The organism is Rhizobium sp. Root1220, assembly GCF_001426265.1.
Taxonomy (GTDB): domain Bacteria; phylum Pseudomonadota; class Alphaproteobacteria; order Rhizobiales; family Rhizobiaceae; genus Rhizobium.
In genome coordinates, this window is sequence record NZ_LMDG01000033.1 from 166,659 (window position 1) to 223,866 (window position 57,208).

Consider the following 57,208-nt stretch of genomic DNA (forward strand, 5'->3'; position numbering starts at 1 on the left):
TCGATCCTGACCGAGCGCCAGTCGATCGACGCCGATGGCAAGAATGTCGATATCCGCACCAAGGGACGACACGACCCCTGCGTCGGCATCCGCGCGGTGCCGATCGGCGAGGCGATGGTCGCCTGCGCCATTGCAGACCATTATCTTCGTGACCGCGGCCAGACCGGCCGGCTGAAATAGGAAAATCTCATGTCTTACGACCAGAAGCGCGTCGTCGACGCGATCCGAGCCTTCGAAGCCGGCGAAATTGTTGTCGTCATGGATGATAACGACCGCGAGAATGAAGGCGATCTCATCGTGGCCGCGGTGCACTGTACCGCGGAGAAGATGGCATTCATCGTGCGCCATACGTCCGGAATCGTCTGCGCGCCCATGCCGAAGGAAGAGGCGCGTCGCCTGAACCTCAACGCCATGGTTGCCGAGAACGACTCGGCGCATACGACCGCATTCACCGTTTCCGTGGACTTCAAGCACGGTACGACAACCGGCATCAGCGCCGACGACCGGACACTGACCGTTCGCAATCTCGCCAACCCCAATGTCGGCGCCTCGGATTTCGTTCGCCCCGGCCATATCTTCCCGCTTGTGTCCCGCGAAGGCGGCGTGCTGATGCGCTCCGGCCATACCGAAGCCGCCGTCGATCTCTGCAAGCTGGCGGGCCTGCCGCCGATTGGCGTGATCTGCGAACTGGTCAACGACGACGGCACCGTCACCCGCGGCCCCCAGGTCGTCGACTTTGCGGAACAGCACGGATTAAAAATCGTATCGGTCGCCGATCTCATCGCCTATCGCCAGCGCAAGGAATCGCTGATCGAACTCGGCCAGAGCTTCGATGTCGATACGCCGTTCGGCAAGGCGAAGGCCCATACCTACTCGCTTCCCTGGGATACGATGCAGCATCTCGCCGTCGTCTTCGGCGACATCCGCGACGGCATCGACATCCCAGTCCGCCTGCACCCGGAGAATGTTGCCGAGGATATCTTCGGCAAGCGCCGGCCAGTCGACCACTACATGAAGAAGATTGCCGAGGAAGGTCGCGGGATCATCGTCTACCTGCGCGAAGGCTCGGTCGGTGTCGGCCATCATGACAACGGCCGCAAGTCACGGACACAGGGCCGCGAGGCGCATGTCGAGGCACAGGTGCGCGACAGCGAATGGCTGGAAATCGGACTCGGAGCGCAGATCCTCAAGGACCTTGGCGTTTCGTCGATCAAGCTGCTGACCAGCCGCGAGCGTCATTACGTCGGGCTTGAAGGCTTCGGCATCAAGATTAGCAAGACCGAGATCTACTAGGCCGGGCGCCAGCCTTCGACATAGCCGATCTTCTCGACGCCGGAGAAGCGGGCGAGACGTTGCAATTCGGCTTCGAGCCGGTCCATGCGGCCGGCCGAGGCGCGCACGCCCGGCTCCAGCCAAAGCCGTTTGACGTCGAGGCTTCCGTTCTTGCGGTCCGCTTTCATATCGATGCGGCCGATCAGCCTGTCGCCCTCGAGAAGCGGGAAGACATAGTAGCCATACTCCCGCTTCGGCTCCGGCACGAAAATCTCGATGCGATAGAAAAAACCGAAGAGGCGTTCGGTGCGATTGCGGTCGCGGATCATCGGATCGAATGGGCTGAGCACGCGAATACGCGGCGGTGCTTCCGGATAACTGCCGAGCGTGGAGAGGACATCGGAAAAACCCCATGACGGTCGCGGCTTGCCGCCAAGGGCCGGTTCGATCATCACCTCGGTCAGTTCGTCGCGATGTGCGACGACCCAGGCTTTCGCCTCATCCGGCGACAGCAGGTTCCAGAAGGCAGCGATCTCTCCATGCGTCGCAAAGCCGAGGCGCGTCAGCGCGCTACGGCAGGCCCAATCGACGAAGTCGTCGCGGCTGACTTCCGGCTCATGGAATTCGGCCGGAATGACGCGCTCGACAAGGTCGTAGATCTTCTGGAAGTTCGATCGTCCGGCAATCGCGAACTTGCCGGTGCGCCAGAAATACTCAAGCGCCGTCTTGTTCGGATGCCAGTTCCACCAGCCGCCCGAGACGTGGCCGTCGGCCTTGATCTCGCGCGCCATGATGGCGCCGTCGCGAACGACCCGCTCGTAGGTTTCGTCGAATGCGTCCTCGAATCCTTCGCCACGCCATTTGCGCCAGCGCTCGACGAGCACCTCCTCCTCGTGACGAAACTTGTGCTTCCAATAGCGAAAGAAGGCGCTCGGCAAGATCGAGGCGTCATGCGTCCAGTGTTCGAACAGCGAGCCGTCCTTTTCCAGTAGCGCGGTCAGGTGTTCGCGCTTGTAGGTCTGGTTTCGCGAGAAGAGGATCAGGTGATGGGCGCGCTCCACAGTCTGGATGCTGTCGACCTGGACAAACCCGATGTCATGGATGAGCTGAAGGAGCCCGGGTTTCGTCAGGGCCTTGTTCGGCGACACGCCGAGGCCCTGCTTGGCGAGAAAGAGACGTCGTGCATCGGAATTCGAAATGAGATTCGTCATGGGCAACAGCATAGACTGGAAAATGTTCCTAGCCACCCGATAATGTGACGTCTTCAGCGGCTGGAAGAGGCCGATACGGTTTTCGAGCCATGTTTTCAGCTTCCAATCGACCAGATTCATTTATAGAACGGCCTCTCAATTCACGAGGGCTCAAGTGGACATACGCTTCGAAGGCGCAGGGGTCAGCTATGGTGCGCGCGTTGCGCTGGAGCCCGTCACGCTGGAACTCGGCGGGAACCGGGTCGGCATCATCGGGCTGAACGGTTCCGGCAAGACGACCTTTGCGCGGCTCATCAACGGATTGACCAAGCCGACCCTCGGACGGGTGATGGTCAACGGCCGCGACACGGCGGGCGAGAAGACTGTCCTGACCGATGTCGGCTTCATCTTCCAGTCGCCCCAGAACCAGATCATCCTGCCCGTGGTGCGCGACGACATCGCCTTCGGCCTGAAAAGCCGCGGCTACGCCAAGGCGGAAATAGAGGCAAGGGTCGACAATGTTCTGGAACGCTTCAGCGCCGGGCATCTTGCCGATCGCCGCGCGCATGAGCTTTCCGGTGGAGAGCTGCAGCTCGCCGCTCTCTGCTCGGTGCTGGCGACGGGACCGGACATTCTCATTCTCGACGAGCCGACCAACCAGCTCGATCTCAGGAATCGCGGACGGGTGCAGGCATTGATCGATGCGCTGCCCGAGAGCGCTATCGTCATCACCCACGATCTCGAGCTGATCGCGGGCTACGCGCGTGTGCTGGTCTTTCACGAGGGGCGCCTTGTCGCAGATGCTCCCGCCGATGAAGCCATCGTGCACTACCGGGAGATTGCCGCCTGATGCAGTCGCTTTTCGTCGAGGGCAACAGTGCAATGCATCGCGTTTCGGCACGGGCGAAGCTGCTTGCCCTCGCCGTTCTCGGCATCGTCCTTTTCACCACCGGAAGCATTCCGTTGCTGGCGTTTGCTGTTGCAGCGACCGCAGCAGTCTACTTCCGCATCGGCCTGCCGAAGCGGCAGGCTCTGGTGCGGTTGAAGCCGATATTCCTGACCATTGTCATCGTGGCGCTGTTCAGCCTGGCCTTCAATCCCTGGCATGGGGCCGCCGTCTCGCTGCTCCGGTTGACGGCATTGATGCTATTTGCCGCGAGCGTGACTGCAACGACAACGATCGCGGAGTTCATCGACGAGATTACCCTTCTTGCGCGGCCGCTCGAGCGGCTGGGACTGATGCGGGCGGCCGATGTCGGCCTGACCGTCGGCCTCGTCATTCGCTTCGTGCCTGAAATCCTCGGGCGATATCATGCCATCCGGGAGGCGCATGCCGCCCGCGGGCTGACGGTCCGGCCGACCACCGTGCTGGTGCCGCTGATCATCCTGACGCTCAGGGATGCGGATAACATCGCCGCGGCGATTGACGCGCGCGGCGTTCGGCGGCATGTCAATTAGGAACTCTTGCACCACGGAGACTTCATGAGCACCCGCGACCTCGTCTTGTCCGCCCTCTTCGCCGCAATCATCGTCGCGCTCGGTATCCTGCCGCCGATTACGCTGGGGTTCATTCCGGTGCCGACTACCGCGCAGTCGCTCGGCGTCATGATGGCGGGCGTCGTGCTCGGCGCACGACGCGGTACGATCGCGGTTCTCATCGTGCTGGTGCTTGTCGCCATCGGTCTTCCGGTGCTCTCCGGCGGCCGCGGCGGGCTTGCCGCCTTCGCGGCACCAACCACCGGCTTCCTGATCGGATGGGTATTTGCCGCTTTCGTGACCGGCTACCTCAGCGAGCGGCTGGTCAAATCCGGGCAGACGGCGATGGTGCAGACGGCGGGCTTCTTCTTTGCCGCCATGATCGGCGGTATCGTGGTTCTCTACTCCTTCGGTATTGTCTACCTCGCGGTCGCTGCCCAGCTTGGCCTCTCCAAGGCCTTCCTCGGCTCTATGGCGTTTATCCCGGGCGACGTCATCAAGGCGTTTGTCGCAGCACTCGTCGGCCGTGCGGTGATGGCCGGCTACCCGCTGCTGCCGGTCAGAAGCTAATCGACGAAACCATAGAGCCAGTCGCGCGTGACTTCGGGAAGCGGGACCGGCGAACGATTTTCGCGCGAGCGCGCCTGCCAGATGATTTCGACTTCGGCAGAGCGCTCATCGCCAATGTCGGCCGCGATAATGAAGCCAACCGAACGCACGCCGATCTTGTCGACTGACGCTGTAAAGATGACTCTATCGTCGTAATGCAACGGCCGATGCAGGATGCAGGTCAGCTTGCTAGCGATATAAAGCGGCTCGTCTTCGATCTGCGGCCGCGATGACCAGAAGGTCGCCAACACCGATTCGGCGTAGGAAATATAGGAACCCAGGAATACCTGGCCGTTCATATCCACATCGCGGAACGGCACATTCATTTCAACGGTGCGCGTGACCTCGTTCATTGATCTTTCTGCCAATTTCCCCCTGCGTGAACACTAGCCGCGGGGCCGGTCGAAGTAAACGGATGAGTGGCAGGCGGCCCATTCGTGGTTGTTGAAATCGCGGCAGCAAGCCCCATCTGCTGTGGATCATACCGGGATGGACAGATAGAGTAACCTGATGAGCACCCGCCTTTACGAACACCCGATTTTTCTCGAACACGTAACGCCCTCTGGCCACCCGGAGCGCTCCGACCGGTTGCGCGCCATCAACGTCGCGCTGGAGCATCCGCATTTCGAAAAACTCGAGCGCAAGCAGGCGCCGCAGGCCAACGAAGATGCTGTGCTGCTCGCTCACCCGGAAGAGCACCTGCTTTCCGTTATGCAGCAGGTGCCGGAGGAAGATGGCGAGATCAACCAGCTTGAGGCCGACACCTATGCAAGCCCGAAGAGCCTGCAGGCGGCGCTGACGGGCGTCGGCGCGGCGATGGCGGCGGTCGACGACGTCTTCACCGGCAAGGCGGATAATGTCTTCGTCGCTTCGCGCCCGCCCGGCCACCACGCTGAGAAGTCGAAGGCGATGGGCTTCTGCTTCTTCAACAACGCCGCGATCGCCGCCCGCCACGCGCAGAAGGTCCACGGCGCGGAGCGGGTCGCAATTGTTGACTGGGACGTGCACCACGGCAACGGCACGCAGGACATCTTCTGGGACGATCCTTCAGTGCTGTTCTGTTCGACGCACCAGATGCCGCTCTATCCCGGCAGCGGCGCGAAGGATGAAAGCGGCAAGCACGGCACGATCGTCAATGCGCCGCTCTCGCCGAATGTCGGAAGCGACCATTTTCGCGAGGCGTTCAAGTCGCGGGTCCTGCCGGCATTGTTCGATTTCCGGCCTGATCTCATCATCATCTCCGCCGGCTTCGACGCGCACCACCGCGATCCGTTGGCGCAGATCAACCTCGTCGGCGAGGATTTCGACTGGGCGACCGGGCGACTGCTCGAGGTGGCCGACAAAAGTGCCGCAAACCGGGTCGTCAGCCTGCTGGAAGGCGGCTATGATCTCGAGGGGCTCGCCGAGTCGGCAGGCCTGCATATTCTGAGAATGATGAAGGGTTGAGTATGACAGACAGCGTCAAGCCGGAGGTTGCCGGTCTTTCGTTCGAGAAGGCGGTTGCCGAGCTCGAAAGCATCGTGGCAAGGCTGGAACGCGGTGACGTGGCGCTGGACGAATCCATTGAAATCTACGAGCGCGGCGAAGCGCTGAAGAAGCATTGCGAGACGCTGCTTTCGGCTGCCGAAAACCGGATCGAAAAGATCCGCCTCGACCGCGCCGGCAAGCCACAGGGCGTGGAGCCGCTAGACGGGGCCTAGCGCCCCGCCGTTCAACATCGCGTAAGCATGCCGGCTCCGGACAGACCGGACGCCATCCCATAAGTCGAACATCCGGGGACGGTTACTGATGACGGGCAGGTTGCAGGGCAAGGTCGCCATCATTTCCGGCGGCGCGACGGGCATGGGTGGTGCGGCATCGAGGCTGTTTGCGGCGGAAGGTGCGCGGGTCGCCATCGTCGACCGAAACGGCGAAGCAGCGGCGCAGACGGTCAAGTCGATCCGCGACGCCGGCGGGGATGCCGATTGCTGGACGGCAGACGTATCCGAGGAGGAAGCGGTGAACTCTGCCGTTGCGGAGATCGAGAAGCGCTACGGCGCGGTTAGCGTCCTTTTCAATCATGCCGGCACCATCGTCATCAAGCCGTTTCTGGAAACGACGCTGCAGGAATGGGACTGGCTGCATGCCGTCAACGTCCGGTCGATGTTTCTGATGACAAAGGCCGTGCTGCCGAAAATGATCGCAGCCGGCGGCGGATCGATCGTCTGCACCTCGTCGATTTCGGCGGTAGCAGCAACGCCGATGGAAGTGCTCTACGACACCACCAAAGGTGCCGTGCACATGTTCGCCCGCGCCATTGCCGTCGAGTTCCGTGATCGCAACATTCGCTGCAACGCCGTTTGCCCCGGTTTTATTCGCACGCCGCACGGTCTGCGCGAGGTGGCGGACCTGCAGGCGCTCGGCGTCGATGTTTCGGACGCAGCAATCGCCGCGCAGCAGGGACGTATCGGCGAGCCGGAAGACGTGGCCCGCGCAGCGCTCTATCTGGCAAGTGACGAATCGAACTTCGTCAATGGCGCCCACCTGTTCGTCGACAACGGTTTCACGGCGATCTGAGCCGCCACTCGTTCGGTGCTGAAGCTCTTTCGCAATCAACCGCCAGGGGGTATCTCTGGTCGGAGCATTTGCCATTGGAGACACGTCCATGTCCTTCTTCCCCGGTAAAGATCCCCTGCCCGGCGATGCCTTCGCCTGCGACGCGATCGAGAACCTTATCATCCCGCGCACCAGCGATATCGGTGGGTTTCAGGTGCGGCGCGCGTTGCCGACGCGCGAGCGCCGCCTTGTCGGGCCGTTCATCTTCTTCGACCGGATGGGGCCGGCGATCCTGAAGCCGAATGAGGCACTGGACGTGAGACCGCATCCGCACATCGGGCTTTCGACGGTCACCTACCTCTTCGACGGCGAGATCCGGCATCTCGACAGCCTCGGCACCGAGAAGGTTATTCGCCCCGGCGATATCAACCTGATGACCGCCGGGCGCGGGATCGTCCATTCCGAGCGTACGCCCGACAACCTGCGCGGCCATCCGCTGTTGATGTCGGGGCTGCAGACCTGGCTGGCGTTGCCCGACGACAAGGAGGAGATCGACCCCTCCTTCACGCATACCGAAAAGGACGACATGCCTGTCATCGACGAGCGCGGCGTTCGCGGGCGCGTGGTGATCGGCGCGTTCGAAGGGATGTCGTCTCCGGTGAAGGTGTTCTCAGATACGCTCTATGCCGATATAAGCCTGGAAGCCGGCGTGAAGTTTCCCTTTGCTGCCGCGCATGAGGAGCGGGCCGCCTACGTGCTGTCGGGCGAAGTCGTGATTTCAGGCGATGTATTTGCCGCCGACCAGCTGCTCGTCTTCCGTCCCGGCGATGCGATTACGCTCGAAGCCGGCACGCAAGGCTGTCACCTGATGCTATTCGGCGGCGCGGCACTGAACTCCAAGCGTTACATCTGGTGGAATTTCGTCTCGTCGTCCAAGGAGAGGATCGAGAAGGCCAAGGAAGAATGGCGTAGCGGCCGCTTCGACATCGTTCCGGGGGATGAGGAAGAATTCATACCTTTGCCAGAAGGCTGATCTCCTTTAGAAAGGAAGTCTTGCGGTTCTTGAAATCGACTTTTTTCGCCGCAACTTATGCCTTAAAGGCATCCTGCCCAAGAATGACAAGAAAGAGCCCTCACCCGTGACACAACCGCCGAAGACGCCGCTGCTGGATAAGGTTACCTATCCCGCCGACCTCCGAAAGCTGGAGGATCGCGACCTGCCGCAGTTGGCGCGCGAGGTCCGCGATGAAATGATCGATGCGGTGTCGCGCACCGGCGGCCATCTTGGCGCGGGACTTGGCGTCGTCGAATTGACGATTGCCATCCACAGCGTCTTCGATACGCCCAGCGACCGGCTGATCTTCGATGTCGGGCACCAGTGCTATCCGCACAAGATCCTGACCGGCCGCCGAGACCGGATTCGCACGCTGCGCCAGGAAGGCGGGCTCTCCGGCTTCACCCGTCGCGCCGAAAGTGAATACGACCCGTTCGGCGCCGCCCATTCCTCGACGTCGATTTCCGCCGGCCTCGGCATGGCTGTCGCCGCGGAACTCGACAAGACGGACCGCCGCGTCATTGCCGTCATCGGCGACGGCGCGATGTCCGCGGGCATGGCCTACGAGGCGTTGAACAATGCCGGTGCGCTTGACGCCCGGCTGATCGTCATCCTCAACGACAACGACATGTCGATCGCGCCGCCGACCGGCGCCATGAGCGCCTATCTGGCGCGCCTAGCCTCCGGCCGCACCTACATGGGCTTCCGCGACTTCGGCAAGAAGCTGACGGCCTATCTCGGCAAGAACGTCGACCGCGCCATCACCCGCGCCGTCGAGCATGCCCGCGGCTATGTGACCGGCGGGACGATGTTCGAGGAGATGGGCTTTTATCATATCGGCCCGATCGACGGCCATTCCTTCGAGCACCTGCTGCCGGTGCTGCGCAACGTCCGTGACAACGCCAACGGCCCAGTGCTCATCCATGTCGTGACGCAGAAGGGCAAGGGCTACGCGCCCGCTGAGGCTGCCGCAGACAAGTATCACGGCGTCAACAAGTTCGATGTCATCACCGGCGCTCAGGCGAAGGTGAAGCCGAACGCGCCGAGCTATACGAGCGTGTTTGCCGAAGCACTGGTGCAGGAGGCCGAGCTTGACGACAAGATCGTCGGGGTCACGGCGGCGATGCCTAACGGCACGGGTCTCGACAAGCTCGCCGGTGTCTTTCCGTCGCGGTGTTTCGACGTCGGCATTGCCGAGCAGCATGCGGTGACCTTTGCCGCCGGCCTTGCCGCCGAAGGCTACAAGCCGTTTGCGGCGCTCTATTCCACCTTCCTGCAGCGCGCCTATGACCAGGTCGTGCACGATGTCGCCATCCAGGGCCTGCCGGTCCGTTTCCCGATCGACCGCGCCGGTTTCGTCGGCGCCGACGGGCCGACCCATGCTGGCTCGTTCGACACGACCTTCCTTGCCGCTCTGCCCGGCTTTGTGGTCATGGCAGCCGCCGACGAGGCGGAACTGAAACACATGGTGCGGACGGCAGCGGCCTATGATGCCGGTCCGATCTCGTTCCGCTATCCGCGCGGCGAAGGCGTTGGCATCGAGATGCCGGTGCGCGGCGAAATCCTGCAGATCGGCAAGGGACGCGTCGTCAAGGAAGGGGCGAAGGTTGCCCTGCTTTCCTTCGGCACGCGCCTGGCCGACTGTATGCTGGCCGCCGAAGATCTGGATGCAGCGGGTCTTTCGACGACGGTCGCAGACGCGCGCTTTGCAAAGCCGCTGGATCACGATCTGATCCGCCAGCTTGCCCGCCACCATGAGATGCTGATCACCGTCGAGGAAGGTTCCGTCGGCGGGTTCGGCAGCCATGTGTTGCAGTTCCTGGCCACGGAAGGCCTGCTCGACAATGGGCTCAAGGTGCGATCGCTGGTGATGCCCGACCACTGGGTCGAACAGGCCAAGCCCGAGGTGATGAACGTCCAGGCCGGCCTCGACCGGGCGGGTATCGTCTCGACGGTGTTCAAGGCGCTCGGGCGCCCTGCCGTCGTCGGCGTTGCCGGTTGATCTGATCTGATAAATCGCAGAAATCGGTCTGGAAACTCGACATTCTGAGACCGACTCTTCGATGCATTTCTCACGGGCTTTTCTAGGTCCGTGCTGACCTGAATCGTTCTACAAGCGGTCCTATTGCGCTAAGAAGCCTTTCCGGCGAGGCCGGCGGGCCGCCGATCTCCCATGCATTTTGGAACTCAGCAATCTCGACGCCGACGACTTCGCTCTTGGCGAGCACTTCCGAGACTGCCCGCAAGTCGGAAAGCGTTAGGCCGCCTTCAACTTGGTAGTCCGATGGAACGATGCCAGGGTTGAGTACGTCACAATCAAGATGAACGTATACAGGACGTCCGCCTATGGCGTCGGTTGTCGCCGCAACAAGTTTTGCTTGCGGTCGAATGATCTGAATGTCGGCAGCGTTGATCAGTTTGCGCTCTGCAGGGTCGATGTCGCGCGCACCAAGCAAGATCACGTTGTTCAATGCAAGACCAGCGCCCAGCCCAGACTCCCACAAGCCAGCCGCACCGGAAACCGCCATGCCGCCCAGATAGCCGGAACTCGAGGTTTCCGGGGCGTTCAGGTCGGCGTGGGCGTCAAGCCATACGACACATGCATCAGGTCGATGTCTGGCAACGATTGGCAATGTTGCCAGGGCGACTGCGCAACGGGTCAGGACAGTGAGGGGGCGCGCACCTTGCTCGAAGATGGACTCAAAGTGCCTCGAAAGAGCCTGCAACGCTGGCATCGCTGCATCCAACTCCGCCCGCCAATCGGTATTCAGTGCCGGTTCCGGCGTACCTATGACATGAAGGCTTAGGCCGAGCCGGTCGGAGAGAGCCGACGCCAGGGCGGCCGCGCCTGGTATGGCGAGATCATTGTGATCACCCACGCGCCCCTGGAATGCCGTTAGAATGGTCTTTTCCAGAGCTTCCCCCAGCGTTGTTGTCGCTAAATCCCTGATTAAAGCTAGATTTTGCGACCCAGCTTTAACCGTGGCGCAAAATGGAGCATCTACTGCGCTGGCTGCAGGATGCTTGATGAAGACATTTCCGGCAAGGAGAACCGCTCGCAACGTCTGTGTTGCGAGCGGTTCCACATCAGTATCTGCCTTGGACATTTCCGTAAGAGACCTTGGAAACCGGGGTCTTTTTTTGTTTGGCGTTAGCCGGAAATATCGGCTCAGAATTCCGTCCAGTCCTCCTGGACGGCAGCGGCCGTTGCAGCTCTGCCACCGAAAGCCTTGGCGACCGTGCGCGTCAAGGCGCGGGCTGGTGAGGCCACCGGACGCGAGGCCGTGTTGGCAATGCTTGCCCGTGGGGCTTCAGCCCGTGCCTGGCCGAGATTGAACTGACGCAACAACTCGTCAAGCGCGCCGGCTTCCTGGGCCAGCGAATGGCTGGCAGCAGTCTGTTCCTCGACCATCGCGGCGTTCTGTTGGGTGCCCTGGTCCATGTTGTTGACCGCGGTGTTGATCTCCTGCAGTCCGATGGACTGTTCGCGCGTGGCGGTAACGATCGCGCCGACATGCTTGTTGATCTCCTGCACCGCGCCGACGATTTCCGTCAATGCCTTGCCGGTTTCATCGACCAGCGACACGCCGGCATTGACCTGGGTACCCGAGGTATTGATCAACGCCTTGATTTCCTTGGCGGCGCTGGCCGAGCGCTGGGCCAATTCGCGCACTTCCTGCGCGACAACGGCAAAGCCCTTGCCGGCATCGCCTGCACGCGCCGCTTCGACGCCGGCGTTGAGCGCCAGCAGGTTGGTCTGGAAGGCGATGTCGTCGATCACGCCGATGATGTTGCTGATCTCGCCCGAGGACTTCTCGATCTCCTGCATCGCGGTGACGGCCTTGCGCACGACCTCGCCGGATTTCTCGGCGCCGAGGCGCGTGCGCTCGACCAGCTGACCGACATCTTCCGCGCGCTTGGCGGAGTCGCGCACCGTCGTCGTCACCTCTTCGAGCGCCGCTGCCGTTTCTTCGACTGCGGCTGCTTGCTGTTCGGTGCGACGTGCAAGATCATCGGCAGCGGTGCGGATTTCGCTGGCGCCGGCATTGATGGCCGAAGCATTCTGGCCGACGGACTGAAGCGCGCCCTGCAGCTTTTCGACGGCATTGTTGAAGTCGTTGCGCAACCGGTCGAACTGCGGCGCGAAGGGCGTGCTGATACGAGTAGCGACATTGCCGTTGGCGAGATCGGACAGGCCACCGGCGAGACCGTCGATAGCGAGGCGGAGTTCGCCCTCGTCTCGGGCCTTCTGTTCGTCACCGGCCCGGCGCTGGTGCTCGGCGTCGCTGCGCATGCGATCGGTTTCACCCGACAGGCGCAGCTTTTCAATTGCCGCGTCCTTGAAGACCAGAACCGATTGCGCCATCCGGCCGACTTCATCCTGTCGGTCGAGAGCGGGCACGTCGATATCGGTCTGGCCGCCGGCGAGGCGTCCCATCGCAGAGGTCATGCCGACAATCGGTCGAACGATGCTGCGGGAAAGCATCCAGGCGAGCAGAACCGCAGCAAGGGCCGCGGCAATGCCGCCGGCGAGCAATGTCGCGCCGAGATCGCTGCTGGCATCCGCCTGAACGGCAGCAAGGGCGTTCGACTCGTCTCGCGCAGCCGCCTTGATCTTGGCAGAAGCCTGACGGAAGCCGTCTAGCTGGCCCTTGGTTTCATTGACGCCGATCTTAACGATCTGATCAACCGGCATGTCGGTCTCCTTGCGGGCCTTCGACTGCGGCTCGGCAAGCTGGTGGAAATAGAGGTCGGCTGCCTTCTGCATGCCATCGATCTGCTGGACGAACTCGCTCTTGCCGGCCGCGGTCTCGCGCGCAGAGTCAATCGCCTTCAGCATGCGTTCGCGGTTGGTGAAGATATCGCCATAGGTGCTGTCGCTGCGGAACAACAGGAAGCCGCGCAGGTTTACGGCCTGTTCGAGCATCGCCTGCAGGGCATCGTCGATCTGGTTGACCAGGCGCTCGGATTTTTTCTGCTGCTCGGACGCCTGCGCAACGGCACCGGCTTTTGAATAGACGAAGGTGGAGACGGCGGCAAAGATAAGGATCAGCAGCGCGAAAGTCGCGGCGAGCTTACCGTTCAAGGACATGTTTCTTGCGGACATCGGTCAATCTCTCGTGGCGGCGTGAAGCCATGGGAAGTCAGGCACGCAATAGCTGCCTGGAAAACTCTGCGGACGGGGAACATGATCAGCAATGGGAGGATGCCATCATGGCGGGAGCAGCTCCGACGAGCCGCTGCAATCGCCCTGACCCTATGACGCCAGACTTTAAATTTGTTTAAGTTTGTGCACTGCGGTGAATGCCTGGCGACCGAGCAACGCGGGCTTCCCGAACAAAAGGCTTGCATGCCTTGGCTTTGCCGGTCATGGACAGCGCATGTCAGAACAAAACACACAACGCCTCGACCAGCTTCTCGTCAGCCTCGGGCTTTTCGCCAGCCGCTCGCGGGCACGCGATGCCGTGCAGCGCGGCACCGTGAAGGTTGGCGGAAAGGTGGTCACGAAGGCGGGCGCCCTGTTTGGCGAGGACGCCGCCATCGAAATCGACGACCCGGCGCAGGAATACGTCTCACGCGCGGCCCTGAAGCTCACGGCGGCACTCGATCATTTCAAGCTCGATCCCGCCGGCCATCGATGCGTCGACATCGGCGCCTCGACCGGTGGCTTCACCGAAGTGCTTCTGGAGCGCGGCGCGGCGCATGTCACCGCCATCGATGTCGGCCACGGGCAGATGCACCCTCGTCTCGCCGCCAATTCCCAGGTGACCAACCTCGAGGGACTGAACGCCCGCAACCTCGACGCCGATGATGTCGGCCACCCGATCACGTTCATCGTCTCGGATGTTTCCTTCATCTCGCTAAAGCTGGCGCTCGCCCCTGCTCTCGGCCTTGCCGAGCCCGGCGCGGTCGCAGCACTGCTGGTCAAGCCGCAGTTCGAGGCCGGACGCGATGCGATCGGCAAGGGGGGGATGCTCAAGGACCCCTCCTCTGCCCCCGCTGTCGCCGCTGAACTGGAGCGCTGGCTTGTCGAGGACATGGGCTGGAGCAGCCTTGGCCTCATCCCCTCGCCGATATCAGGTGGCGACGGCAATCAGGAATTTCTACTCGCAGGAACAAAGCCGTGAGCGCTGAAACCGTTACAATCCAGAAGCTGGGTGCGCAGGGAGACGGTATCGTCAACGGCCCCGACGGGCCGGTATATGTGCCTTTCGCGCTGCCGGGCGAGACCGTCGCGATTGCGCGCGTGAAGAGCCATGGAACGGTGATGTCGATTGCTACGGCTTCCCCGGATCGGCAGGAGCCCGCATGTCGACATTTCGGCCTCGACGGCGTCAATGGCACCTGCGGCGGCTGCACCCTGCAGCATATGGGCGATACGGCCTATCGCGCCTTTAAGCGGCAGCTGGTCATCGATGCGCTGAGATCCAAGGGGCTGACGCCCGAGGTGGGCGAGCTTGTCGCGGCCCATCCCGGCGAGCGTCGCCGCGTGGTCTTCGCGGCACGACGAACCGAGAAGGATATGCTGATCGGCTTCAACCAGGCCGAAAGCCACCACATTGTCGGCATCGAGGAATGTCCCATCTCGTCGGCAGCCATTATCGCCAGGCTGCCGGCGATCAAGGCGATCGGTGCGGCGCTCGCCAACAGCGCCGAGGCATTCCGCATTTCCGTCCTCGAGACGCTCTCTGGCCTTGATCTCGCCGTCGACGGCATCAAGAAACTCTCCGACCCGCAGCGCCGCAAGGCGGTCGAAACCGTGCTCGCGACGCGCGGGATCGCGCGCGTATCGCTGAACGGCGAAATTCTCGTCGAGCCTTCCAAGCCACTGCTCGATTTCGGCGGCGTCAACGTCGTTCCGCCACCCGGCGGCTTCACGCAGGCGACCAAGCCGGCGGAAGACGCTATGGCTGAACTGGTTGTGGCGCATGTCGGCAAGGCGAAGCGCATCGCCGATCTGTTTGCCGGCGCCGGCACTTTCTCGCTGCGGCTCGCCCGCATTGGCCGCGTGCATGCTGTAGAAGGCGAGGACAAGCCGCTGGCTGCACTCGATCATGCGGCACGCAACACGCAGGGCATCAAGCCCGTCAGCGTCGAGAAGCGCGATCTCTTCCGTCGGCCGCTGATGACGTCCGAGCTGAAGGTCTACGATGCCGTCGTCTTCGACCCGCCGCGTGCCGGTGCCGAATTCCAGTGCAAGGAACTGGCGCGCTCGACTGTCAAGAAAATCGCCGCCGTCAGCTGCAATCCTCTGACGCTGGCGCGTGATCTCGCACTTCTCGTCGAGGGTGGCTACCGGATCACCAGCGTGACGCCAATCGACCAGTTCCTGTGGACCGCCCATGTCGAGGTGGTGGCGACGCTCGAAAAGTGAGCATCGCGGTCAGCGCACCTTTTCGCTGGCGAGAAAAGGTGCGAGCTGATCGATTTGCATTTTCATAGCTACGACACGAAGCGTGCCAACAATAGCTAGGCAAATCCCAGCTATTCGGAAATAAGAAACGCCCGCGACAGGCGCGGGCGTTTTGTTCATTCCGGAGCGTGTCGGATCAGGCGGCGCGGCGACCGGCCAACGCCGAAGCACCGTAAGATGCTGCCTGAAGGTTGAACTGACCGAGAAGCTGCATGAGCTTTTCCGCTTCCGTCGCCAGGCCGTGGCTTGCGGCGTTCTGCTCCTCGACCATAGCGGCATTCTGCTGCGTACCCTGGTCCATCGTGTTGACCGCGGTGTTGATCTCCGCAAGGCCGGTTGACTGTTCACGGGTGGCCGTCACGATTGCATCGACATGGCGGCTGATTTCCTGCACCTGGCCGACGATGGCCTCGAGCGCCTTGCCGGTGTCTCCCACAAGCGTCACGCCGGAGCGAACCTGGGCATTCGAGGCCGAAATCAGGCTTTCGATCTCCTTGGCCGCACGCGCCGAGCGCTGAGCAAGCTCGCGGACTTCCTGGGCGACGACGGCAAAGCCCTTGCCAGCTTCGCCAGCACGCGCCGCCTCGACGCCGGCGTTGAGCGCCAGCAGGTTGGTCTGGAAGGCGATGTCATCGATGACACTGATGATGTTGGCGATCTTCTGCGAAGATTGTTCGATCTCGGTCATCGCCGAGACCGCCTTGCGGACAATGTTGCCCGACTCCTCAGCGCCACCGCGCGTGCGGGACACGAGACTGCCGGCCTCTTCCGCCCGACGAGCAGTATCCCTTACGGTGGTGGTGATCTCCTCGAGGGCAGCTGCGGTCTCCTCGATGGAAGCGGCCTGCTGTTCGGTGCGGCGGGCCAGGCCGTCCGCGGCATTGCGGATTTCCCCGGCCCCGGCATCGATCGCATGGGCATTGTCGCCAACGTCCTGAAGCGCTTCGCGCAGCTTTGCCACGGAGGCGTTGAAGTCATTGCGCAGGCGGTCAAGATGGTCGGCAAAGGGCGTCTCGATGCGATGCGCGAGATCGCCCTTCGAGAGAGCACCCAGGGCGCCGGCGAGCGCATCGACTGCGTGCTGGATCTCGGCGGTCTCGCGTGCCCTAGACGCCTCGTTGCGCGAACGCTCTTCCTGAGTGTGCGCCCGGTTATCCTCGGCGCTTCGTTCAAGCTCGAGGCGCGCGAAGGAATTGTCGCGGAAGACCGAGACGGCCGCCGCCATCTCGCCAATTTCGTCATGCCGTCCCGCGAAGGGAACGGCGGCATCAATTTCGCCATCGGCGAGCCGTGCCATGCGCACAGCAATCGTCGAGATCGGTCGCGAAATACGCTTCCATGCAAGGTAGGCTGCCGCGATCGCCGCGACGAGCGCCACGGCAAGGCCGGCAACGATCGAGAGAATGCCGGCAAAATAGTTTCCGCCCGCTGCAAGGAGGGCGGCATCGGTCGACTGCCGATCCTTTGCAAGCATGCCGTCGACGAGCGTCTGGATGTTGTTGGCCGACATCGCCAGCTCACCACGATAGAGGGAATTGGCCTGGCTACGCTTGGTGTCGAGGGCAAGCGCGATGATCTTGTCGGCAATCGCCGCGTCATTGCTCAGCGCTTTCTGCAGCCGTCCGAAATTCTGGGTCATGTAATCGCTTTTCGGCTGCTTCTCGAAGGCGTCGATGGCGGCTGTCAGGCGTTGGCGGCGGGTCTTCAGCGTCGTCTCGGCATTGCGAAAATCGGTCTTGCCCGATGCCAGCAGGTAGTCGGCGTAGCTGCGGCGCACGTCGTTTAACGTCGCGACAATCGCGTGCAGCCGTTCCGTGTTGGGAATGTTCTGCGCACCGATCTGCCGTGTGTTGGCTTCGAGGCTCTTCAAGGCAACCGCAGCGATCGCGCCCTGCACCAGGGAAATTGCGACCAGCGATAAAAAGAGAAGCGGAAGCAGCGTTTTTATCTTCATTTTGAACATAGCGTTGTCTCGATGCGGCAGACCGACGCGCCCTCGCCGATCGGCGTCGATCCGCTGTGCGCCTTGTGCCTTGATTGTGCCGGGAAAGGATCCGGACGAGTGTCCGTCCTGCGTCATGCATTGCATGCGACTAGAAAGGAAAATTGGTAAAATTTGATTAAAAGTAATACTTTTACGTGTGTGCGGTCGATTTATCGCCGCATAAAGGCCTCGAAGGCTGCCCGCGCCTCGGCACTGTGCAGACGCGCTGAGAAATGGCGTACTTCTTCGTCGATCCGGGCAATGATCTCCTCGCGGTCGCCGCGAATGAGGTCGCGCGCAATCCGCAGCGCTTCGGGCGGTTTGCCGACGAGCCTGGCGGCTGCCGACAGAGTTGCCGTCTCCACGTCCTCGGGCGCACAGATTTTCCAGACGAGCCCCGCGTCCCTTGCTTCTTCGCCCGAAAACGCCTCGCCCGAAACCAGCAGCGCGAAGGCGCGCTGGCTGCCCATGATGCGGGGCGCGATCAGGCTGGAGGCGGCTTCCGGCACCAGTGCAAGGTCGACGAACGGCGTGCGGAACTGGCTGCGCACGGAGGCGATCGTCAGGTCGCAATGAAAGTGCATCGTCGTGCCGATGCCGATCGCCAATCCGTCGACACCCGAGACCACAGGCTTTTCCGACCGAACCAGCGCGTAGAGAAAATCGACAATCTCGCGCGGCATTCCGCCGCCCATGGCAACAGCCAGAAAGTCGCCAAGATCGTTGCCAGCTGAGAAGCAGCCTTCAGTGCCGAGAAAAGCCGTCACCCGGATCGCGGCATCGCCATCGGCCGCTACCAGCGCCTCGGCCATTTTCGAGTACATTGCCCTCGTAATGGCGTTCTTCTTTTCCGGACGGTTGAAGCGGATGATCTGGACACCGGGATGGGCGGCGGACTGTTCGACGATGACGTGATCGGTCATGGGGTTTCCTCAGGCAAGAACGACGCGAGCGGCAGCAAGGCTCTCGGCGCCATTGATGACCGCGTCTTTGAGGGCGGCCACTTCCGGCAAGAGATTTTCGGCCGCGAAGCGGCAGAGCGCAATACGACCGTTGCCGCCGCCGTCGACGGTCTGCGCAAGGCCGCCCTTGGCAAGATAGCAGCCGGTCAGAACCAGGCCAAACAGCCGCTGGTAGGGCGTAGCGCCGGAAAGCGGTTCCGTCGTCCTACCATCGGCCAGCTGCGCCAAAAGCCAATCCGTAGCCTCCGCGAGATCGGTGATTGCCGCATCCAGCTGGTTGGCCGTCGCGCCGAAGCCATCGAGATTGGAGTTGCGGACGCCATCGGCAATCGTCTTCAGTTCATCGATAAGACCGTGAACCTGCTCGCCCGCCGATAGCGGCAGCTTGCGCGTTACAAGATCGATTGCCTGGATGCCGTTCGTGCCCTCGTAGATCGGCGCAATGCGGGCGTCGCGGAAGTAGCGAGCAGCGCCGGTCTCTTCGATGAAGCCCATGCCGCCATGAACCTGTATGCCGAGCGAGGCGACATCGACGCCGACATCGGTGGAAAAGGATTTGGCGATCGGCGTCAGCAGAGCCGCCCGTTCCTGCCAATGCTGGGTCCGGTCGCCGGCGCGCTGCGCCATGTCCGTCGCGTGGGCGCAGGTGTAGGAAATCGCGCGCGCCCCCTGCGTTAGCGCCTTCATCGTCAACAGCATCCGGGCAACGTCGGGATGCTCGATGATCGGGCTCATGCCGGTTCCGATCCAGCCCGGGGCCTTGCCCTGCGTGCGCTCCCTGGCGTAGGCGATTGCCTTCTGGGTCGCGGCTTCGGCGATCGCGACGCCTTGCATGCCAACCGCCAGCCGCGCGTTGTTCATCATCGTGAACATACAGGCGAGCCCCTTGTTCTCCTCGCCAACCAGCCAGCCGATCGCGCCCTTCTCCGCACCAAACCTGCCGTCGCCATAGATCATTGTGCAGGTCGGCGAACCGTGAATGCCGAGCTTGTGCTCAAGCGAATGGCAGAACAGGTCGTTGCGGGCGCCAAGCGAGCCATCCGCTTTGACGAGGAACTTCGGCACGAGAAACAGCGAGATGCCCCGCGTTCCGGCCGGCGCATCCGGCAGGCGGGCAAGGACGAGGTGAACAATGTTCTCCGCCGCGTCATGTTCGCCCCATGTGATGAATATCTTCTGGCCGAAGATACGGTAGGTGCCATCGTCGCGGCGCTCGGCGCGGGCCTTCAGCACGCCGAGATCGGAACCGGCATGCGGTTCCGTCAGGTTCATCGTTCCGGTCCATTCGCCTGAAACGAGCCTGGCGAGATAGGTAGCCTTCAGCGCCTCGGAGCCGTGCGCATGAACCGCGTCGACCGCGCCCATCGTAAGGGTCGGGCAGAGTGCGAAGGCCGTCGAGCCGGAGTTCCACATTTCGAGTGCGGCGACGTTCAGCATGTGCGGGAGCGCCTGGCCGCCGTATGCCTCCGGTGCGGTAAGGCCATTCCAGCCGCCAGCGATCCAGTTGCCGTAAAGCTCTCGCCAGCCGTCCGGCGTTGTCACCTTGCCGTCCACGAGCCGTGAGCCCTGGCGGTCGCCGACGTCGGCAAGTGGCGCGACCTCATCGGTTGCAAAGCGCCCTGCTTCCGAAAGGATGGCATCGACCAGATCTTCGTCGAGCCCGCCGAGCAGACCATTCTCGATAGACGCTCCCAAGCCCGCAACGTGCTTCAGGGTGAACGCAATCTCATCGACGGGCGCCTTGTACATGCCACTCTCCTCGCATCACGGGTCGGGAGCCTCGCAAACCTCCCATTTCCTCCATCCGCAGAGCTAATTGATTTTTACGTAAACGTCAATTTCAAAGAGGATACTTCCCGTAGCCTTGCAGCGCGACGACTCTGCTTTTGCTCTTGCGCACTTGCACAAACAATCGTCATGGAGAATGTCTAAACAGATAGATCGCCATTGCATAAGGGACAGGCCAACTTGGATACATTGCCCGTCAACATACCGGGGCTCGTCTGGGCCTACCGGTTCCCGCCGGAGGGCGGCAAGGCCATTCGCCTGCAGAACAGCGCGCTGCAGGCGGAACTGACGAACGGCGGCGGCTTCTACTGGCTGCATCTCAACCTTGCCGATGCGCGTGTTCCCGCCTTGCTCGACGGCCTTGAGGGCCTGAACGACGATGCCAGGTCGGCTTTGACGACGCGCGACACCCATTCGGCCGTCACCGTGGATGAACAGATGCTTTATGGCACGCTTGTCGATTGCCAGCGGGAGTTCGATCACGAGACCGCCGACCTCGGCTGGCTGCATTTCGCCATCTCGGACCGCTTCATCATCACCAGCCGGCTTCAGCCGCTACGCAGCGTCGAGCGGGCCAGGATGCTGATCGAAAAGAACCCGGCAAAGTTTGCACGGCCCGTCGACCTGTTCGAGGCCTTGGTGATCGAGTTTCAGCGCACGCTCATCTCGATTGTCATGGAGATGACCGAGCAGCTGAACGTCATCGAGGATTACGTCTACGACAACACGCCGCGCGACGAGCGGCGGCGCCTGGCACCCGTGCGGCGCACGGTGGTCAGGCTACACCGCCATCTCAGGACCGTGCTCAGCCTGATGCGACGCGCCGCGGCCTCGGATGATGAAGAGATGCCCTTCGGTTTCGAGGATATCGCCGCACGCCTGACGAGCCGACTCGAATCCGTCGACCACGACATCTATGCGCTGCAGGATCGCGCACGGCTGCTGCACGAAGAAATCGATTCGAAGCTCTCGACCGAAACCAACCGCCATCTATACATTCTCTCGCTGATGACGGCTTTCCTGCTGCCGCCCACCCTCGTCACCGGCTTCTTCGGGATGAACACCGCGAACCTCCCCTTTGCCCAGGGCTCCGGCGGCACCGAGTATGCCATCGGCCTGATCGTCGCCTCGATCCTGCTGGCCTGGTGGCTGCTAAAGCGGGTCGATATCCTCTGAAACGAAAAGCCCGGCATTACTGCCGGGCCCGGAACTGCGGATGCAGAGGGTCGCATCAATAGGGCGAAACACACTGCTGGCGCGGGCCGTTGTACGGCTGAAACGTGTTGTCGTAGGCACGGTAGGAACGATACCGCTGCTCACACCAGGCGACGTGCCCCGAGCCAACCGGCTCGGCATAACGCGGCTGCGCGGCAATTGCACCGCCAATGATCGCGCCCGCGCCGAACGCGGCGAGCGGATACCAGTAGCCGTTATAGTGGCGATAGCCGTCGCGATAATAGGGATATCCGCGATAGCCGCCATACCAGCCGGTTCGATAGGCAGGACGGTAGGCCGGACGAGCCCCGGGATAATAGCCCGGTTGATACCCTGGTCGAAAGCCCGGCTGATAGCCGCAGCGTCCGTAGCGGCAGTATTGGACGTTCTGCAGATCGCCGGATTTCTCCACCTGCGGTGCAGATGGCATCTGTACAGCCTGCGACGGAACAAAGCTGCCAATGAACATTGCCGACGAAAAGACGGCAATGGCTATCTTCTTGAATGCTCCAGTCATAAAGTCTCCAATCAAGTTGGAATTAATGCGAATGGGAACGCGCAAAGCGAAGGAACGTTCCATCCGCCTCATCGTCGCGGGTCGTCGCCCATTTTTCCCTTTTAGGCGATCTCCGATTAACCGAACATTAACCGGATTTCACCACCCTCGTTATATGAAGCGATACTGTAGAAAACTCAGTCTCCGTTTTCTGCTTCTGGCCCTCGCGGCCGGAGTGCCGCAGCAGGCCTCGGCCACCGACACGCTCCCCTGGAAGGACCCTTCAAACGCCCTCGTCGTCGACGCCTACGAGTTGAACACGATCGACTGGGAATCCCTGCTCTCCGACAAGCGGATCGCCGCCTTCATCTCGAAAGCCTCCGACGGACTGCCGGAAACCTTTGACTGCAGCGGCGACCACGGCGGCGACACCGTCGCCCACTGCAGGACCATGTGGCGCAAGTATTCCGTCAGTCGCGAGCTATTCCAGACCAGGCGCCTTGTCGCCAGGGCGGCCGGGCTGCTGTGGGGCTCGTATCATCTCGCCCGCCCCGGCAATCCCATCGATCAGGCCAACCACTTCCTGGACTACGCCGCGCCCAAGGACGACGAAATGATGATCCTCGATATCGAGGGGATCGATCCCCAGAAGTTCATGTCCCTCGAGGACGCCCAGATATTCGCGGGCCATATCCGGGCGCGAACGGGGCGTTATCCGGTCCTCTACACAAACCACAACACAGCCCGCTATATCGCCGCCTATCGCAACGACTACCCGGTCCTGGCACGGCTGCCGATCTGGTACGCACGCTACAAGCCAGAGGTCAAAGGCGTGTTCCCGATGGGAAACTGGGACAACTACCTTCTCTGGCAATTCTCCTCCGGCAGCAATTGCGGCAAGCGTCGTTGCCCCTATCGGGTGCCGGGCACGCTCACCGACATCGATGTCAACGTGGCCCCCATGGACAAGCCGGAACTCGCCAAGATATGGGCGCAGGGCAATCTCCTTCCCGCTCGCGAGCCGGATCCGCCGCTCATTCTTGCGAAGATAGAAATGATGCCGCGCGAAGCGCCGGTAGTCTGCGTCGCATCAAGCGGACCTCCCCCGCTTGCATTTGACCCCGTCGTCACGTCGTCCGTCCCGCGTCGAGAAGCCAACGCTCGTGGCTACCGGGACTTCTGATATCCGGAAACGATTGCGGCCCCGCCTGCAGAGCGGAGCCGCTTGGAGATCGGATGGCTGTTTTCAGGCGACGACCGAAAGCTTGGCCTGATCGCCCTGCAGACGGTTGACCATGAACGCCGAATACCATTCGAGGAACTGCATGACGCCCCCCTCGTGCAGCATCGAGTACGGACCTGGCTCGTAGGCGGGGGAATGGATGCCGAAGGCATTTTCCTCGACGATGCGGCGATCCTGATCGTTGGTCTCGGTCCAGACGTGCGTCAACTCCTCGAGATTGTAGTCGACGCCTTCGACGGCATCCTTGTGAACGAGCCACTTGGTCGTGACCTGCGTCTCGTTGGCGCTGAGCGGCAGGACGCGGAAGGAGATCGCGTGATCGCCGAGAATATGGTTCCAGGTCGTCGGGTAGTGGAACAGCAGCATGGTGCCGATCCGGTCGATGGTCACGTCGCTGGACAGCGGCCGCGCGACCGCACGCCGGCCCGACATGGTATAGCTCTCGGCATCCTCGATCAGCGGCATACGAGCGGTGCGGAACTGGCCGTCCGGCGAGATCTGGAACTTGCTCGGCAGGCCTGCCGCCTCGCAGCGCGCCCAGTGTCCGGCAATTTCCGGATCATCCGCGCCGCCATCGGTGCCGGTGACGCTTGGAGCCTCGGGATAGGTGCGGCATAGCTCTGGATGATTGGCCGCGCAGTGGTAGCACTCGCGGTTGTTTTCCCAGACGAGCTTCCAGTTGCCCTTCTCGACGATGGTGCTCTGGAAGGCGACCTTCGCCTCGCTCAGATGATGCGGCAGCATGTAGGGCGTCACCATGTCGCGAACCGGCTGGAAGTCTGGTGCGGTCTGGGCGAGACAGATGAAGATGTAGCCGCCGAAGCTCTCGCAATGAACCGGCTTGAGGCCATAACCGCTCTTGTCGAAATCGTCGCCCATGTGGCGGGCAAACGCGAGCTTGCCGTCCAGATCGTAGGTCCACTGGTGATAGGGGCAAACGAGGCGAACCGAAGAGCCGTGCTCCTTGGTGCAAACGCGCGAGCCGCGATGGCGACAGCTGTTGTGGAACGCGCGGATGACGTTGTCGCGGCCGCGCACGATCACGACGGGATAGTCACCGATCTGAACCGTGAAATAGGCACCAGCCTTCGGCAGTTCGCAATCATGGCCCATGAACAGCCAGTCGCGATAATAGATCATTTCCATATCGAGCTTGAAGTAGTCCTCATCGATATAGAAGGCCTGTTCCAGGCTGAAGCCTTCGCGGCGGTTCTTGAGCTGTCGCAATGCGTTGCTGCGAATATCCATCTGCATGTCCTCGTACATTCGGGTCCGCCTGCTGAGAAACGAAACCACCCTGCTTTCCTCCCACGCGGGAGACATTCTATATGAACGGTATTTAACCACCGCGCGCTTCGCGCTTTCGGTTGTAAAGCGACATCGGCTTCGAAATTGGCGACAGCCGGAAAAACCCTTGGCAATCGCCCGACAGGACCAATGACGCATCCGCGCGGCGCCGAGTTATCACCGATTACGACATGTGCGCAATCCACTGGTGCACATGGGTTTCCCGCTGACCTGAATTTCAGTATTCCATTTGCGACACGAATGGCAAGAGGTCACGGCTGACGCGGCTTCAATGTCGATTTAATGCGGTGTTAAGCATGATTGCCTATCCTTGCCGGCATCTGACACGCATGCGGAATACCCATCATGGCGAAACTTCGCTATTTCGACGCCAGCAACGACCCCAACGACCCGAGCAACGCGCCGGTCGCCTCGCACTCCGAGTTTCTGCGTACCGGAAAGATCACGCGGGAGCGGAGACACTGGCTGGCAGCCGAACGCCGCTATCTGACACACGATGAGGTCGCGGAGAAAACCGCGACGAAGCTGCAGAGCGCCGGCGTGAAGACGCACCAACATATCAATGGCTTCCACCGCTCGATCCAGTTTCCGAAGATGGTGTTCCATCGGACGCTGAAGGACAGCCCGCATCTCGGCTATTGCCACGTCACGGCTGCGCGAACCAAGTTTGCGCGCTACGAAGAAGTCAGCTGGGCGTTCTACATCGCGAATTTCTTCTCGGATATTGGCGACAACGACAATTTCTTCCGTCACATCGATGTGAAATATTCCCGCATGTACTTCGCCGTCGCCATCAGGCCCGACGAACATACCGCGGAAAAGCTGACGATCGACCGTTCCGTCCGTGGCAACGGGTTGCTATTCCGCACCCATGATCCACAGATCGCGATCAGGAACGTGCTTCTGCTCGGCGCTCGCAACGAGCAGCTTCGCGAGATCATTCGCCAGCTCTGATCGGATCATCGGCCAGCTCTGATATTGATCGCGGCGCCGGGAAGGCATAAGGACTGCCGGACGCAAACCCGGATGGCACATGGCGCGATCGATCGATATCATGAAAGACAGGCAGGAGGCCATCGAGGCCGGCTGCGACGTGCTTGGCCAGGGATTTCCGATCGCCATCCCAACGGAGACGGTTTACGGTCTTGCCGCCGACGCCACCAATCCCGCCGCGATCGCCCACATCTACGAAACCAAGGGCCGCCCGCGCTTCAACCCGTTGATCTGCCACATGGCCGACCTCGCAATGGCGGAAGATCACGCCGAGTTCGACCCGGTCTCGCGTGCGTTGGCCGAGGCTTTCTGGCCCGGGCCGCTGACGATCGTTGTGCCGCTGAAGCCACAAAGCACCATCCACTCACTGGCGACAGCCGGTTTGGATACCGTCGGTATCCGCGTGCCCGTGGGCTTTGCCGGCGAACTGATCCACGCCTTCGGGCGGCCGCTCGCAGCACCGAGCGCCAACACCTCGGGCAAGATCAGCGCCACCAGTGCCGAACATGTCGAGGCCGACCTCGGGGATAAGATCAGGCTGATCCTCGACGCCGGCGCCAGCGCTGTCGGCGTGGAATCCACCATCGTCAAGATCGAGAACGGCAGGGTCCGGCTGTTGCGCCCGGGCGGACTGCCGGCGTCCGAGATCGAACATGTCGCAAAACAGAAGCTCCTGCGGTCGAGAAGAGCTTCGGCGGCGATCGAGGCGCCGGGCATGCTCGCCTCGCATTATGCGCCGGGCGCGGCTGTCCGGCTCGACGCGACGCGGGTCGAGGAGAACGAAGCCCTGGTCGCTTTCGGAAGCGCCGCCATAACCGGGGCCGCGAACGCGCGGATCGTGCTCAATCTCAGCCGCAGTGGCGACCTGGCCGAGGCTGCCGCCAATCTCTTCGACTACATGAAGAAAGCCGACGCCACCGGCGCGGCCACGATTGCGTTCACCACCATTCCAGACGATGGCCTCGGCGAGGCAATCAACGACCGGCTGCGCCGCGCCGCAGCACCACGCGAATAATCAAAAAGGACTGGATCGATGGGCACCAGCGTTTCTCCCGAACTCCTCGACCGTTTCATCGCCATCGTCGGCGAGAAGCACGCTTTGCGCAGCGAGGCCGACCTTGCGCCGCACCTCATCGAGAACCGCGGCCTCTACCACGGCTCCTCTCCGCTGCTGTTGAAGCCGGGTTCTGTCGACGAGGTCTCCGGCATCCTGAAGCTCGCGAGCGAAACCGGTACGGCTGTCGTGCCGCAGACCGGCAATACCGGCCTTGTCGGCGGCCAGACGCCGCGCGAGGGCAAGTCCGACATCATCATTTCGCTTGAGAGAATGAACCGGATTCGCGACGTCGACCCGGTTGCCAATGTGCTCGTGGCCGAGGGTGGCGCAATCCTCGCCGAGGTGCAGAAGGCGGCCGAGGCGCACGGGCGACTCTTTCCGCTTTCACTGGGGTCCGAAGGCTCCTGCCGAATCGGCGGCAATCTCTCCACAAATGCCGGAGGTACAGCTGTGCTAGCCTACGGTAACATGCGCCACCTCTGCCTTGGCCTTGAAGTGGTACTGCCGACCGGGGAAATCTGGGACGGGATGCGCCGTCTCAAGAAGGACAACACCGGCTATGATCTGCGCGATCTCTTCATCGGCGCCGAGGGTACGCTCGGCATCATTACTGGCGCCGTCCTGAGGCTCTTTCCGCAACCGCTCGGCAAGCAGGTCGCCTTTGCCGGCCTCAATTCGGTGGCGGACGCGCTTTCGCTCTTCAATCTGGCGTCCAGCCTGTGCGGCACGTCGCTGACCGGCTTCGAGCTGATGCCGCGGTTCGGCGTCGAAATTACCGTTCGCAATATTGACGGCGTCCGCGATCCGCTGGAATCGGAGCATCCGTGGTATGTGCTGATCGATATCTCCACCTCCGATTCTGCCGAGACGGCCGAGCGGATGATGACGGCCCTGCTCGAACAGGGGTTCGAGGCGGGGTTCGTACAGGATGCGGCGATCGCCTCGTCCGTGGCGCAGCAGAAGGCGCTGTGGCACATGCGTGAAAGCATGTCGGACGCGCAGAAACCCGAAGGCGGATCGATCAAGCACGACGTTTCCGTTCCGGTATCCCGGATCCCCCACTTCATGCAGGAAGCCGGCGAAGCAGTGATGGCCGCCATGCCCGGCGCGCGCATCTGCGCCTTCGGCCACATGGGCGACGGCAATATCCACTACAACATCTCCCAGCCCGTCGGGGCCGACAAGCAGGCGTTCCTCGAACGGTGGCGCGAGATGAACCATATCGTCCACGGCTTCGTTCTCGCGCACGACGGATCGATCTCTGCCGAGCACGGTATCGGTCAGTTGAAGCGCGACGAACTGGCGTTTATCCGCCCTGCAATCGAGATGGATCTGATGCGCCGCATCAAACGTGCCTTCGACCCGGCCAACATCATGAACCCGGGCAAGGTCATCGATATCGCCTAGGTGCTACCTGCCTTCAGACAGAGGTTCATGTGCCGCCGTTGGTCAGGATCATCAGGGCCGGCGAGCTATTGCTGTTGTTTTGGAGATCGTACATGGCGGTGAACCGCTTCATCAGCTTGTCGACCTTCTTCGGATCCTGAAGATCGCTGAGATTGACAAATTTCTTGAGAAGGCCGACCTGCTTGTCGACGTCCATGCCCGATATTCCGGTTGGCAGGCTGTAGGTCGTGGTGATGACCTGGAACAGCGCCTTGTCGCCAAGGATGGAATACAGCGACGTAATGCCGGGCGCCTTGCGGGTGAAATAGAGCGCTAGGCGTACGCCGTCATTGGTTTCACCCTGCTGTGTCTCCAGCGTCTGCTGGAGGTAACTCTGCTGGGTCCGGTCCTCAGCGCCGGTGTTCTGCACCGCGCCGATCTTGGCCCGGGTCAGGTCGCCCTTGGTATCGAAGTTGAAGTCGGCGACGATGTCCTTGAACGCCGACTCGGCCTTAGTGTTCAGGTAGCTCTTCGGATCGGACGGATCGGAGGTGAAAATTTTCCTCAAAGTCTCCTCGTCGAACTTCTTGGGATCGAACCCATTCGCCTTCAATACGAAGCTGGTCAGCTTGTCGTTTTTCAGGAAGTCGTCCAGCGACTTTACTTCAGCCATGCCCTTGGCAAAGTTGTTGACGGCGGTCGTCGCATCCTTTGCTGCCTTGTCCTTGAGCGAGCCGTCATCCATCCCCATCGTCGCGCGCGACTTGTAGTTCGTCGCATACTTGGCCATGACAGCGGGAGACAGCGCCTGAACCTCGGATGCGATCTTGCCATCGCTGCCGAAGTTGAAGGCGCGCACAAGGTTGGTGATGCGCTCGTCCTTGAACGAGGCAACATAGCCCTCGGGGTCGTAGGGATCGCTCTTCAGGAGCTTGCGCATCGTCGAGCGCGGCACATCCTGCTCCGTCAAGCCGTAGGCTCGCAGAGCCATCTGATACGGATCGGGGAGATTGTCATTGCTCTTGTCCAAATCGGCGGTCTTGTTACTGCGCAGGAAATCGTCGACTTTCTTGACGTTGTCGTCGGACAAACGGTCTTTGTAGTTGGCCACTGCATCGTCGATCGCTTCCTGCTGGGCGTCGTCGTAACGAACGCTGTAGCCATCGGTGGTGTCCAGCAGCTGGGTGCTGTTTTGCGGACCGGATACCGGAGCAGCCGATCCGTCCGCGGCAAAGCTGAACGCAGCATTGAGGCTGCCGAAGCCGCGCGATGCCGCGAAGGCGGAATCCGTCAGGATGCTCTTCAGGTCCGCGTCGTTGAGGTCGGAAGGAACGCCATAGAGCGTCCTGACGAAGCTATTCAGCCTTTGGTCTCCAAGCAGTTGATCGACGCTGGCGACTGTACTTATGGCGCCTTGGTAGTAGCTGAGGTTTGCACTGCCTCTGGAACTCGTAGATCGCGCCTGGGCAGACGTCTGGGCGTTGACGTCGTCCGGCACGCTACCATCTGCACGGAAATTGAAGGCGTCATGAACCTCATCATAGCCGAGAAGGCCGGCATAGCTGGAGTCGGTAAGGATGCTTCTCAGGTTCGCATCGCTCAGGGTCTGCGGCAGGCCGAAGGCATCCTTGATATAACGCGTCAGCGTCGTATCCGCGATAAGGTCGTCGACGTTGGTGATCGTTACGATCTTTGCCTGGTAGGCAGTTCGCATGCCATCGGACAAGCCCGCCATCGAAGCCAGCTGCTCCGGCGTTTGCGAGGCGTAGGACGCGGCAAGTCCGCCGGTGGACGTGAAATTGAACGCCTCGTGCAAGCTGCTGTAGCCCATCGTCGCGGCGGCAGCCGGATCGGTGAAGATCGTCCGCATGTCGGCATCGCTGATCGTGGATGATACGTTGTAGGCGTTGCGCAGGTAGCTAACGGTGCGGGCGTCCGCCATCAAGTCATTGACGCTGGTGAAATCGCCAACCTTTCCGCGGAAGTAGCTCCGGTTTGCAGTGACGCCTGCAACCGTTTCCTCGCGTTGTGCGGATTTCTGCACCTCTGTTCCATTCAGAGTGCCATCCGCGTTGAAGTTGAACGCGGCGTTGACCTTGCTTTGTCCGACACTGGTGGCGTAGGCCGGATCGGTCAGGATGCTCCGCAGCTCGGTATTGCTGAAGTTCCAGCCCAGTCCATAGGCGTCCTTGATGAAGGCCGTGAGCTTCGGGTCTGCAAGGAGATCATCGACGTCAGCAATGGTGCCGCTGATAATCTTGTCGGCGTACTCGCCAGATACGACATTGCCCTGAGCAAGCGCGGCCGACGTCTGGGCCGACGACTGCGCCCGTGACGTCGTTGCGACAGTGCCGTCCGATTTGAAATTGAACGCTTGATAGACCTGATCAAGATCCATCGTATGTGCATAGGCGGGATCGGTCAGCACGACCCTGAAGGCGGCCTTGCTGAAATCCGGAGCCATGCTGAAGGCTGTCTTGATGTAGGACGTAAGCCTGTCGTCGGCGAGCAGATCGTCGACGTTGGTTATCGAGCCGATCTTGGACAGGTAATAGGCCTTGTTGTAGTCCGCTGCGACCGGCGTCACGATCGAGGGTACAGTCAGGTTGTACCGCTCCATGACTGCGTCTTTCTGGATCGCGGTCTGCGCCGCACCATTGACCGTACCGTCGGCATTGAAGCTGAACTGTGCCGCGAGCGCCTTGTACTTGTCGTTGCCGTTGACGTTGACGAAGCTGTTGGGATCATTGATGTCGCTGGTCAGCACCTGCGCCAGGAAGTCGGCTGAAGCATAGGTCGGATCAATGCCGTAGGCTTTCAGCAAGTAGGTGCGGGCGCGACGGTCGCCGACAAGGTCGGAGACATTCTGCACATCATCCATTGCGCCGCTGTAGTAGTCCGTTTCGGCGGCAGCGGTCTTGCTTTCGTCCGCGAAGGACTGCGTGTAGAGACCGATGAGGTCGTCCTCCTGCGCGGCACTCTGGGCGTCGGCTGCGGGCGCATTGAAATTGAACGCAGCCGCAAATTCCCTGTATCGCGTGTCAGAAAGCTTGTTGGCGAAACTGTCGGGATCGGTGAGGTCGCTTTCCAGGACCTTCTTCATGAACGCTTTGGCGTACGTCATGTCATCGAGACCGTGGGCGGTCATCGCGTAACTGAAGATCCGATAGTTACCGACAAAATCATCCACATCTTTGATCTTGTTGATGTTTTCCTTGTAGTACTCGGCGTCGCGCTTGACGATTGCCTGCGAAGCGACACGATCGAGGCTCTGCTTCATGTTCCCTGTCAATATGTTGTAGGCCATCGAAGCAGAGATCATAACGCGCCCTTTGCCGGCAAAGTCTTTGAAGAATGACAGATCGGTCCTGCCTTATTCTGCTTCAAAAAGCTTACCCGAGACTTACCCCAGCTCTGTCGCGAGATGGCACAAGTCGCGTTCACCCTCCGGAAACCTTGCCACAATCGTTTTTGATAACCATCAGCCGCGGCAAAGTTTTCTTAACCGCGATTTTTAAGCTGTCCGGAACAGCCCCCGCCTATTGTCAGCCACAGAGGACGAAAAGTCCCGAGGAGAAGACCGGAACCGGCTCTCAGGTAAGACAAGGGTAGAATGAACATGAACAACACCGTTATGAAGCCCGCATGGGCTGGAACGACACTGCGTCTCGATCCGTCGCGCTTTCCCCAGCAGGTCAGCTACGCCATCCACGACTCCACAAGTGACGTCAGCATAACGATCGACGAACGCGGCGCCATTCTGCGCAAGATCCTTCCCTCAAGCGGCCTACCGCTATCGATCGCCCTGCCAAAGCGCGCCTTCAAAGGCGTTGCGGCGCGTGCCATCGACCATGGCGACGGCGAAGTGACCGTTACCCTGGAACTGCACCATGAAGATCCCGATCTCTGCATCCCGCTGCTGGTCGCGCACGACCTCGCCGACATCGCCGCCGATTGGCGCGGCTGGTCGGACGCGTTCCGGATTCCGATGCTGATGGTCGAGGCGGATGGCGTTGCACGCCCGCTCGAAGAACACCTCGGCGACCTGCGCACCAGTGCTCTCAAGCCGCGCCGCCGCCACTCCTACTTCGCCAACCGCCGCCCGCGCTTCCTCGTGCGCCGCACGACCGGCAAGCTTGGAGTCGCCATGAAGATCGAAGGCAAGGAAATCATCGCCCGCAGCTAGGCGGCGCGCTGTTTCAGACCATCAATGCCCGGCCGTTGTGCCGGGCATTGTCGTTTCCGCATCAGGGCAAAACGAAGAGAAGCGAAAGAAAGAGGCCGAAAAAGATGATCAGGCCGACGCGATTGTTGGACTTGAACAATACCAGGCACTGGTCGGCATCGTCGATATTGAGCGTTGCGATTTGCCAGGCAAACATGCCGCCCGCAATGAGCAGGCCGAGATAGGCAAACAGGCCGGTGCCGGCAAGCAGGAATGCGCAAAAGGCGAGCACGAGCGTCAGGCCATAGAGGCCCACGAGCCACTGCTTCGTCTTGTCGCCGAAAAGACGCGCGGTCGACCGAACACCGATCAGTTCATCGTCTTCCTTGTCCTGATGGGCGTAGATCGTATCGTAGCCGATGGTCCAGACCACCGAGGCGACGTAGAGGAGGATAGGCGCCAGCGAAAGGCTGCCGAAGATCGCCGCCCAGCCCATCAGAGCGCCCCAGGAAAAGGCAAGGCCGAGGAAGAATTGCGGCCAATCGGTAAAGCGCTTGGCGAAGGGATAAAGCGCGACGATGCCAAGCGACGCGACACCCAGTATGACGGTAAACCAGTTGAATTGCAGGACGACCAGCAGCCCGACCAGCGCCTGCAGCACTATGAAGATCTTTGTCTGCGCGCGTGTCACACGACCCGATGGCAGCGGCCGCGACCGGGTACGGGCGACCTCCATGTCGATCTTGTGATCGACGAGATCGTTGTAGGCGCATCCTGCCCCGCGCATGGCGACCGAGCCGATGAAATAAAGCGCGAGATGGAAAATCAGCTGCCCGCCGGAAAAACGGTCGAGATGAGCCGCCGCATTCGCGGCCATGGCGGCCGACCAGAAGCATGGCCACATCAGGAGCTGCCATCCAATCGGCCGGTCCCAGCGCGCAAGCTGCGCATAGGGCCATAGCCAGGGAGGCAAAACCCTGTAGACCCAGTTGTTGGAAGGCGCATCCGCAACGCGCCCGTTGATTCCGCCGATCTGTTGCATGCGGCCATCTAGCGATGGCTGACGGGACGGGTCAAGGTTCCAGTTGGTGAACTGCTCCACGATGCGTCAATTCGGATCAGTGGCTGTCAGTGGCCGTTCCAATGCCGGATCACCGGTTCCGTCAGATCGTGCTCATATCCCAGCACGCTGACGCTGGTGGTGTCCAAAATGAAACGCGCACCGTCATCCGGAGGCAGGCCAATCCATCGTGCTGCGAGGACACGCAGGAAATGCGAGCTTGAAAAAATAAGGATCGGCCCGTTTGCCTCGAGAATTCCGGCAATGATATTGTCCGCTCTTCTGCCGACGTCGGCGGCGGCCTCGCCGTCGGGACATCCGTCGCGGAAAAGTTTCCATCCCGGCCGCGCGGCCAGAATGTCCTTGGTAGTCACGCCCTCGTAGGCACCATATGCCCATTCCGCGAGATCCGGCTTGATCACGACGTGGTCGCCATAGCCGGCAAGCCGGCAGGTGCTGCTGGCACGCTGCGATGGGCTCGACCACACTGCCGAAAACGACAACCCCTGAAGACGCGGCCCGACTTTGCGCGCGTCCTCCTCCCCCTTGGCGGTCAGTGGAATGTCGCTGCGGCCCGTATGCCTGCCGGAAAGACTCCATTCCGTTTCGCCGTGCCGGACGAGATAAATCTCGGGAAATGCACTGCTCATATGTCGGCTCCTTTCGGAAAGAAAAGGCGCGGTCGTTCCACGCCTTCCCGGCTGATCAGAGGGTGACCTTTTCGAGCGGCGGTCGCGTCGCTTCGAATTCCTTTAGCTTCGCCTCGTTCTCCGCAATGTAGTTGCGGTTGTCAGGGGTGGCGAGCTGGTTCTTCGAAATCTGGATCTGCATGACGAAGAGCTCGTCCCAGCGGAAGCCGATTTCCGAGCCGGCGAGATAGAACTCCCACATGCGGAAGAAGCGTTCGTCGTAGAGTGCGATGGCTTCGGCCTTGCGCGCCACAAACCGCTCACGCCAATGGCGTAGCGTCTGGGCGTAGTGCAATGGCAAGACTTCGACATCCCTCACCAGCAGGCCAGCTTTTTCAATCGGCGGAAGCGTCTCCCCTATCGACGGCACGTAGCCCTGAGGGAAGATGTATTTCTCGATGAAGGCATTGGTGGCGAAGCTCGGCTTGGGGCGCGCGATCGAGTGCAGGATCATCACACCATCGTCGGCCAGCAGTTCGTGCACCTTTTTGAAGTATTTGTCGAAGTTGCCGATACCGACATGCTCGAACATGCCCACCGAAACGATGCGATCGAACTTCCTTCCCGTCATCGTGCGGTAATCCTGCAGCTCGAATTTGACCCGATCGGAAAGCCCGCGCTTCTGCGCACGTTCCCGCGAGATCTTCAACTGCTCCTCGCTGAGGGTGATGCCGGTGAGTTCGAGACCCGGCGTCGCCTCCGCGAGATACATGCCCATGCCGCCCCAGCCAGAACCAATTTCGAGAACGCGCTGGTTGGGCTCGAGCAGCAGCTTGGCGGCGATATGCCGCTTCTTGGCGACCTGCGCCTCCTCCAGGCTGATGCCCGGTGGGCTGTAATAGGCGCAGGAGTATTGCCAGTCCTCGTCGAGGAAGAGCTCGAACAGCTTCTCCGACAGATCGTAGTGATGCGCGACGTTGCGCTTGCTGCGGTTGACGGGCAACCGGCTTTTCAGCTGCTGGATGGCGATGCGGCTGATCAGGAGGGCGGCCATCGGGATATCGAAGATTTCATTGGTGGTGTTTTGCTTCACCATCTCCAGAAAGTCGTAGATGTCGCCCTGTTCGAGAATGAACCGGCCGTCCATATACATTTCGCCGAGCTTGAGGGTGGGGTCGCGGCGGATGAGCTTTTCCGCCTCCTCGTCGGCAATGCGTACGACGACCAGTGCACCGGTGCCGTCGCCAACCATATGCGTTTCGCCATTGGCGAGTGTGAGTTTCAGATTACCCTTGCGGATGAGTTTTTGGACAATCGATAAGAAAGCCGACGCCATGTATGAGGCCTCGCAATTGTGACAGGATGCCCGATCAACTTAGTATCTCTTATCCGCCTTACAAGCGCCGTATTTCGCACCTCGGCAACATGAGCCCCGAAGTGTGATATTTTTGCAATTTGAGTGTCTAAGGCTTTACTTTCGCTTCATGGCCTCGGCAAGAGCTGCACCAAATGCGCCCTGTGACTCTGGCTTGGATGGCGCCGGACGGCGGTCTCCCTGGCTGCGAGGCGCCGGATTAGCGCGGGCCTCGCCGCGCGGCGCGGAAACCGCGGCGCCGTCGTCCTTGCGCATCGACAGAGCAATGCGCTTGCGCTTGGCGTCGACCTCGACAACGCGCACCTTTACCACATCGCCCGCTTTCACAACCTCGTGCGGGTCCTTGACGAAGCGACCGGCAAGCTGGGAAACGTGGACCAGCCCGTCCTGGTGGACGCCGATGTCGACAAAGGCACCGAAGGCGGCGACATTGGTAACCGTTCCTTCCAACGTCATGCCCGGCTTCAGATCGGAGATCTCGTTGATGCCTTCGGCGAAGGTCGCGGTCTTGAAGCTCGGGCGCGGGTCGCGGCCGGGCTTTTCCAGCTCGGCGAAGATGTCCCTGACGGTCGGCAGGCCGAACTTGTCGTCGATGAACTGGCGCGGATCGACCGATTTCAGGATGGAACTATCGCCCATCAGTGCCCTGAGATCGCGACCGCAGGCGGCGACGATCTTCTTGGCGACGCCATAGGCTTCCGGGTGAACCGAGGAGGCATCCAGCGGCTCCTTGCCGTCGCGGATGCGCAGGAATCCGGCGCACTGCTCGAAGGTGCGCTGGCCGAGACGGGCGACCTTCAGGAGATCGCGGCGGGTCTCGAAACGGCCGGTCTCGTCGCGGTGCTTGACGATGGCTTCGGCAATCGAGGTACCGAGGCCGGAGACGCGCGCAAGCAACGGCACCGAGGCCATGTTGAGATCGACGCCAACGGCATTTACCGCATCTTCGACCACGGCATCGAGCGAGCGGGACAGTTTGGTCTGGTCGACATCGTGCTGGTACTGGCCGACGCCGATCGATTTCGGTTCGATCTTGACGAGTTCGGCGAGCGGATCCTGCAAACGGCGGGCAATCGAGACCGCGCCACGTAGCGAGACGTCGAGATTGGGGAATTCGGCAGCGGCGGCGGCGGAGGCCGAATAGACCGAGGCGCCGGCTTCCGAGACGATGACCTTGGTGGGCTTTGCGCCCGGCAGCTCGGCCAGCATGTCGGCCACCAGCTTTTCGGTTTCGCGGCTGCCGGTGCCGTTGCCGATCGAGATCAATTCGACATTGTGCTTGCGGATCAACGAGGCAAGCTCGACCTGGGCACCGCGCACGTCGTTTCGCGGCTGGAACGGATAGACGGTGGAGGTGGCTATGACCTTGCCGGTCGCATCGGTTATCGCGACCTTGACGCCGGTGCGAATACCCGGATCGAGGCCCATGGTCGGGCGCGAGCCGGCGGGCGCTGCCAGGAGCAGATCCTTGAGATTGCGGGCAAAGACGTGGATCGCTTCTTCTTCGGCGCGCTCACGCAACTCGCGCATCAGGTCGAGCGACAGCGACATGGAGAGCTTGACGCGCCATGTCCAGCTCGCGACCTCCATCAGCCAGCGGTCGCCGGGACGGCTGTTGCCGATCTCGTAAGCCGTGGCGATCATGCGTTCGACCGGCTTGTTCGGCGAGGCAACCTCGGCATCGGCCTCGATGGTCAGCGTCAGCACCTCCTCGTTCCAGCCGCGCAGCATGGCGAGCGCGCGGTGGCCGGGGGCGGTTGCCCAGCGTTCGGAATGGTCGAAATAGTCGGAGAACTTCTCGCCGGCTGCCTGCTTGCCATCGACCACTTTCGCCTTCAACAGGGCGGCGCTGCGCATGTGGGCGCGCAGGCGGCCGAGCAGATCGGCGCTTTCGGCAAAACCTTCGGCGACGATGTCGCGGGCGCCTTCGAGTGCCGTTTTGACATCGGGCACGTCGGCGGTGATGTAGGCTTCGGCAAGCGTCGCCGGTTCTTTCATACGGTCCGCCAGGATGGCTTCGGCGAGCGGCCCGAGGCCCCGTTCGCGGGCGATCTCGGCGCGGGTACGGCGCTTCGGCTTGTAGGGCAGATAGAGATCCTCGAGCTCGGCCTTGGTGGAAGCGCCCTTGAGCTTTGCCAACAGCTCGTCGCTCATCTTGCCCTGGCCGGTGATGGAATCCACGATCGTGTCGCGGCGAGATTCGAGTTCGCGAAGGTAAACCAGTCGTTCCGCCAGATCGCGCAGCTGCGTATCATCCAGCCCGCCGGTCACTTCCTTGCGGTAGCGCGCGATGAACGGCACGGTCGCGCCCTCATCCAGCAGCTCGATCGCAGCCTTTGCCTGATCCGGCCGGGCCTTGATTTCGGAAGCGATGACTGCGGAGAGCATGCGGATATCAGCGGCCATGGGGATTCCTGCGTTTCACGAAAGTTGCGGGACCATAGCGGCGAAAAACGGCAAGGCAATGCCCCGCGTCCCTATCCACAGCAACATAGCACGAGACGCGACCGTTTTTGCGGTTGTGCAGATGCGTCATTCTTTGCTAGCAGAGGCGACCGTTTTCAGACCGCCTTCATCGCGCCTTCGCCAGAGAAGGCAAGGAAAGTGACATGCCCGATCTGCTGCTTGAACTCCGCTCCGAAGAGATCCCGGCCCGCCTGCAGCGCAAGGCTGCCGGCGACCTGAAGAAGCTCGTCACAGATGCACTTGTCGAAGCCGGACTTTCCTACGAGGGCGCGCGCGAATACTGGACGCCGCGGCGGCTGACGCTTGATATCCGAGGTCTCACGGCCCGCTCCGCCGACGTGCGCGAAGAGCGCAAGGGTCCGCGTACCGACGCCAACGAAAAGGCGATCGAAGGTTTCCTGCGTGGCGCCGGTCTTTCCTCGATTTCCGAGGCACAGGTCCAGAGCGACCCGAAGAAGGGCGATTTCTACATCGCCATCATTTCGAAGTCCGGCCGAGCCGCCGAAGAGATCATCGCCGGAGTGATGCCTGGCATCATTCGCGACTTTCCCTGGCCGAAGCCGATGCGCTGGGGTGCAGCCTCCGCCCGTCCGGGTTCGCTGCGCTGGGTGCGTCCGTTACAATCCATCGTCTGCATGTTCGGCACAGAGCACGAAGAGACCACTGTCATCCCGTTCGAGGTCGGCGGCATCGTCGCGTCCAACGTGACCTACGGCCACCGCTTCCACGCGCCTGGCGCCATCACCGTCAAGCGGTTTGACGACTACGTCGCGAACCTGGAAAAGGCCAAGGTGATCCTCGATGGCGAGCGCCGCAAGGATATCATCCTGCACGATGCCCGTGATGTCGCCTTTGCCAACGGCCTGGAGCTTGTCGAGGACGAGGGGTTGCTTGAAGAGGTTTCGGGTCTGGTCGAATGGCCGCAGGTGCTGATGGGCAGCTTCGAGGAGGACTATCTCTCGATCCCGTCGGAAATCATCCGCCTGACGATCAAGACGAACCAGAAGTGCTTTGTCACGCGCCCGGTCGGCGGCGATGCGCTGTCGAACAAGTTCGTCCTTGTCTCCAACATCGAGGCGAGCGACGGCGGCAAGGAAATCATCCACGGCAACGGCAAGGTCGTGCGTGCCCGTCTGTCAGACGCGCTGCACTTCTGGAAGCGCGACCAGGGTGACCTGCCAGACCTCGAAACGCTGGAAGCTTCAGCCGCGAAGTTCAATCTCGACCTCAGGAAGCCGCTCGACCAGCGCATGGCGAAGCTCGATGCATTGAACGTGACGTTCCATGCCAAGCTCGGCACACAAGGCGAGCGCGTCGAACGGATCCGGGCCATGGCTGCAAAGGTCGCCTTCCCCGTAGGTGCGGATTACAAGCTGGTCGACAGGGCTGTCGTTCTCGCCAAGGCCGATCTGCGCACCGAAGCCGTTGGCGAATTCCCGGAACTACAGGGCGTCATGGGCCGCAAGTATGCCGCGCTGCAGGGCGAAGACGTCGTTGTCGCAACCGCTATCGAGGATCACTACAAGCCGCAGGGACCCTCGGACAGGGTGCCCGAAGACAAGGTCGCGATATCAGTTGCGCTGGCCGACAAGTTGGATACGCTGATCGGCTTCTGGGCCGTCGACGAAAAGCCGACCGGTTCGAAAGACCCCTTTGCGCTAAGGCGGGCCGCGCTCGGCGTGATCCGCATCCTTCTGGAGCGACGCGTCCGGCTGACTCTACTGCCGCGCATCGAGAGCCATATGGGGCGGATCGACGCGGATTTGGCGGAGAGGGACAACGCCAGGAAAGAACAGCAAGGCGGCGATTATCTCACCTCGTCGGGCAGCGTCGACGATGGCCTGACGCGCCAGCTCGACCTTCTATCGTTCTTCCACGACCGCCTGAAGGTCTACCTCCGCGACCAAGGCGCGCGTCATGATCTCATCGATGCCGTCCTGACGCCGGTCTCCGACGACCTGCTGATGGTCGCCCGTCGAGTCGAGGCGCTGACGGCGTTCATCACCTCCGAGGACGGCAAGAACCTGCTCGCCGGAACCAAGCGCGCGACCCAGCTGCTTGCAGCCGAAGAGAAGAAGGGCACCGTCGTCGCCGACGGCGTTTCGGAAGCGCTGCTCACGCTCGACGCCGAGAAGGAACTGTTCGCGGCGATCATCAAGGCGTCCGCCGAGGCTTCCGCAGCAGTCGACAAGGAAGATTTCCGCTCGGCGATGGAAGCGCTTTCGAGGCTGCGCGCACCGGTAGACCGTTTCTTCGACGATGTATTGGTCAACGACGAGGACGCGGCGATCCGGGCCAATCGTCTTGCGCTGCTGCGTCTGATCCGCGAAGCAACCGGAGCAGTCGCAGACTTCGCGAAGATTTCCGGCTGAGGTGTTCCACCGCACGTCAGAATCGACGTGCGGAAAATCCTGTAATATTCTGTATTATCACGTCAATCCCATCCATCTTCAGATTTTGATTCAAGGGTGGGTTCGAAGGCTCGTCAGCTCATCACGCCGAGAGTCACGGCAGTGAGAACCACGTAGCGCGCGGTCTTCGCAATTGTGACGAGCAGCAGGAACATGGGAAGCGGTTCGCGCAACACACCGGCCACGACCGTGATGGGATCGCCGATCACCGGCATCCAGCTCAGGAGCAGCGACCACTTGCCATAGCGGCGATACCAGCGCTGCGCCTTGTCGAGGGTGGACGGGCTGGCCGGAAACCAGCGCCTGTCGCGAAAGCGTTCGATGCCAGCGCCGAGCAGCCAGTTGACGGTCGAGCCGAGCACGTTGCCGAGGGTTGCTACCGCGATCAGTGCCGCGATTGGATACTTTTGCGCCAGGATGAGAGCAACAAGGGCGGCTTCCGATTGCATCGGGAAAATCGTGGCCGCAGCAAAGGCCGCAAGGAAAAGACCCGCATAGACCGCAAGATCGGTCATGGGGTCTCCACGTCAATGCTTCGCTGCACCCTGTTCCCCATGATCACGCTGACGGCGAACCGGAACTATCATGTCCGAGGCGATATCCAAAGCAATGAACGACAATCGTTTTCAGCATCGTAGCACGGAACCGGTTGGCGATGGCAGCATCACCACGACACGAAAAATGCGCTCCTGCTTCTCTTCAGGAGCGCATTCTATCCACCCTTTGGGTGGAACCCCGATCGACCGAAACCTTGGTCAGGTAGGGGCAGGGAACCGGAGGTCAAAACCGGAGCTTGTAAGTCGAAACGTCGAGCGGCGCGTTTTGTTCCGCCTGAGCGGCCACGCCGGCAGCAACCGGCTTCACATCGCTACCCACGACGGCGGATGTGGTGGAGGCGAGGTCGACACCTTCGGCGGGGACTGCGGGCGCGGAGGCCGTCATCGGTTCGGCTGGCGCCTTGGTGACAAAGACGACGGGCGAGCCGCCCATCCAGCCTTCGGTGCGATAGAGCTTCTTCTCGCCGTCGACATCACGAATCTCGGAGGCTTGCATGGCACCGGGTGCGAGCGTCGGGACCACATAGTCCCGCTTCTCCTGTTCGACCTGCAGCGGTGGGCAGCTCTGGCAGATTTCCCGGGTGATGCTGCCGCGATCCGCACGGGCATCCTTGCCGATCACCTCTATGGATGACGCGAAGGCAGTGCCTGCTGCAAACACGATGACTGCACCGAGAAAGATTTGACGCATGGAACCACTCCGCCTCATGATGACAGCAGTTCTAGCGCGGCTTTATTTCCATCCCGTCAGGGGAAAGGGTAAAAATTTAGGGAACTGACCCGATTTCGATGTCGGATCAGGCTTTTTCGCGCTTGATCGCCTGCCAGCCGATATCGCGGCGGCAAAAGCCGTTGTCCCACTCCACCTTGTCGAGCAGCGCATAGGCGCGCGACTGCGCCTCGCCGACGGTCTTTCCGGACGCTGTCACGTTGAGGACGCGACCGCCCGTTGCGACCAGTGCGCCGTCCTTCAAAGCGGTGCCGGCTTGAAACACCTTGGCGCCCTCGCCCGCTTCCGGGACATGCCGGATCGGCGTGTTCTTCTCGTAGGAACCGGGATAGCCCTTCGACGCCATGACCACGGTCAAAGCCGGATCCTCGTTCCATTCGGCCTTGACCTGATCCAGCGTGCCGTTGGCGGTGGCGAGCAGAAGCGGAAGCAGATCGCTCTTCAGCCGCATCATCAACACCTGGCATTCGGGGTCGCCGAAACGCACATTGTACTCGATGAGTTCCGGCCCATTGGCGGTGATCATCAGGCCTGCGAAAAAGACGCCGGAGAAGGGATAGCCACTTTCTGCCATGCCGCGCATAGTTGGCTCGATGATTTCTTTCATCGTCCGCTCGACCATCTCGGGCGTCATGACGGGGGCCGGCGAATAGGCACCCATGCCGCCGGTGTTGGGGCCGGTGTCGCCCTCGCCCACCCGCTTGTGGTCCTGGGCGGTCGCCAGCGCCAGCGCGTGCTTGCCGTCGGAGAGGCAGAAGAAGCTCGCCTCTTCGCCATCAAGATAAGCCTCGACGACGACCTCGGCGCCGGCTTCCCCGAAGGCGCCTTCGAAACAATCGTCGACGGCGACAAGCGCTTCATCAACTGTCATCGCGACCGTCACGCCCTTGCCGGCAGCCAGACCGTCGGCCTTGACGACGATCGGGGCACCCTGCTCGCGGATGTAGGCCTTGGCCTGCGGGGCATTGTCAAAGCGCTGGTAGGCGCCGGTCGGGATATCGTAGCGGGCGCAGATATCCTTGGTGAAGCCCTTGGAACCTTCGAGCTGGGCGGCGGCCGCCGACGGGCCGAAGACGGCGATACCTTCCCTGCGCAGCCGGTCGGCGATACCGGCGACCAGCGGCGCCTCAGGGCCGACGACAACGAAGTCGATCGCCTTGTCCTTGCAGAAAGCAATGACGGCATCGTGGTCATCGACATTCACCGAGACAAGGGTTGCATGCTCGGCGATGCCGGGATTACCAGGGGCGGCGTAGAATTCCGTCATCAGCGGCGACTGCGCCAGCTTCCAGGCGAGAGCGTGCTCGCGTCCGCCCGATCCGATCAACAGAACCTTCATGCCCGTCCCTTTCGCGTTTCCGTCTGGCGGTTAAGGGCAGAGCGGCGAAAGGTCAAGCAAGAATGCTTGCCCGTGGTCAAGCAAGAATGCTTGCCGAGGTCAGCCGTGCCAAGCCGGAAGGCTACCAGCCTCCGCCACCTCCGCCGCCACCGCCGCCTCCGGATGAGCCCCCACCGCCGCCGCCACCCGAAAAGCCTGACGACGAGCTTGGCGGCGGGCTCGGAAGCGTAGAGGCGATGGTCGACGCCATCGATGACGAGAAGCCGCCGATCCGATCGGAGAAATGACCGCTGCTGAAATTGCCCGAGTACCAGCTTGGTGCATAAGCCGCAGCGACGCCGGTCGCGGCTGCGGCCAGCCATGTTTCAAACGTCCGCGACCATGGTTTCTCGACGCCGAGCGCCACCGCATAGGGCAGCAGCTTCTCGAAATGCTGCGGCGACATCTCGGGCGCGCCGGCCATGTTCATCCGGTCCTTCTCGGCAAGGGTCAGATACTGGCGCAGGCCGTCGATGCCATCCATCATCTTCGAGCCCAGTGGCGTCGGCGCACCCATGATGAAGACATAAAGCATGTTGAGCAGCACGATGCCGCCGACGGCAAAGAGCATCGGCGTCTCGTGGAACTCCATCAGTTCGGAGAACAGGGCAAGCAACAGGGTCGACAGGATGCTGAAGCCGATGAAGGCGACGACGGCGATTGCAATAACTGCGACGATCTTGCCGCCGAGCGACTTGCCGGGACGAAACGATTTGGCGAACCCCGCGATGAACACGGACAGGAAGACCGATACGACGATCGGGATGATCATCAGTACGATCGTTTGCGGCTCTAGGGAGCCGAAGACGAAGAGCGCAATCAGTGACGCCACGCTGAGCGCGATTCCTCCGGTCGTATAACCGGTATTGGCGTTGTAGTACTTGCCGCGATGCTCGCGCTCAATGGCGGAGCGGAAGCCCTCACCCACGGATTTGACGCGCTGGCCGTTCGCCTTGTCGATCGTCAGCGAGCCCCTGCCCACGGCGTTCAGCAGACTGGCTTCACCGGCCTCGAGTTTTTCCTTCGCCGTGGGTTTATCCGTCCGGCGAATGACGATCGACTGCTTCAGATCTTCGAGCACGACGAAGCCGCGTACCGCCAGATTGAGCGCCGTTGCCGACAGCGCCGTCCAGCCCTGGCCAGAGAAGCCGCGATTGTCGATATAGTTCACCAGGGCCGGAGAAATGCCTTCGGGCGGGTCCCAGCGCGGCACGATGACGCCGCGGGCCGGATCGCGGCCAACCTTCAGCCACGAGCGTGTGTAGTAGAGGAAGACGAGGACAAGGCCGCCGAAGCCGATGAAATAGTCACGGTTGTCGCTCAGCCACCAGCGATTTTCGTCACTGGCGCTGGGCGGATCGATGGAACCTTTCGGCATCTTCACAGCGATCGTCAGTCCCTCGCCGGCGCTGAGAGGCGCCGTGGTCGCAAACACGATCCGACCACCCTCTTGGCTGACGCGGGCATTCTTGTCCGTGGCGCCCAGCGGACCTGTGAAGAAATTGGTGTCGGTCGCGCTCACTCCGTCGGGCAAAGTGACGGACGCCGATGCCGACAGGATCGGAAAGATCCAGCCGTTGCCCGTGACGTTCCAGTAGAGTTCGTCGTGGTCGGGGAAGTAGCGGATCTGGCGATTTGTGCGGTAGGTGAAGGCATACTGGTGCCGGCCGTAGCTCAGCATCACGTCCTGCGATCCAGCGTAGATGCGGATGCCATTGGAAATGGATTCGGTATGCCACGGCTCGTCGCGGCCATCGCGTTTGACGGACAGGAGGTCGAAATCGACACGGATGCGGCGACCATTGGCGTCAGTCAGTGCCAGCGGGAAATCACGGAAGATGCCCCGCTTGATGCGATCGCCCTCGGCGTTGACGGTGATCGTTTCGGTCACGATCATCGCCCCGCTCTTTTCGAGCGATATGTCCGAGACGTATGAGTTTATGACTTCCGCCGCAAACGACTGGGCTGCCGTCAGCACGAGACACAATACAAGGCAAAGACCGAGAAACCGCCGGATCATTCTGTTCCCCCGAATGCGGCGTCCCGGCCGCCTCAAATAGTCTCAGCTCTCGTCCGCATAGGTGACACCAAGCGCCGCGAGCGCACGCCAATAGGACGGAAACGTTTTGCCGACGCAATCCGGATCGAGGATCGTGATGCCCTCGATCTTCAGTCCGGCCAGCGCGAAGCTCATGGCGATGCGGTGATCGGCGAAGGTATCGATGCTCGCCGGAAGATGCTGGCCCGCAACCGACGGATCGGACTGGACGATCAGATCGTCGCCCTCCTCCCGCGCCAGGTCAGCGCGGATCTGCGTCAGGCCTGTCGAGAGCGCACGGATGCGGTCGCACTCCTTGACGCGCAGGTTGGCAATACCGACGAAGCGGACAGGCGTCTGGTTGAAGGCTGCGAGGACGGCCAGCGTCGGCACCGCGTCCTGCATCTGCGAGCCGTCGATTTCGGCCGGCAGGTGCGGAAACCTGGCGATCATCTCGTAGGCGCGGGCATCCGGCTGGGTGAAGTCGCCAGCGGCAACCCCAAGATCAATCCTGCCCGATGTCAGCACTTCTGCGGCCCACAGGTAGGTCGCGGCCGATGCGTCCGGCTCGACAACGAAATCGGTGGCGGTATAGCCCGTCGGCTCGATCAGCCAGGAGGACGGCGTCGGCTGGGTGACCCTGGCGCCGAAGGCCCGCATGACGGCAAGCGTCAGGTCGATATAACCGCGCGCGCCGATATCGGCGCCGGCAAGCTCGATCTCGAACGGCTCGGAGCCGCAAGCCGCCGCCATCTGCAGGGCGGAGACATACTGGCTGGAGAGGCCGGCATCGATGACCACCTTGTTGCGGTCAAAACGGCCGGTGGCATCGATCGTCACCGGCGGGCAACCGGTCGGCGCCTCGATGGCGACGCCCAGCGACTTCAAGGCGTCGACCAGCGGCTTGATCGGCCGCTTGCGCATGTGCTCGTCACCGTCGACGACATAGCGGCCATGACCCAGCGCCAGCGCCGCGGTGAGGAAGCGGGTGGCGGTACCGGCATTGCCGAGGAAAAGCGGCGCCGCCGGGGCTTTCAGTTCGCCCGAGCTGGTGACGACGAAGGTGGTCGCATCCGGCTCATCCACCGTCACACCCATGGCGCGCAGCGCGTCGGCCATATAGCGCGTGTCGTCGCTCTTCAGCGCCCCGGTCAGGCGGCTGGTGCCCTTGGCGAGGCCGGCAAGCAGCAGGGCGCGGTTGGTGATCGACTTCGAGCCGGGAGGAACGGCCCGCCCCGAAAGCGGCTTGCCCGGCGGGATGATGGTGAGCTTGTCTTTACCCATTGCCTTGTCTTTTCCGTCAATTGCGCGAGAGCCGTTTCCGGCCGCGATCTTTCCCTGCTCATAGCAGTTTTTGCGCAAAGGCAAATGCCGGATATCAGAACTTTACCGCCGGAACGGCGCGGTCGGCCTCGTTGGTGATCTCGAAATACTCGCGCTTCTGGAAGCCGAACTGGTTGGCAACCAGATTGGACGGGAAGCTTTCGACCTTGACGTTGAGATCGCGGGCGGCTCCGTTGTAGTAGCGCCGCGCCATCTGGATCTCGCTTTCCATCGTTTCGAGCGAGGTCTGCAATTCGCGGAAGTTCTCGTTGGCCTTCAGGTCCGGGTAGGCTTCGGCAAGCGCCAGCACACGGCCGAGCGCGGCACCGAGCAGGCCTTCCGCTTGCGCACGTCCGGCGACATCGCCCGCCGGAACCGACTGCGCCTTGTTGCGCAGCGCCACGACCTCTTCGAGTGTTGTCTTTTCGTGGGTCGCGTAGCCCTTCACGGTCTCGATCAGATTGGGGATCAGATCGGCGCGGCGCTTCAGCTGCACGTCGATGCCGGACCAGGCTTCCTCGGCCATCTGGCGGGCGCGAACGAGGCCGTTATAGATGAAAACAGCATAAAGCGCGATCAGGACGATGACGCCAAGAACAGTGAACATCGCGAATCCCCCGCAACGAAATAGAGTTGCGGCGGAGACTACGCAGGTTTCAAGGTTAGCGTCAAACTTAGAGGCGGACGAGAACTTCCGAAGCGGTTTTCTTGGCGCCGAACGCCGCAGCATCTAGCGGGAAAGGCAGACCACCTTGGCCTCGCAGGGGCGGCTACGGCAGGCGGTCAGGCCGCATTGGCGAGGTTCGCACCACCGGCATCCGTCAGCAGGAAGGCTTCGCCGCAGGCCTTGGCAAGCGTGCGTACCCGCAGAATATAGCTCTGCCGCTCGGTGACCGAGATCACACCGCGGGCGTCGAGCAGATTGAAGACGTGGCTGGCCTTGATGCACTGATCGTAAGCAGGGAAGACGCACTTGTGCAGCTTTTGATTATCGCTGTCACCCGGCGCGCCGGCCGCGAGCAGCGCCTGGCATTCCTTCTCGGCGTCGATGAAGTGGCGATGCAGCATCTCGGTGTTGGCAAATTCGAAATTGTGGCGGGAGTATTCCTGCTCGGCCTGCAGGAATACATCGCCATAGCTGATCTTCTCGTCGCCTTCGCGACCGTTGAAATTCAGGTCGTAGACGTTGTCGACGCCCTGGACGTACATGGCCAAACGCTCGAGGCCATAGGTCAGCTCGCCGGCGACTGGCGAGCATTCGAGGCCGCAGACCTGTTGAAAATAGGTGAACTGCGAGACTTCCATGCCGTCGCACCAGCATTCCCAGCCCAGCCCCCAGGCACCCAGCGTCGGGCTTTCCCAGTCGTCCTCGACGAAGCGGATGTCGTGCAGCAGCGGATCGAGGCCAATCGCGGCCAGCGAACCGAGATAGAGCTCCTGCAGGTTCGGCGGGTTCGGCTTCAGGATGACCTGATACTGGTAATAATGCTGCAAACGGTTCGGGTTCTCGCCATAGCGGCCATCCGACGGGCGGCGCGAGGGCTGCACGTAGGCGGCCTTCCACGGCTTGGGGCCAAGCGCCCGCAGCGTTGTCGCCGGGTGGAACGTCCCGGCGCCGACTTCCATGTCGTAAGGCTGCAGCACCGCGCAACCCTTGTCCGCCCAATAGCTGTGAAGCGTCAGGATCAGCGCCTGGAAGGAGCGCTTCGGGTTCATGTGGTCGGGTATGGCGGCTGCGGACATCGAACGGCTTCCGAATTCGTACAAATTGTGCGCGGACAGGTGCCACGGCCAACCCGACGGGTCAAGGCTTTTGCGGCTACTCGTCCTCGTCCTTCTTCAGGTGGTATTCGCCGGTCACCGGGTCCTTGACCAGAGTGCCGATCGCCCCGGTCTGCCGCTCCTTCTGGGCGCGGCGGGATTTTTCCGCGAGCCGCTTGGCGTCGGCGACGAAGCGGCGATAGAGAAGCCAGGCGCCGGCCACCAGCAAGATTATGATGATAAGCTGTGGCATGTCGCCAGTTCACCCCCTCAAAGACCGTATCGGCTCCACAATGCCTTTTCTTCGGCGGTCTCCACAAGTCCCGCTGCAAAGCCGGATGCGACGCCATCGAGAGACGCCGACGATACGCCGGGAATGCGGCGTCCGAAAAGCCCACGGGCCGGCGTCACCAGCGCAAGCTTGGTCTTCGTGCCGTAACGGCGCTTCAATTCCTGGCGCATATCGCCGAGGCCATCGATCAGGCCGAGCTCCAGTCCGCGCGTGCCGGTCCAGAAGAGGCCCGAGAAGACCGCCTTGTCATCCTTCAGCTTCCCGGCACGCCGTTCACGAACCATGGAAATGAAGACCTGATGAATCTCCAGCTGCAGGGTCTTCAGATACTCTATGTCCTTTTCCTTCTCCGGCTGGAAAGGGTCGAGGATCACCTTGTTCTCGCCGGCGGTATAGACACGCCGCTCGACACCGATCTTCTTCAGAAGCTCGGGGAACCCGAAACCGCCGGAAACGACACCGATCGAGCCGACGATCGAGGTGGGATCGGCGATGATCTCATCGCCGGCCAGCGCAATCATATAGCCGCCGGAGGCTGCGACATCCTCGACGAAGACGAGAACCTTCTTCTGCTTCTCGCGCGCCAGCTCGCGAATGCGGGTGAAGATCAGGCGGGACTGGACCGGCGATCCACCCGGGGAATTGATCGAGATCGCGACGGCGGGCGCTTCCTTGAAGCCGAAAGCCTTTTCGAGAACCTGCGCCGTTGATGCAAGGTTCAGCGCCGGCCGGAACTGGCTGCCCCCGCTCATGATGGCGCCTTGCAGCCGCACGACCGGGATGACGATGCCCTCCTTGCGAAAGCGCTTGGGCATCAGTTTTCTCAGAAATCCGGCCATTACCAATCCTTCGTATAGGCTGCAGCGAACGTCAATCCCATGTATGCAACGCAGCAGCAAACGCAATGGCCCCCGGCTCAAAACATCGACGTTCGCAATTACTTGTTGCGAATGACTTGCATTATCATTCTAATCGGCCATACTGCGCCTATTGATGAAACAGGTGGATACTGCATGGACATTGTGAACCCTAAGGCAAGGGCGGGCTGGCGGCATGAGCGCGAGGAAGCGTCGCTCTCCGATGTCTATCGCTCGGTTCAAACGCAAAAACATGGAACGCGCTGGCGCCGCATCGCGGCTTTTGTCGGTCCCGGCTACATGGTGGCTGTCGGCTACATGGATCCCGGCAACTGGGCAACGTCACTCGCGGGCGGCTCGAAGTTCGGCTACGCGCTACTGACGGTGGCGCTGCTTTCCAATCTGATGGCGATCGTGCTGCAATCGCTTTGCGCGCGCCTTGCCATCGCCTCGGGCCGCGATCTGGCGCAGGCCTGCCGCGACGCGTTCCCGAAATATGTATCGGTGCCGCTCTGGGCTTTCGCCGAGATCGCCATCATCGCCACCGATATCGCCGAGGTTATCGGTACGGCAATCGGCCTCAACCTGCTCTTCGGGATCCCGCTGGAACTCGGCGTGCTGATCACCGCATTGGATGTTTTTCTCATTCTCTATCTGCAGAAGATCGGGTTCCGCTGGGTGGAAGCCTTCGTGATTGCCCTGCTCGGCATCATCGCCGTCTGCTTTGGCGTCCAGATCTTCCTCGCAGATCCGGAGTGGGGCGCCGTCATTCGCGGGTTCTTCCCGACGACGGAAATCGTCTCGAACCCGGAAATGCTCTACCTCGCGCTCGGCATTCTCGGGGCGACCGTCATGCCGCACAATCTCTACCTGCATTCCGGCATCGTCCAGACGCGTGCTTACGGCCACACCGTGCCGGAGAAGCGTGAGGCGCTGACCTTCGCAACGATCGACTCGACGGTTGCGCTGTGCTTTGCACTGCTCATCAACGCCTCGATCCTGATCCTTGCGGCAGCGGCTTTCCATGCGAACGGCAAGACCGACGTCGTCGAACTGGGCGAAGCTTCCTCGCTGCTTGCCCCCCTGCTCGGCCTGGCAATTGCACCGACGCTGTTCGGCATCGCACTTCTCTGCTGTGGATTGAACTCGACGGTGACGGCGACGCTTGCCGGCCAGATCGTCATGGAAGGCTTCCTCAAGATAAGGCTGCAGCCATGGGTTCGGCGGTTGATCACCCGGGCGATCGCCATCATACCCGCTGCCATCGTTACCATCTGGTATGGCGATGCCGGTACCGCGGAGCTACTGATCCTGACACAGGTGGTGCTCAGCCTGCAGCTTTCCTTCGCCGTCTTTCCGCTGGTGATGTTTACCGCTAGCAAGGCCAAGATGGGCGAACTCGTGGCCCCGCGCTGGCTGAGCGGCATCGCCTACCTCATTGCGGTCCTGATTGCCGGCTTGAATATAAAGCTTCTGTTCGATTTCGTGACTGGCTAGCGGCGGGCGTAGGCGGCTCTGCCGTTGTTGAGATCATCCACGAGGGAGGAAAATTTATGCGTACCTTCTTCGTGCATGACGAGTGGCGCGCGTAGCGAAAGCCGCGCGCGCGACCCCTTTACCGCCGTCACCAGGACGCGCACGGCATTCTCGCCATCTCGAGGATGGATTGCCGTTACTTCGATGCCTCCGAAACGCCTGCCGCAGGCGTCGATGATTTCGGCAATCGACTCCGGTCTCGCGATCAGAGAGAGCTGCCCGCCGGGGATCATGATCGCACCGGCCGTGCGCACCCAGCTTTCGAACAACCCCTCCGTCATCGCATGCGCCTCTGCCTTCAGCGCGTCCGGCGTACGTCGGTCGCCCGCATCGTTAAACGGCGGGTTCATGATGACGTGATGAAAACTCTCATCGACAAGGCCGGCGTCCTTGCGCAGCCTGGCCTTCAAGGTGACGTCCGCCTCTACCACCGTGACGCGCGCTGCCATTCGATCATTTTCCGGCAACAGGACACTGCGGCGCGCATAGCCTGCCATTTCCTGCGACCGCTCGAAAAGCACCACTTCGGCCGCGGGCAACCGCGATGCGACAGCGAGGCCGGCAGCGCCGGCGCCAGCGCCGAGATCGGCCACCCTGATCGGACGGTCGTCATCCACCAGCGCCGAAAGCAGCATGGCGTCCATGCCGGAGCGGTGTCCCCTGCCCTTCGGCTGCACGACATAGAAGAGACCCCGGTGAAAGGCGTCGATCGTTTCGGCAACGGCAGCTGTCATCGCGCCGATCACTTCGGAGTGCGCAGCTCGTCGCCGAGCCCGGCATCGATCAGGATGCGTCGCGCCTCATCGGCACGGTCCTCGTCGACCAGAAGACGGCGCGGTAACATGCCGAGCGACCCCTCCAGAATGCTCATGCCCTGATCGGCGATGAAGCAATGAATGCCGGCATCCTTCATCAGGCTCTCGGCAAAGGAGAGCAAGACTGGATCGTTGGCGCGAATAAGTTCATGCATTTGCCGAGAAATCCCTTTCAAATTTGCGCGACGCGGCAATTCACCCCTTGCCGCCTCCATCGCCCCTTTCTATTGTCGAACTCAAAGATTGAACAGGAGTCCGGGTCGTTGGGCGTGGTCATACCGCTTGAAGAAAGCAAAAACAAACTGGCATCCGTCAAGCCGCTGGTGGATTTGACCAGAGCGGACATGGAGCGGGTCAACCAGCTTATCCTTTCCAAAGCCGGTTCCGACGTCCAGATGATTCCCGAGGTTGCCAACCACCTTATTTCGTCGGGCGGCAAGCGCCTGCGACCTATGCTGACGCTCGCCTCCGCCGCGCTGTTCGGCTACAGGGGCGAAAATCACATCAAGCTCGCGACATCCGTCGAATTCATGCACACGGCAACGCTGCTGCACGACGACGTTGTGGATGAAAGCGACCTTCGTCGTGGCAGGTCGACCGCTCGCATGATCTGGGGCAACCAGGCGAGCGTTCTGGTCGGGGACTTCCTGCTTGGCCAGGCCTTCCGCATGATGGTCGATGTCGGCTCGCTGGATGCGCTCGACGTTCTTTCGTCTGCCGCCTGCGTCATCGCCGAGGGCGAAGTACTGCAGCTTTCGGTCGCCAAGAACATGGAAACGACGGAAGATGACTATCTCGCCGTCATCCGCGCCAAGACGGCAGCACTGTTTGCCGCCGCCGCCGAGGTCGGCCCGATCGTGGCAGATGCCGGTAAGTCCGGCCGCAACGCGATGAAATCCTATGGCATGAACCTCGGTCTTGCCTTCCAGCTTGTCGACGACGTGCTGGATTATGGCGGCAAGGCCGCCGATCTCGGCAAGAACGTCGGCGATGACTTCCGCGAGGGCAAGATTACCCTTCCGGTGATCCTTGCCTATCGCCGGGGCACCGAAGATGAACGCGCTTTCTGGCGCGATGCCATCGAAGGCGGCAACAGCAGCGACCAGAACCTCGAGAAGGCACTGGGCCTTATCACCAGATACGGCACGCTGAACGACACGATTTCCCGTGCGGTCCATTACGGTACGATCGCACGCGATGCGCTCGCTCCGCTTCCGGACACGGCCTGGAAGTCCGCAATGATGGAAGTCATCGACTTCTGCATCGAGCGCGTCAACTAAACGGCTGTCATCGATCGCGGGGCTGAATTTCTTGCAGGACCGCTTCAAAAAAGCCATCCTGCTGTGAACCAGTCAATACAACTGATTTTGCAGCCGGGCGAGGCCGGTTGCTCCGTAAGAAAGGTTTTCTAATGCGGCTGAAACTTGCCATACGTCTTCTTTCGAGCGCAGCCCTGGCAGCGGTTTTGTCTGTCGGCACGCTCGATGGCGTACACGCCGAAGACGCGGCCAAGAAAGATGACGCCGCAGCGGCCGTGATCTTCGATCCGGACAGCGTGACGAGCTTCGCGGGTGCCTTCCTCGCGGCGAGGACCGCCGATGTCGATCACGACTATGAAACCGCCATAGAACTTTACAAGAAGGCGCTGCAGATCGAGCCCGGCAACCCGGAGATCCGCCAGCGGCTGATGATCTCGCTCTTGCTGAATGGCGACATCAAGGATGGCGTGAAGTATGCCAACGACCTGAAGGGTGATCCTAGCGTAGAACGCATCACCACTGTTGTTCGCGCCATGGATGCGGTTCGGCGCGGCGAATACAAGACGGCGCAGGCGACCCTGAAATACACGGGGCCGAATGATCTCGACCGCATGATGAACGATCTGCTTGCCGCCTGGGCACGCCTCGGTGCCGGCCACGGCAAGGAAGCGCTTGCAATGGTCCAGAAGATGAAGGGACCGGATTGGGTCCGCATCTTCAAGTCCTACAACGCCGGGGTGATTGCCATCGTCAACGGCGACGTGAGGTCGGCCCGCCAGAACCTCAACGACGCCGTGCTCGACAAGGATGGCGGCGCCACCGCTCCCGATACCTTCATGCGCGCCGTGATGGCGCTTGCGCGGCTGGAGGCCTCCCAGGGCAACAAGCAGAAGGCACTCGATGCGGTCTCGGTCGGTGACAATCTGTTGCCGAACTATGCACCGCTCAACGCGCTGCGCCAGAGCATCGAAAAGGGCGAGAAGCAGGAGCAGCAGGTCCAGACCGCCAAGCAGGGTGCTGCCGGCGTGCTCTTCTCGATCGGCGGCGCGCTGAACCGCGACGGCGCCGAAGACATCGTTTCGCTGTACCTGCAGACCGCCAAGGCGCTTGATCCCGACAGCGCCGACATGCTGGTGCTGCTCGGCGGCCTTGCCGAGAAGCAGGAGCAGATGGACCGCGCCATCGCCTTCTACAAGCAGGTGCCCGAAACCTCGCCGATGAGCCGCATTTCCGAGCTGCAGCTTGGTCTGGCTCTTGCCCAAAGCGGAAAGGTCGACGAAGCCCGCAAGCACCTGCAGGATCTGATCGCCTCCGATCCGAAGGATGTCCGCAGCTATCTTGCCTATGGCAGCGTCCTGTCGGATGCCAAGGACTATGCGGCGATGGCCGATAATTACGACAAGGCCGTCGAGGTGATCGGGCCACTGCCGGGCAAGGGCGCATGGACCGTCTTCTTCCAGCGCGGCATCGCCTATGAGCGGCTGAAGAAGTGGGATCAGGCCGAGCCGAACTTCCGCAAGGCTCTGGATCTCAACCCCAACCAGCCGCAGGTGCTGAACTATCTCGGCTATTCCTGGATCGACATGAACCGCAACCTCGACGAAGGGTTGGGGATGATCAAGAAGGCCGTCGATCTACGCCCCGACGACGGCTACATCATCGATTCGCTTGGCTGGGCCTACTTCCGACTGAACCGTTTCGACGATGCGGTCGAAGAGCTGGAGAAGGCGGCGCAGATCAAGGCCGGGGACGCAACGATCAACGATCACCTCGGCGATGCGTATTGGCGCGTCGGCCGCAAGCTCGAGGCCGTCTATCAGTGGAACCGCGCCCTCAGCTCCGAGCCGGAAGCGGCCGAGATACCGAAGATCAAGGACAAGATCGCCAACGGCCTGCCGCAGACCGGCGACACATCCAAGGCGGCGGACAAGAAGCAGCCCGATCCGGCCCCTATCGCGCCGAAGCCCGCGGACAAGAAATCCTGATCGCAGATGCCTAGCATGGGCGATGGCATGGTCATCACCGAGGATGCCCTCGCAAAAATCAATCTGGCCCTGCATGTGACGGGCCAGAGAAGCGATGGTTATCACCTGCTCGATACGCTGGTGACTTTCGCCCGGCACGGCGACAAGCTGGAATTTGCCACATCGTCTGCGGACGAGTTCGTCATCTCCGGCCGCTTCGGCGGCGCGCTGACCGCGGACACAGGCACCAATCTTGTGCTGAAAGCGCGGGATCTGCTGCGGGATGCCACTCTTCAGGCTGGCGGATCGGCACCACCGGTTCGCATACGATTGCAAAAGAACCTCCCGATCGCCTCCGGCATCGGCGGCGGCTCGGCCGACGCGGCGGCAGCCCTACGCGGCCTGATACGGCTATGGAACGTACCAATGCCCCCTGAGAGGCTCGGCGCCATTGCCCTCAGCCTTGGCGCAGACGTACCGATGTGCGTCGAGAGCAGGCCGTTGGTCGCCCGCGGCATCGGCGAGCGCATAGAGCGTATCGATGACATGCCATCCCTGGCGCTGGTACTGGCGAACCCGTTGAAGGGCGTTTCCACGCCTGAGGTCTTCCGAAGACTCACAACAAAGACCAATCCGCCGCTCACATTGGCGCGGCGAGAGCCGTGGCTCGCCGCCATGCGCGTGATGCGCAACGACCTGGAACCTCCGGCTAGAACACTTCTGCCTGAAATCGGCGAGATCTCGGACATGCTCGCAGGTCATGGCGCCTCGTTTGTCCGCATGTCGGGCTCCGGCGCCACCTGCTTCGGCATCTTCGAGACATTTGCCGCAGCGGAGGCGGCGGCAAAGGCGCTTCACAGCCTTCGCCCGGACTGGTATTTCCAAGCGACGGAAACGGTTGGCGGAGGGCATGATGGCAGGGCTTGACGAAGCGCGTCCCTTTATTCCGGTCGGCATTGCCGTTCTAACCGTCTCCGACACGCGCACGCCCGCGGACGACCGTTCCGGCGACACCCTCGTGGCACGGATCGCCGATGCCGGGCACAGGCTCGTCGAGCGGGCGATCGTGCCCGACGAAAAGCTGGCCATTGCGGCGCAGGTGCGAGGCTGGACCGAACGGGCCGATATCGACGTGATCATCACCACCGGTGGGACCGGCTTTACCGGTCGCGACGTGACACCGGAAGCGCTGGAACCGATATTCGAAAAGAGGATGGACGGATTCTCGGAGGTGTTCCACCGGATTTCCTACGACAAGATCGGCACATCGACGATCCAGTCGCGGGCCACCGCAGGCGTTGCCAATGCGACCTTCATCTTTGCGCTGCCGGGCTCGCCCGGTGCCTGCAAGGATGCCTGGGACGGCATTTTGAAATCGCAGCTCGACTATCGCCATATGCCCTGCAATTTCGTCGAAATCATGCCGCGCCTCGACGAACACCTGAAGCGAGGCGGGGCGAAATAGTCTCCGCCCTGCAGTGGTCCTAGCGGGCGGCGCGCGCGACCCAGGAGGGAATGAGCTCGCTGGAAAGCTTGCGCAGCTTCTGCCCCTTGACGAATTCGGCGAGGCGCATTCCACTTCTGGCGGCCGCAACCGCCTGACTCTTCGGCAGGAGAAGTCCGAGTTCCAGCGGCGGCGACGGGCGGCCGAAACGCCGTAAAAACGGTCTGCGGTATGCGCGCGAAGCCGTGAAACGGGCCGGCACCTTGTTCAGGGAAACATATTCGGCAATCTCGTCGATCCAGCCGGACTGCGGCCGCGCACCGGGCTCCACGAACAGCAGCCACTCCCCCCGCGCCGACCGCAATATCTCTCCGATGTCCCATTGCGAATGGAACCGGCAACCGGCCGCGTCGGCCACGCTTGACGTACCATCGCGCGAGCCGTGGTCAAGCACCACCACGTCGCTGACAAGCCCTTCCACCGCGCCTGCAACCAACACCGATAACGTCTGTGCCAGTTCCGGTTCCTGATCCTGGCATTCGAGTACGACAGTCAACATTGCCCATTCATAGAGCAGCGCACAAATTATTGCCAGCACCACTTTGCGGATTTTGTTCTTGCATTGTTCTTGTTTTGCCGATAGGAATTTAATCACCAGAACGGATGGAAGCAAAAGCTTTCGTCGGCGGAGAATCCGATGAACGAACAGTCCCTTGCAGGGCAGGCCGCATTTGCGCCTGCCAATACGGCAGATATTGCCGACGCGATGATGGTTTCCTCCGGTCTGCGGATCGAGATCGACCGTCGCCGCGGCCGGGCCGCCGGCCTTAACCCAGGCGGACGCTTCGAACCTCTTCGTCGCGAGATCGTCGATGACGGCTGGCAGACGCTCGAGGAACTGCCGCCGTTCAAGACCGAGGTACAGATCGAGAAGCCAAGGACGGTGATCACGCGCAACGAGTCGCCGGATATTCCGTTCGACCGTTCGATCAATCCATATCGCGGGTGCGAGCATGGCTGCATTTACTGCTTTGCGCGGCCCTCGCACGCTTACATGGGTCTCTCCGCCGGGCTCGACTTCGAGGCGAAGCTCTTCGCCAAGCCGGACGCCGCCAGGCTTCTCGAGCGCGAACTGGCAAAGCCCGGATACAAGCCGCGTGTCATCG

The 57,208-nt window shown here is 61.6% G+C and carries 51 protein-coding genes (2 of these 51 only partly in view); 25 read left to right on the top strand and 26 right to left on the bottom strand.

All coding sequences use genetic code 11. From position 1 onward, the window contains the following. On the top strand, positions 1-180 hold the final stretch of the coding sequence (aroC, locus tag ASC90_RS19965) for a chorismate synthase (protein WP_056544158.1). It extends 918 nt beyond the left edge of the window; only the last 180 of its 1,098 coding nucleotides appear in the window; the start codon falls outside the window, past its left edge; its stop codon occupies positions 178-180. Positions 181-189: 9 nt separating this feature from the next. Continuing rightward, entirely contained in the window at positions 190-1,293 is a 1,104-nt protein-coding gene (gene ribB, locus ASC90_RS19970) for a 3,4-dihydroxy-2-butanone-4-phosphate synthase (RefSeq protein WP_056544161.1), read from the top strand. Here ribB and ASC90_RS19975 read toward each other — a convergent pair. After that, positions 1,290-2,483, bottom strand: a complete 1,194-nt coding sequence (locus tag ASC90_RS19975) for a winged helix-turn-helix domain-containing protein (protein ID WP_056544917.1) — start codon at positions 2,481-2,483, stop codon at positions 1,290-1,292. The genes ribB and ASC90_RS19975 overlap by 4 nt on opposite strands. Positions 2,484-2,637: 154 nt before the next feature. On the opposite strand from ASC90_RS19975, the gene ASC90_RS19980 reads away from it, so the two are divergent. Genes ASC90_RS19980 through ASC90_RS19990 form a run of 3 tightly spaced genes read left to right on the top strand, consistent with a single transcriptional unit; the run spans position 2,638 to position 4,508 of the window. Next, positions 2,638-3,312 carry an ABC transporter ATP-binding protein gene (locus ASC90_RS19980; RefSeq protein WP_056544164.1) on the top strand — a complete coding sequence of 225 codons (675 nt, stop codon included), beginning with the start codon at positions 2,638-2,640 and terminating at the stop codon, positions 3,310-3,312. Then, on the top strand, positions 3,312-3,920 hold the full coding sequence (locus tag ASC90_RS19985; protein ID WP_056544167.1) for an energy-coupling factor transporter transmembrane protein EcfT: 609 nt from the start codon (positions 3,312-3,314) through the stop codon (positions 3,918-3,920). The genes ASC90_RS19980 and ASC90_RS19985 overlap by 1 nt, the downstream gene beginning before the upstream one ends. 24 nt (positions 3,921-3,944) lie before the next feature. Further along, positions 3,945-4,508, top strand: coding sequence for a biotin transporter BioY (locus tag ASC90_RS19990; RefSeq protein ID WP_056544169.1), 564 nt, complete (start codon positions 3,945-3,947; stop codon positions 4,506-4,508). Here the strand turns inward: ASC90_RS19990 and ASC90_RS19995 are convergent. Continuing rightward, positions 4,505-4,900 carry a hotdog domain-containing protein gene (locus ASC90_RS19995; RefSeq protein ID WP_056544172.1) on the bottom strand — a complete coding sequence of 132 codons (396 nt, stop codon included), beginning with the start codon at positions 4,898-4,900 and terminating at the stop codon, positions 4,505-4,507. The genes ASC90_RS19990 and ASC90_RS19995 overlap by 4 nt on opposite strands. Positions 4,901-5,057: 157 nt before the next feature. Here ASC90_RS19995 and ASC90_RS20000 point away from each other — a divergent pair, with 157 nt between their 5' ends. The 5 genes from ASC90_RS20000 (at position 5,058) to dxs (ending at position 10,138) form a co-directional block, all read left to right on the top strand. Further along, entirely contained in the window at positions 5,058-5,993 is a 936-nt protein-coding gene (locus ASC90_RS20000; RefSeq protein WP_056544174.1) for a histone deacetylase family protein, read from the top strand. A 2-nt stretch (positions 5,994-5,995) separates the two neighbouring features. Continuing rightward, on the top strand, positions 5,996-6,247 hold the full coding sequence (locus ASC90_RS20005) for an exodeoxyribonuclease VII small subunit (RefSeq protein ID WP_056544176.1): 252 nt from the start codon (positions 5,996-5,998) through the stop codon (positions 6,245-6,247). A gap of 88 nt (positions 6,248-6,335) precedes the next feature. Beyond that, positions 6,336-7,103, top strand: coding sequence for an SDR family oxidoreductase (locus ASC90_RS20010; protein WP_056544180.1), 768 nt, complete (start codon positions 6,336-6,338; stop codon positions 7,101-7,103). An 88-nt stretch (positions 7,104-7,191) separates the two neighbouring features. After that, a complete protein-coding gene (locus tag ASC90_RS20015; RefSeq protein ID WP_056544182.1) occupies positions 7,192-8,115 on the top strand; it encodes a pirin family protein in 924 nt (307 codons plus the stop codon). 106 nt (positions 8,116-8,221) lie between these two features. Next, entirely contained in the window at positions 8,222-10,138 is a 1,917-nt protein-coding gene (gene dxs / locus ASC90_RS20020) for a 1-deoxy-D-xylulose-5-phosphate synthase (protein WP_056544187.1), read from the top strand. Positions 10,139-10,220: 82 nt separating this feature from the next. Here dxs and ASC90_RS20025 read toward each other — a convergent pair whose 3' ends face one another. Further along, positions 10,221-11,222 carry an arginase family protein gene (locus ASC90_RS20025; RefSeq protein WP_244480427.1) on the bottom strand — a complete coding sequence of 334 codons (1,002 nt, stop codon included), beginning with the start codon at positions 11,220-11,222 and terminating at the stop codon, positions 10,221-10,223. An 83-nt stretch (positions 11,223-11,305) separates the two neighbouring features. Further along, positions 11,306-13,243 (bottom strand): methyl-accepting chemotaxis protein, encoded by a 1,938-nt coding sequence (locus ASC90_RS20030; protein WP_056544189.1) that lies wholly within the window; start codon positions 13,241-13,243, stop codon positions 11,306-11,308. A gap of 274 nt (positions 13,244-13,517) precedes the next feature. On the opposite strand from ASC90_RS20030, the gene ASC90_RS20035 reads away from it, so the two are divergent. Then, positions 13,518-14,264, top strand: coding sequence for a TlyA family RNA methyltransferase (locus tag ASC90_RS20035; RefSeq protein WP_056544922.1), 747 nt, complete (start codon positions 13,518-13,520; stop codon positions 14,262-14,264). Continuing rightward, positions 14,261-15,511: a class I SAM-dependent RNA methyltransferase gene (locus tag ASC90_RS20040; RefSeq protein ID WP_056544192.1), complete on the top strand. Its 1,251-nt coding sequence runs from the start codon at positions 14,261-14,263 to the stop codon at positions 15,509-15,511. The genes ASC90_RS20035 and ASC90_RS20040 overlap by 4 nt, the downstream gene beginning before the upstream one ends. A 175-nt stretch (positions 15,512-15,686) precedes the next feature. On the opposite strand, the gene ASC90_RS20045 is transcribed toward ASC90_RS20040, so the two are convergent. The 3 genes from ASC90_RS20045 to ASC90_RS20055 form a co-directional block, all read right to left on the bottom strand. Further along, a complete protein-coding gene (locus ASC90_RS20045) occupies positions 15,687-17,513 on the bottom strand; it encodes a HAMP domain-containing methyl-accepting chemotaxis protein (protein WP_056544924.1) in 1,827 nt (608 codons plus the stop codon). A gap of 191 nt (positions 17,514-17,704) precedes the next feature. Further along, positions 17,705-18,457 carry a crotonase/enoyl-CoA hydratase family protein gene (locus tag ASC90_RS20050; protein ID WP_056544195.1) on the bottom strand — a complete coding sequence of 251 codons (753 nt, stop codon included), beginning with the start codon at positions 18,455-18,457 and terminating at the stop codon, positions 17,705-17,707. 9 nt (positions 18,458-18,466) lie between these two features. Continuing rightward, positions 18,467-20,245, bottom strand: coding sequence for an acyl-CoA dehydrogenase (locus tag ASC90_RS20055; RefSeq protein ID WP_056544199.1), 1,779 nt, complete (start codon positions 20,243-20,245; stop codon positions 18,467-18,469). 219 nt (positions 20,246-20,464) lie between these two features. On the opposite strand from ASC90_RS20055, the gene ASC90_RS20060 reads away from it, so the two are divergent. Next, positions 20,465-21,460: a transporter gene (locus ASC90_RS20060; RefSeq protein ID WP_056544927.1), complete on the top strand. Its 996-nt coding sequence runs from the start codon at positions 20,465-20,467 to the stop codon at positions 21,458-21,460. Positions 21,461-21,515: 55 nt separating this feature from the next. Here ASC90_RS20060 and ASC90_RS20065 read toward each other — a convergent pair whose 3' ends face one another. Then, positions 21,516-22,016 carry a BA14K family protein gene (locus tag ASC90_RS20065; protein WP_056544930.1) on the bottom strand — a complete coding sequence of 167 codons (501 nt, stop codon included), beginning with the start codon at positions 22,014-22,016 and terminating at the stop codon, positions 21,516-21,518. Positions 22,017-22,170: 154 nt separating this feature from the next. Here ASC90_RS20065 and ASC90_RS20070 point away from each other — a divergent pair, with 154 nt between their 5' ends. After that, entirely contained in the window at positions 22,171-23,178 is a 1,008-nt protein-coding gene (locus tag ASC90_RS20070) for a GH25 family lysozyme (RefSeq protein ID WP_082519998.1), read from the top strand. Between the two features lie 63 nt (positions 23,179-23,241). On the opposite strand, the gene ASC90_RS20075 is transcribed toward ASC90_RS20070, so the two are convergent. After that, positions 23,242-24,486 (bottom strand): aromatic ring-hydroxylating dioxygenase subunit alpha, encoded by a 1,245-nt coding sequence (locus ASC90_RS20075; RefSeq protein ID WP_056544935.1) that lies wholly within the window; start codon positions 24,484-24,486, stop codon positions 23,242-23,244. 405 nt (positions 24,487-24,891) lie between these two features. Between ASC90_RS20075 and ASC90_RS20080 the strand changes: the two genes are divergently transcribed. The 3 genes from ASC90_RS20080 to ASC90_RS20090 all read left to right on the top strand — a co-directional run bounded on the left by ASC90_RS20080 (position 24,892) and on the right by ASC90_RS20090 (position 28,003). After that, on the top strand, positions 24,892-25,500 hold the full coding sequence (locus ASC90_RS20080; RefSeq protein WP_056544202.1) for a DUF6656 family protein: 609 nt from the start codon (positions 24,892-24,894) through the stop codon (positions 25,498-25,500). Between the two features lie 79 nt (positions 25,501-25,579). Further along, entirely contained in the window at positions 25,580-26,554 is a 975-nt protein-coding gene (locus ASC90_RS20085; protein ID WP_056544205.1) for an L-threonylcarbamoyladenylate synthase, read from the top strand. Between the two features lie 18 nt (positions 26,555-26,572). Continuing rightward, complete coding sequence (locus tag ASC90_RS20090; RefSeq protein WP_056544208.1) at positions 26,573-28,003, top strand: FAD-binding oxidoreductase; 1,431 nt, start codon at positions 26,573-26,575, stop codon at positions 28,001-28,003. A gap of 25 nt (positions 28,004-28,028) precedes the next feature. On the opposite strand, the gene ASC90_RS20095 is transcribed toward ASC90_RS20090, so the two are convergent. After that, positions 28,029-31,304, bottom strand: a complete 3,276-nt coding sequence (locus ASC90_RS20095; RefSeq protein WP_056544211.1) for a DUF1217 domain-containing protein — start codon at positions 31,302-31,304, stop codon at positions 28,029-28,031. A 297-nt stretch (positions 31,305-31,601) separates the two neighbouring features. Here ASC90_RS20095 and ASC90_RS20100 point away from each other — a divergent pair, with 297 nt between their 5' ends. Next, positions 31,602-32,168, top strand: coding sequence for a DUF6101 family protein (locus tag ASC90_RS20100; RefSeq protein WP_056544938.1), 567 nt, complete (start codon positions 31,602-31,604; stop codon positions 32,166-32,168). Between the two features lie 61 nt (positions 32,169-32,229). Here ASC90_RS20100 and ubiA read toward each other — a convergent pair whose 3' ends face one another. The 4 genes from ubiA to ASC90_RS20120 all read right to left on the bottom strand — a co-directional run bounded on the left by ubiA (position 32,230) and on the right by ASC90_RS20120 (position 37,617). Next, the gene (gene ubiA, locus ASC90_RS20105; protein ID WP_056544939.1) at positions 32,230-33,189 is read right to left on the bottom strand and encodes a 4-hydroxybenzoate octaprenyltransferase; all 960 of its coding nucleotides are present in this window, start codon (positions 33,187-33,189) and stop codon (positions 32,230-32,232) included. Positions 33,190-33,275: 86 nt separating this feature from the next. Further along, complete coding sequence (locus tag ASC90_RS20110; protein ID WP_056544213.1) at positions 33,276-33,857, bottom strand: histidine phosphatase family protein; 582 nt, start codon at positions 33,855-33,857, stop codon at positions 33,276-33,278. Between the two features lie 55 nt (positions 33,858-33,912). Then, positions 33,913-35,172, bottom strand: coding sequence for a cyclopropane-fatty-acyl-phospholipid synthase family protein (locus ASC90_RS20115; protein WP_056544215.1), 1,260 nt, complete (start codon positions 35,170-35,172; stop codon positions 33,913-33,915). 135 nt (positions 35,173-35,307) lie between these two features. Further along, positions 35,308-37,617 carry a Tex family protein gene (locus tag ASC90_RS20120; protein WP_056544217.1) on the bottom strand — a complete coding sequence of 770 codons (2,310 nt, stop codon included), beginning with the start codon at positions 37,615-37,617 and terminating at the stop codon, positions 35,308-35,310. Between the two features lie 203 nt (positions 37,618-37,820). On the opposite strand from ASC90_RS20120, the gene glyS reads away from it, so the two are divergent. Further along, positions 37,821-40,049 carry a glycine--tRNA ligase subunit beta gene (gene glyS, locus ASC90_RS20125; RefSeq protein WP_056544220.1) on the top strand — a complete coding sequence of 743 codons (2,229 nt, stop codon included), beginning with the start codon at positions 37,821-37,823 and terminating at the stop codon, positions 40,047-40,049. Positions 40,050-40,162: 113 nt separating this feature from the next. On the opposite strand, the gene ASC90_RS20130 is transcribed toward glyS, so the two are convergent. The 9 genes from ASC90_RS20130 to ASC90_RS20170 form a co-directional block, all read right to left on the bottom strand. Continuing rightward, positions 40,163-40,603, bottom strand: coding sequence for a YqaA family protein (locus ASC90_RS20130; protein ID WP_056544224.1), 441 nt, complete (start codon positions 40,601-40,603; stop codon positions 40,163-40,165). Between the two features lie 265 nt (positions 40,604-40,868). Then, positions 40,869-41,336, bottom strand: coding sequence for a plant virulence effector HPE1-like domain-containing protein (locus ASC90_RS20135; RefSeq protein WP_056544227.1), 468 nt, complete (start codon positions 41,334-41,336; stop codon positions 40,869-40,871). 106 nt (positions 41,337-41,442) lie between these two features. Further along, a complete protein-coding gene (gene purD / locus ASC90_RS20140) occupies positions 41,443-42,714 on the bottom strand; it encodes a phosphoribosylamine--glycine ligase (RefSeq protein ID WP_056544229.1) in 1,272 nt (423 codons plus the stop codon). A gap of 121 nt (positions 42,715-42,835) precedes the next feature. Beyond that, positions 42,836-44,773, bottom strand: coding sequence for a DUF2207 domain-containing protein (locus tag ASC90_RS20145; protein WP_056544232.1), 1,938 nt, complete (start codon positions 44,771-44,773; stop codon positions 42,836-42,838). A gap of 42 nt (positions 44,774-44,815) precedes the next feature. Then, positions 44,816-46,075: a 3-phosphoshikimate 1-carboxyvinyltransferase gene (locus ASC90_RS20150; protein ID WP_056544944.1), complete on the bottom strand. Its 1,260-nt coding sequence runs from the start codon at positions 46,073-46,075 to the stop codon at positions 44,816-44,818. A 94-nt stretch (positions 46,076-46,169) separates the two neighbouring features. Further along, positions 46,170-46,721, bottom strand: a complete 552-nt coding sequence (locus ASC90_RS20155) for a LemA family protein (RefSeq protein WP_056544235.1) — start codon at positions 46,719-46,721, stop codon at positions 46,170-46,172. Between the two features lie 176 nt (positions 46,722-46,897). Then, positions 46,898-47,857: a glycine--tRNA ligase subunit alpha gene (locus tag ASC90_RS20160; RefSeq protein WP_056544237.1), complete on the bottom strand. Its 960-nt coding sequence runs from the start codon at positions 47,855-47,857 to the stop codon at positions 46,898-46,900. 76 nt (positions 47,858-47,933) lie between these two features. Continuing rightward, entirely contained in the window at positions 47,934-48,128 is a 195-nt protein-coding gene (locus ASC90_RS20165) for a hypothetical protein (protein ID WP_056544239.1), read from the bottom strand. Between the two features lie 17 nt (positions 48,129-48,145). Continuing rightward, a complete protein-coding gene (locus tag ASC90_RS20170; protein ID WP_056544244.1) occupies positions 48,146-49,006 on the bottom strand; it encodes a S49 family peptidase in 861 nt (286 codons plus the stop codon). A 174-nt stretch (positions 49,007-49,180) separates the two neighbouring features. Between ASC90_RS20170 and ASC90_RS20175 the strand changes: the two genes are divergently transcribed. Then, positions 49,181-50,521, top strand: a complete 1,341-nt coding sequence (locus ASC90_RS20175; RefSeq protein WP_056544247.1) for an Nramp family divalent metal transporter — start codon at positions 49,181-49,183, stop codon at positions 50,519-50,521. Here ASC90_RS20175 and ASC90_RS20180 read toward each other — a convergent pair. Then, the gene (locus ASC90_RS20180; protein WP_056544947.1) at positions 50,518-51,294 is read right to left on the bottom strand and encodes a methyltransferase; all 777 of its coding nucleotides are present in this window, start codon (positions 51,292-51,294) and stop codon (positions 50,518-50,520) included. The genes ASC90_RS20175 and ASC90_RS20180 overlap by 4 nt on opposite strands. Before the next feature lie 8 nt (positions 51,295-51,302). Continuing rightward, entirely contained in the window at positions 51,303-51,530 is a 228-nt protein-coding gene (locus ASC90_RS20185; RefSeq protein ID WP_056544250.1) for a DUF2007 domain-containing protein, read from the bottom strand. A gap of 108 nt (positions 51,531-51,638) precedes the next feature. Between ASC90_RS20185 and ASC90_RS20190 the strand changes: the two genes are divergently transcribed. From ASC90_RS20190 to moaB, 4 genes are all read left to right on the top strand, one after another. Next, on the top strand, positions 51,639-52,655 hold the full coding sequence (locus ASC90_RS20190; protein WP_056544253.1) for a polyprenyl synthetase family protein: 1,017 nt from the start codon (positions 51,639-51,641) through the stop codon (positions 52,653-52,655). A 131-nt stretch (positions 52,656-52,786) separates the two neighbouring features. Continuing rightward, complete coding sequence (locus ASC90_RS20195; RefSeq protein WP_056544256.1) at positions 52,787-54,619, top strand: tetratricopeptide repeat protein; 1,833 nt, start codon at positions 52,787-52,789, stop codon at positions 54,617-54,619. A gap of 6 nt (positions 54,620-54,625) precedes the next feature. Further along, positions 54,626-55,525, top strand: coding sequence for a 4-(cytidine 5'-diphospho)-2-C-methyl-D-erythritol kinase (locus ASC90_RS20200; protein ID WP_056544258.1), 900 nt, complete (start codon positions 54,626-54,628; stop codon positions 55,523-55,525). Then, complete coding sequence (gene moaB / locus ASC90_RS20205; protein WP_056544260.1) at positions 55,512-56,063, top strand: molybdenum cofactor biosynthesis protein B; 552 nt, start codon at positions 55,512-55,514, stop codon at positions 56,061-56,063. Before ASC90_RS20200 ends, moaB begins: the two co-directional genes overlap by 14 nt. Before the next feature lie 19 nt (positions 56,064-56,082). On the opposite strand, the gene ASC90_RS20210 is transcribed toward moaB, so the two are convergent. Continuing rightward, positions 56,083-56,601 carry a hypothetical protein gene (locus ASC90_RS20210; protein WP_056544949.1) on the bottom strand — a complete coding sequence of 173 codons (519 nt, stop codon included), beginning with the start codon at positions 56,599-56,601 and terminating at the stop codon, positions 56,083-56,085. A gap of 138 nt (positions 56,602-56,739) precedes the next feature. Here ASC90_RS20210 and ASC90_RS20215 point away from each other — a divergent pair, with 138 nt between their 5' ends. Further along, positions 56,740-57,208, top strand: the 5' portion of a protein-coding gene (locus ASC90_RS20215; protein ID WP_056544263.1) for a PA0069 family radical SAM protein. Its footprint extends 689 nt past the window's final position; only the first 469 of its 1,158 coding nucleotides appear in the window; it begins with the start codon at positions 56,740-56,742; the stop codon falls past the right edge of the window.

Excerpts from the sequence above, each read along its gene's own strand:
- ASC90_RS19975 (WP_056544917.1), bottom strand. The coding sequence starts at position 2,483 with ATGACGAATCTCATTTCGAATTCCGATGCACGACGTCTCTTTCTCGCC.
- ASC90_RS20080 (WP_056544202.1), top strand. The coding sequence starts at position 24,892 with ATGGCGAAACTTCGCTATTTCGACGCCAGCAACGACCCCAACGACCCG.
- ASC90_RS20085 (WP_056544205.1), top strand. The coding sequence starts at position 25,580 with ATGGCGCGATCGATCGATATCATGAAAGACAGGCAGGAGGCCATCGAG.
- ASC90_RS20155 (WP_056544235.1), bottom strand. The coding sequence starts at position 46,721 with ATGTTCACTGTTCTTGGCGTCATCGTCCTGATCGCGCTTTATGCTGTT.
- ASC90_RS20090 (WP_056544208.1), top strand. The coding sequence starts at position 26,573 with ATGGGCACCAGCGTTTCTCCCGAACTCCTCGACCGTTTCATCGCCATC.
- moaB (WP_056544260.1), top strand. The coding sequence starts at position 55,512 with ATGGCAGGGCTTGACGAAGCGCGTCCCTTTATTCCGGTCGGCATTGCC.
- ubiA (WP_056544939.1), bottom strand. The coding sequence starts at position 33,189 with ATGCAACAGATCGGCGGAATCAACGGGCGCGTTGCGGATGCGCCTTCC.
- ASC90_RS20035 (WP_056544922.1), top strand. The coding sequence starts at position 13,518 with ATGTCAGAACAAAACACACAACGCCTCGACCAGCTTCTCGTCAGCCTC.
- ASC90_RS20175 (WP_056544247.1), top strand. The coding sequence starts at position 49,181 with ATGGACATTGTGAACCCTAAGGCAAGGGCGGGCTGGCGGCATGAGCGC.
- ribB (WP_056544161.1), top strand. The coding sequence starts at position 190 with ATGTCTTACGACCAGAAGCGCGTCGTCGACGCGATCCGAGCCTTCGAA.
- ASC90_RS20075 (WP_056544935.1), bottom strand. The coding sequence starts at position 24,486 with ATGGATATTCGCAGCAACGCATTGCGACAGCTCAAGAACCGCCGCGAA.
- ASC90_RS20150 (WP_056544944.1), bottom strand. The coding sequence starts at position 46,075 with ATGGGTAAAGACAAGCTCACCATCATCCCGCCGGGCAAGCCGCTTTCG.
- ASC90_RS20110 (WP_056544213.1), bottom strand. The coding sequence starts at position 33,857 with ATGAGCAGTGCATTTCCCGAGATTTATCTCGTCCGGCACGGCGAAACG.
- ASC90_RS19990 (WP_056544169.1), top strand. The coding sequence starts at position 3,945 with ATGAGCACCCGCGACCTCGTCTTGTCCGCCCTCTTCGCCGCAATCATC.
- ASC90_RS20065 (WP_056544930.1), bottom strand. The coding sequence starts at position 22,016 with ATGACTGGAGCATTCAAGAAGATAGCCATTGCCGTCTTTTCGTCGGCA.
- ASC90_RS20005 (WP_056544176.1), top strand. The coding sequence starts at position 5,996 with ATGACAGACAGCGTCAAGCCGGAGGTTGCCGGTCTTTCGTTCGAGAAG.
- ASC90_RS20000 (WP_056544174.1), top strand. The coding sequence starts at position 5,058 with ATGAGCACCCGCCTTTACGAACACCCGATTTTTCTCGAACACGTAACG.
- ASC90_RS20130 (WP_056544224.1), bottom strand. The coding sequence starts at position 40,603 with ATGACCGATCTTGCGGTCTATGCGGGTCTTTTCCTTGCGGCCTTTGCT.
- ASC90_RS20050 (WP_056544195.1), bottom strand. The coding sequence starts at position 18,457 with ATGACCGATCACGTCATCGTCGAACAGTCCGCCGCCCATCCCGGTGTC.
- ASC90_RS20210 (WP_056544949.1), bottom strand. The coding sequence starts at position 56,601 with ATGTTGACTGTCGTACTCGAATGCCAGGATCAGGAACCGGAACTGGCA.
- ASC90_RS20185 (WP_056544250.1), bottom strand. The coding sequence starts at position 51,530 with ATGCATGAACTTATTCGCGCCAACGATCCAGTCTTGCTCTCCTTTGCC.
- ASC90_RS20115 (WP_056544215.1), bottom strand. The coding sequence starts at position 35,172 with ATGGCGTCGGCTTTCTTATCGATTGTCCAAAAACTCATCCGCAAGGGT.
- ASC90_RS20095 (WP_056544211.1), bottom strand. The coding sequence starts at position 31,304 with ATGATCTCTGCTTCGATGGCCTACAACATATTGACAGGGAACATGAAG.
- purD (WP_056544229.1), bottom strand. The coding sequence starts at position 42,714 with ATGAAGGTTCTGTTGATCGGATCGGGCGGACGCGAGCACGCTCTCGCC.
- ASC90_RS20030 (WP_056544189.1), bottom strand. The coding sequence starts at position 13,243 with ATGTCCGCAAGAAACATGTCCTTGAACGGTAAGCTCGCCGCGACTTTC.
- ASC90_RS20170 (WP_056544244.1), bottom strand. The coding sequence starts at position 49,006 with ATGGCCGGATTTCTGAGAAAACTGATGCCCAAGCGCTTTCGCAAGGAG.
- ASC90_RS20120 (WP_056544217.1), bottom strand. The coding sequence starts at position 37,617 with ATGGCCGCTGATATCCGCATGCTCTCCGCAGTCATCGCTTCCGAAATC.
- ASC90_RS19985 (WP_056544167.1), top strand. The coding sequence starts at position 3,312 with ATGCAGTCGCTTTTCGTCGAGGGCAACAGTGCAATGCATCGCGTTTCG.
- ASC90_RS20015 (WP_056544182.1), top strand. The coding sequence starts at position 7,192 with ATGTCCTTCTTCCCCGGTAAAGATCCCCTGCCCGGCGATGCCTTCGCC.
- ASC90_RS20070 (WP_082519998.1), top strand. The coding sequence starts at position 22,171 with ATGAAGCGATACTGTAGAAAACTCAGTCTCCGTTTTCTGCTTCTGGCC.
- ASC90_RS20135 (WP_056544227.1), bottom strand. The coding sequence starts at position 41,336 with ATGCGTCAAATCTTTCTCGGTGCAGTCATCGTGTTTGCAGCAGGCACT.
- ASC90_RS20045 (WP_056544924.1), bottom strand. The coding sequence starts at position 17,513 with ATGTTCAAAATGAAGATAAAAACGCTGCTTCCGCTTCTCTTTTTATCG.
- ASC90_RS20010 (WP_056544180.1), top strand. The coding sequence starts at position 6,336 with ATGACGGGCAGGTTGCAGGGCAAGGTCGCCATCATTTCCGGCGGCGCG.
- ASC90_RS20195 (WP_056544256.1), top strand. The coding sequence starts at position 52,787 with ATGCGGCTGAAACTTGCCATACGTCTTCTTTCGAGCGCAGCCCTGGCA.
- ASC90_RS19995 (WP_056544172.1), bottom strand. The coding sequence starts at position 4,900 with ATGAACGAGGTCACGCGCACCGTTGAAATGAATGTGCCGTTCCGCGAT.
- ASC90_RS20145 (WP_056544232.1), bottom strand. The coding sequence starts at position 44,773 with ATGATCCGGCGGTTTCTCGGTCTTTGCCTTGTATTGTGTCTCGTGCTG.
- ASC90_RS20200 (WP_056544258.1), top strand. The coding sequence starts at position 54,626 with ATGCCTAGCATGGGCGATGGCATGGTCATCACCGAGGATGCCCTCGCA.
- ASC90_RS20180 (WP_056544947.1), bottom strand. The coding sequence starts at position 51,294 with ATGACAGCTGCCGTTGCCGAAACGATCGACGCCTTTCACCGGGGTCTC.
- ASC90_RS20100 (WP_056544938.1), top strand. The coding sequence starts at position 31,602 with ATGAACAACACCGTTATGAAGCCCGCATGGGCTGGAACGACACTGCGT.
- ASC90_RS20160 (WP_056544237.1), bottom strand. The coding sequence starts at position 47,857 with ATGTCCGCAGCCGCCATACCCGACCACATGAACCCGAAGCGCTCCTTC.
- glyS (WP_056544220.1), top strand. The coding sequence starts at position 37,821 with ATGCCCGATCTGCTGCTTGAACTCCGCTCCGAAGAGATCCCGGCCCGC.
- ASC90_RS20165 (WP_056544239.1), bottom strand. The coding sequence starts at position 48,128 with ATGCCACAGCTTATCATCATAATCTTGCTGGTGGCCGGCGCCTGGCTT.
- ASC90_RS20055 (WP_056544199.1), bottom strand. The coding sequence starts at position 20,245 with ATGTACAAGGCGCCCGTCGATGAGATTGCGTTCACCCTGAAGCACGTT.